At 34.8% G+C, this 41,979-nt stretch carries 37 protein-coding genes and 4 tRNA genes; 25 read left to right on the top strand and 16 right to left on the bottom strand.

All coding sequences use genetic code 11. The features are described from left to right. The first annotated feature begins 192 nt into the window (after positions 1 to 192). The 13 genes from CSW08_RS07220 to CSW08_RS07160 all read left to right on the top strand — a co-directional run bounded on the left by CSW08_RS07220 (position 193) and on the right by CSW08_RS07160 (position 13,649). Positions 193 to 265 (top strand) — tRNA-Gly (locus tag CSW08_RS07220). A 71-nt stretch (positions 266 to 336) separates the two neighbouring features. Further along, positions 337 to 408 (top strand) — tRNA-Thr (locus CSW08_RS07215). Positions 409 to 474: 66 nt separating this feature from the next. Beyond that, positions 475 to 1,662 carry an elongation factor Tu gene (gene tuf, locus CSW08_RS07210; protein WP_106659240.1) on the top strand — a complete coding sequence of 396 codons (1,188 nt, stop codon included), beginning with the start codon at positions 475 to 477 and terminating at the stop codon, positions 1,660 to 1,662. Between the two features lie 66 nt (positions 1,663 to 1,728). After that, positions 1,729 to 1,801 (top strand) — tRNA-Trp (locus tag CSW08_RS07205). A gap of 106 nt (positions 1,802 to 1,907) precedes the next feature. Further along, a complete protein-coding gene (gene secE, locus CSW08_RS07200) occupies positions 1,908 to 2,105 on the top strand; it encodes a preprotein translocase subunit SecE (protein ID WP_106659239.1) in 198 nt (65 codons plus the stop codon). A gap of 10 nt (positions 2,106 to 2,115) precedes the next feature. Then, positions 2,116 to 2,670 (top strand): transcription termination/antitermination protein NusG, encoded by a 555-nt coding sequence (gene nusG / locus CSW08_RS07195; RefSeq protein WP_106659243.1) that lies wholly within the window; start codon positions 2,116 to 2,118, stop codon positions 2,668 to 2,670. Between the two features lie 73 nt (positions 2,671 to 2,743). After that, positions 2,744 to 3,181: a 50S ribosomal protein L11 gene (gene rplK / locus CSW08_RS07190; protein ID WP_100615475.1), complete on the top strand. Its 438-nt coding sequence runs from the start codon at positions 2,744 to 2,746 to the stop codon at positions 3,179 to 3,181. 20 nt (positions 3,182 to 3,201) lie between these two features. Continuing rightward, a complete protein-coding gene (gene rplA / locus CSW08_RS07185) occupies positions 3,202 to 3,891 on the top strand; it encodes a 50S ribosomal protein L1 (RefSeq protein ID WP_106659238.1) in 690 nt (229 codons plus the stop codon). Positions 3,892 to 3,910: 19 nt separating this feature from the next. After that, positions 3,911 to 4,432: a 50S ribosomal protein L10 gene (gene rplJ / locus CSW08_RS07180; RefSeq protein ID WP_106659237.1), complete on the top strand. Its 522-nt coding sequence runs from the start codon at positions 3,911 to 3,913 to the stop codon at positions 4,430 to 4,432. Positions 4,433 to 4,497: 65 nt separating this feature from the next. Next, positions 4,498 to 4,875, top strand: a complete 378-nt coding sequence (rplL, locus tag CSW08_RS07175) for a 50S ribosomal protein L7/L12 (RefSeq protein WP_106659236.1) — start codon at positions 4,498 to 4,500, stop codon at positions 4,873 to 4,875. A gap of 124 nt (positions 4,876 to 4,999) precedes the next feature. Beyond that, positions 5,000 to 8,812 carry a DNA-directed RNA polymerase subunit beta gene (gene rpoB / locus CSW08_RS07170; RefSeq protein WP_106659235.1) on the top strand — a complete coding sequence of 1,271 codons (3,813 nt, stop codon included), beginning with the start codon at positions 5,000 to 5,002 and terminating at the stop codon, positions 8,810 to 8,812. A gap of 81 nt (positions 8,813 to 8,893) precedes the next feature. Then, positions 8,894 to 13,195, top strand: coding sequence for a DNA-directed RNA polymerase subunit beta' (rpoC, locus tag CSW08_RS07165; RefSeq protein ID WP_106659234.1), 4,302 nt, complete (start codon positions 8,894 to 8,896; stop codon positions 13,193 to 13,195). 136 nt (positions 13,196 to 13,331) lie between these two features. Continuing rightward, a complete protein-coding gene (locus tag CSW08_RS07160) occupies positions 13,332 to 13,649 on the top strand; it encodes a DUF3467 domain-containing protein (RefSeq protein ID WP_106659233.1) in 318 nt (105 codons plus the stop codon). Between the two features lie 62 nt (positions 13,650 to 13,711). Here CSW08_RS07160 and CSW08_RS07155 read toward each other — a convergent pair whose 3' ends face one another. The 3 genes from CSW08_RS07155 to CSW08_RS07145 all read right to left on the bottom strand — a co-directional run bounded on the left by CSW08_RS07155 (position 13,712) and on the right by CSW08_RS07145 (position 16,267). Then, positions 13,712 to 13,948, bottom strand: coding sequence for a (4Fe-4S)-binding protein (locus CSW08_RS07155; protein WP_106659232.1), 237 nt, complete (start codon positions 13,946 to 13,948; stop codon positions 13,712 to 13,714). A 247-nt stretch (positions 13,949 to 14,195) separates the two neighbouring features. Then, the gene (locus tag CSW08_RS07150) at positions 14,196 to 14,615 is read right to left on the bottom strand and encodes a hypothetical protein (protein WP_157831436.1); all 420 of its coding nucleotides are present in this window, start codon (positions 14,613 to 14,615) and stop codon (positions 14,196 to 14,198) included. Between the two features lie 65 nt (positions 14,616 to 14,680). Continuing rightward, the gene (locus CSW08_RS07145) at positions 14,681 to 16,267 is read right to left on the bottom strand and encodes a peptide chain release factor 3 (protein ID WP_106659230.1); all 1,587 of its coding nucleotides are present in this window, start codon (positions 16,265 to 16,267) and stop codon (positions 14,681 to 14,683) included. Between the two features lie 204 nt (positions 16,268 to 16,471). Here CSW08_RS07145 and idi point away from each other — a divergent pair, with 204 nt between their 5' ends. The 4 genes from idi to CSW08_RS07125 all read left to right on the top strand — a co-directional run bounded on the left by idi (position 16,472) and on the right by CSW08_RS07125 (position 17,906). Beyond that, on the top strand, positions 16,472 to 16,999 hold the full coding sequence (idi, locus tag CSW08_RS07140; RefSeq protein WP_106659229.1) for an isopentenyl-diphosphate Delta-isomerase: 528 nt from the start codon (positions 16,472 to 16,474) through the stop codon (positions 16,997 to 16,999). After that, a complete protein-coding gene (locus CSW08_RS07135; protein ID WP_106659228.1) occupies positions 16,996 to 17,406 on the top strand; it encodes a 6-pyruvoyl trahydropterin synthase family protein in 411 nt (136 codons plus the stop codon). Before idi ends, CSW08_RS07135 begins: the two co-directional genes overlap by 4 nt. A 93-nt stretch (positions 17,407 to 17,499) precedes the next feature. Next, complete coding sequence (locus CSW08_RS07130; RefSeq protein WP_106659227.1) at positions 17,500 to 17,769, top strand: hypothetical protein; 270 nt, start codon at positions 17,500 to 17,502, stop codon at positions 17,767 to 17,769. A gap of 63 nt (positions 17,770 to 17,832) precedes the next feature. Continuing rightward, positions 17,833 to 17,906: transfer RNA gene (locus CSW08_RS07125), tRNA-Thr, on the top strand. Positions 17,907 to 17,951: 45 nt separating this feature from the next. On the opposite strand, the gene CSW08_RS07120 is transcribed toward CSW08_RS07125, so the two are convergent. The 4 genes from CSW08_RS07120 to CSW08_RS07105 all read right to left on the bottom strand — a co-directional run bounded on the left by CSW08_RS07120 (position 17,952) and on the right by CSW08_RS07105 (position 22,829). Beyond that, entirely contained in the window at positions 17,952 to 20,264 is a 2,313-nt protein-coding gene (locus tag CSW08_RS07120) for a transglycosylase domain-containing protein (protein ID WP_106659226.1), read from the bottom strand. A 56-nt stretch (positions 20,265 to 20,320) separates the two neighbouring features. Further along, on the bottom strand, positions 20,321 to 21,019 hold the full coding sequence (locus CSW08_RS07115) for a DUF4369 domain-containing protein (RefSeq protein WP_106659225.1): 699 nt from the start codon (positions 21,017 to 21,019) through the stop codon (positions 20,321 to 20,323). Positions 21,020 to 21,299: 280 nt separating this feature from the next. After that, positions 21,300 to 21,956 (bottom strand): porin family protein, encoded by a 657-nt coding sequence (locus CSW08_RS07110; protein WP_162495544.1) that lies wholly within the window; start codon positions 21,954 to 21,956, stop codon positions 21,300 to 21,302. A gap of 513 nt (positions 21,957 to 22,469) precedes the next feature. Then, on the bottom strand, positions 22,470 to 22,829 hold the full coding sequence (locus CSW08_RS07105) for a DoxX family protein (RefSeq protein WP_106659223.1): 360 nt from the start codon (positions 22,827 to 22,829) through the stop codon (positions 22,470 to 22,472). 45 nt (positions 22,830 to 22,874) lie between these two features. On the opposite strand from CSW08_RS07105, the gene CSW08_RS07100 reads away from it, so the two are divergent. After that, complete coding sequence (locus tag CSW08_RS07100) at positions 22,875 to 23,540, top strand: M15 family metallopeptidase (RefSeq protein ID WP_106659222.1); 666 nt, start codon at positions 22,875 to 22,877, stop codon at positions 23,538 to 23,540. A gap of 60 nt (positions 23,541 to 23,600) precedes the next feature. Here the strand turns inward: CSW08_RS07100 and CSW08_RS07095 are convergent, their stop codons facing one another. Continuing rightward, entirely contained in the window at positions 23,601 to 23,942 is a 342-nt protein-coding gene (locus CSW08_RS07095; RefSeq protein ID WP_106659221.1) for a DUF6249 domain-containing protein, read from the bottom strand. A gap of 139 nt (positions 23,943 to 24,081) precedes the next feature. On the opposite strand from CSW08_RS07095, the gene CSW08_RS07090 reads away from it, so the two are divergent. After that, entirely contained in the window at positions 24,082 to 24,666 is a 585-nt protein-coding gene (locus CSW08_RS07090; RefSeq protein ID WP_106659220.1) for an RNA polymerase sigma factor, read from the top strand. Beyond that, positions 24,653 to 25,084, top strand: coding sequence for a hypothetical protein (locus tag CSW08_RS07085; protein WP_106659219.1), 432 nt, complete (start codon positions 24,653 to 24,655; stop codon positions 25,082 to 25,084). The genes CSW08_RS07090 and CSW08_RS07085 overlap by 14 nt, the downstream gene beginning before the upstream one ends. On the opposite strand, the gene CSW08_RS07080 is transcribed toward CSW08_RS07085, so the two are convergent. Further along, positions 25,062 to 26,036, bottom strand: coding sequence for a sterol desaturase family protein (locus tag CSW08_RS07080; protein ID WP_106659218.1), 975 nt, complete (start codon positions 26,034 to 26,036; stop codon positions 25,062 to 25,064). The two genes, CSW08_RS07085 and CSW08_RS07080, sit on opposite strands and share 23 nt — an antisense overlap. A 133-nt stretch (positions 26,037 to 26,169) precedes the next feature. Beyond that, a complete protein-coding gene (locus CSW08_RS07075) occupies positions 26,170 to 27,408 on the bottom strand; it encodes a DEAD/DEAH box helicase (RefSeq protein ID WP_106659217.1) in 1,239 nt (412 codons plus the stop codon). Positions 27,409 to 27,648: 240 nt separating this feature from the next. Here CSW08_RS07075 and CSW08_RS07070 point away from each other — a divergent pair, with 240 nt between their 5' ends. After that, a complete protein-coding gene (locus tag CSW08_RS07070) occupies positions 27,649 to 28,506 on the top strand; it encodes a bestrophin family protein (RefSeq protein WP_106659216.1) in 858 nt (285 codons plus the stop codon). A gap of 114 nt (positions 28,507 to 28,620) precedes the next feature. On the opposite strand, the gene CSW08_RS07065 is transcribed toward CSW08_RS07070, so the two are convergent. From CSW08_RS07065 to pepT, 4 genes are all read right to left on the bottom strand, one after another. Then, a complete protein-coding gene (locus tag CSW08_RS07065; RefSeq protein WP_106659215.1) occupies positions 28,621 to 29,064 on the bottom strand; it encodes a Gmad2 immunoglobulin-like domain-containing protein in 444 nt (147 codons plus the stop codon). A gap of 673 nt (positions 29,065 to 29,737) precedes the next feature. Further along, positions 29,738 to 31,936 (bottom strand): B12-binding domain-containing radical SAM protein, encoded by a 2,199-nt coding sequence (locus CSW08_RS07055; RefSeq protein ID WP_106659214.1) that lies wholly within the window; start codon positions 31,934 to 31,936, stop codon positions 29,738 to 29,740. 89 nt (positions 31,937 to 32,025) lie between these two features. Further along, the gene (locus tag CSW08_RS07050; RefSeq protein ID WP_106659213.1) at positions 32,026 to 32,661 is read right to left on the bottom strand and encodes an MOSC domain-containing protein; all 636 of its coding nucleotides are present in this window, start codon (positions 32,659 to 32,661) and stop codon (positions 32,026 to 32,028) included. Between the two features lie 18 nt (positions 32,662 to 32,679). Beyond that, the gene (gene pepT, locus CSW08_RS07045) at positions 32,680 to 33,918 is read right to left on the bottom strand and encodes a peptidase T (RefSeq protein WP_106659212.1); all 1,239 of its coding nucleotides are present in this window, start codon (positions 33,916 to 33,918) and stop codon (positions 32,680 to 32,682) included. Positions 33,919 to 34,056: 138 nt separating this feature from the next. Here pepT and CSW08_RS07040 point away from each other — a divergent pair, with 138 nt between their 5' ends. Continuing rightward, positions 34,057 to 35,073, top strand: a complete 1,017-nt coding sequence (locus CSW08_RS07040; RefSeq protein ID WP_106659242.1) for a quinone-dependent dihydroorotate dehydrogenase — start codon at positions 34,057 to 34,059, stop codon at positions 35,071 to 35,073. A gap of 1 nt (position 35,074) precedes the next feature. On the opposite strand, the gene CSW08_RS07035 is transcribed toward CSW08_RS07040, so the two are convergent. Further along, the gene (locus CSW08_RS07035) at positions 35,075 to 36,061 is read right to left on the bottom strand and encodes a zinc-dependent metalloprotease (RefSeq protein ID WP_162495543.1); all 987 of its coding nucleotides are present in this window, start codon (positions 36,059 to 36,061) and stop codon (positions 35,075 to 35,077) included. Between the two features lie 401 nt (positions 36,062 to 36,462). Between CSW08_RS07035 and CSW08_RS07030 the strand changes: the two genes are divergently transcribed. Then, a complete protein-coding gene (locus CSW08_RS07030; protein WP_106659210.1) occupies positions 36,463 to 37,326 on the top strand; it encodes a hydroxymethylglutaryl-CoA lyase in 864 nt (287 codons plus the stop codon). A 56-nt stretch (positions 37,327 to 37,382) separates the two neighbouring features. On the opposite strand, the gene CSW08_RS07025 is transcribed toward CSW08_RS07030, so the two are convergent. Then, positions 37,383 to 39,617 (bottom strand): TonB-dependent receptor family protein, encoded by a 2,235-nt coding sequence (locus CSW08_RS07025; RefSeq protein ID WP_106659209.1) that lies wholly within the window; start codon positions 39,615 to 39,617, stop codon positions 37,383 to 37,385. A gap of 285 nt (positions 39,618 to 39,902) precedes the next feature. Between CSW08_RS07025 and guaB the strand changes: the two genes are divergently transcribed. Then, a complete protein-coding gene (guaB, locus tag CSW08_RS07020) occupies positions 39,903 to 41,375 on the top strand; it encodes an IMP dehydrogenase (protein ID WP_106659241.1) in 1,473 nt (490 codons plus the stop codon). Positions 41,376 to 41,494: 119 nt separating this feature from the next. Further along, positions 41,495 to 41,947: an IS200/IS605 family transposase gene (tnpA, locus tag CSW08_RS07015; protein WP_106658059.1), complete on the top strand. Its 453-nt coding sequence runs from the start codon at positions 41,495 to 41,497 to the stop codon at positions 41,945 to 41,947. The last annotated feature ends 32 nt before the right edge of the window (positions 41,948 to 41,979 follow it).

Genomic DNA, 41,979 nt, shown 5'->3' with positions numbered 1-41,979 from the left:
AACGAGGGCAGACTGTAAATCTGCTGACTACGTCTTCGCAGGTTCGAATCCTGCTCTCCCCACAATAAATTTCTGCTATGGCAGGAATCTAAACTTTGGTTTTCTAATCTAAGAAATTGGAATAACTAAGGTTTTATACGTTCTTTAAAAAAGTGAATTGGAATTTCTTTTTATGGAGATTTCATAAAAATTGCGGGAGTAGCTCAGTTGGTAGAGCGTCAGCCTTCCAAGCTGAATGTCGCCGGTTCGAACCCGGTCTCCCGCTCTAAAAATTTACGAGTTACGAAATACGATTTACGAATCGTAAATGTAAAATCGGCAAATCGTAAATGAAACGCCGGTGTAGCTCAGGGGTAGAGCGTTTCCTTGGTAAGGAAGAGGTCACGAGTTCAATTCTCGTCATTGGCTCTATATTGACAAAAAATAGATTACACTAATATTATTATATAACTAAGATTTAAATTATTTAAAAACATGGCAAAGGCAACTTTCGATCGTTCAAAACCACACTTAAACATTGGTACAATTGGACACGTAGATCACGGTAAAACAACTTTAACTGCTGCTATTACTAAAGTATTAGCTGATGCAGGTTTATCAGAAGCAAAATCATTCGATCAGATTGATAACGCACCAGAAGAAAAAGAAAGAGGTATTACAATCAATACATCTCACGTAGAGTATGCAACAGCTAATCGTCACTACGCTCACGTTGACTGTCCAGGTCACGCGGATTACGTAAAGAACATGGTTACTGGTGCTGCACAAATGGATGGTGCTATTTTAGTAGTTGCTGCTACAGATGGTCCTATGCCACAAACCCGTGAGCATATCTTATTAGGTCGTCAAGTAGGAATACCTCGTATGGTTGTATTCATGAATAAAGTGGATATGGTTGATGATGAAGAGTTATTAGAGTTAGTTGAAATGGAAATCAGGGATTTATTATCTTTCTATCAATATGATGGAGATAATGGTCCGATTATTCAAGGTTCTGCTCTTGGTGCACTTAATGGTGAAGCTAAATGGGTTGAAACAGTAATGCAATTAATGGAAGCTTGTGATACTTGGATTGAAGAGCCATTAAGAGAAATTGACAAGCCTTTCTTAATGCCTATCGAAGACGTATTCTCTATTACTGGTCGTGGTACTGTTGCTACAGGTCGTATTGAAACTGGTATCGCTAAAACTGGAGATCCAGTTGAAATCATTGGTATGGGAGCTGAGAAATTAACTTCTACTGTCACTGGTATCGAGATGTTCCGTCAAATATTAGATAGAGGTGAGGCTGGAGATAATGCAGGTATCCTATTAAGAGGTATTGAGAAATCTCAAATCTCTAGAGGTATGGTTATTGTAAAACCAGGTTCTGTAACACCACACGCTAAATTTAAAGCTGAGGTTTATATCCTTAAAAAAGAAGAAGGTGGTCGTCACACACCTTTCCATAACAACTACCGTCCTCAGTTCTACGTACGTACAACTGACGTAACAGGAAACATCATGCTTCCTGATGGAGTAGAGATGGTTATGCCAGGAGACAACCTTACTATTACTGTAGAGCTTATCCAAAAAATTGCAATGAACGTAGGTTTACGTTTTGCAATCCGTGAAGGTGGTAGAACAGTAGGAGCAGGTCAGGTTACTGAAATTTTAGACTAATTATAAGTTAAGTAAATACTGTAAGCTAAGGTATTCCGTTTTTTCGGAATACCTTGACTTATATTTACGGGTTTAGCTCAGTTGGTAGAGCACTGGTCTCCAAAACCAGGTGTCGTGAGTTCGAGTCTCCCAACCCGTGCTAAAGTAAAAGATTACTATTGAAAGTAACTTTTTTGATTGGATTTAAAAGTGTTTGAAAATTGGCCTAATTTGATTTTAAAACATTAAAAAATAAATATTATAGAATGGCTGGATTTATAAATTATATAAAAGAATCGTTTGGAGAACTAAAAAACAATGTAACCTGGCCAACATGGGCAGAAGCACAAAGTTTGACCATTTTAGTTGCTGTATTTTCAATTATATTTTCACTTGCTATTTGGGGTGTAGATACCGTGTTTAGCAAAGTCATAACATTTTATTTTCAATGGATTAATGGATAAAACAAATTTTATGTCTGAAACAGGTGAGAAAAAATGGTATGTTGTTAGGGCTGTAAGTGGTCAAGAAAACAAAATTAAGACGTATATAGAGAATGAAATTGCTCGATTAGGTCTTCAAGATTATGTTGATCAAGTTCTGGTACCAACTGAAAAGGTGATTCAGATTCGAAATGGAAAAAAGATAAATAAAGAAAAAGTTTATTTTCCAGGATATATAATGATTCAAGCAAACTTAACGGGCGAAATTCCTCATATTATTAGATCTGTTACCAATGTAATAGGTTTTTTAGGTGAAACTAAAGGAGGCGATCCAGTGCCGTTAAGATTATCTGAAGTTAACAGAATGTTAGGCAAGGTTGATGAATTGTCTGTTGATGAAAGCGCCAATGTTATGATACCATTCACTAAAGGTGAGACCGTTAAAGTTATAGACGGACCATTCAATGGATTTGATGGTACCATTGAAAATATAAATGAAGAGAAGCGTAAACTTGAGGTTATGGTGAAAATTTTCGGAAGAAAAACTCCATTGGAATTAAGTTTTATGCAAGTAGAAAAAGTATAATAATTGTTACACTATATAAATGATGTACTCCTAGGCTTCCATTTTAGAAGTATATCGACTTAAATTATTAAAAATGGCAAAAGAATTATTTAAAGTAGTTAAGTTACAAGTTCGGGGAGGTGCTGCGAATCCGTCGCCACCGGTTGGACCCGCTTTAGGAGCTGCTGGAGTTAATATCATGGAATTCTGTAAGCAATTTAATGCTAGAACCCAAGATAAGCCTGGTAAAGTATTACCAGTTGCTATCTCTGTTTACAAAGACAAATCATTTGACTTTGTAATCAAGACTCCTCCTGCAGCGGTACAATTATTAGAAGCGGCCAAATTAAAAAAAGGTTCAGGAGAACCAAACCGAAAAAAAGTAGCTAAAGTTTCGTGGGACCAAATCAAAACGATAGCAGAAGATAAAATGGTAGATTTAAATGCATTTACTCTAGTTTCTGCTATGAAAATGGTTGCTGGTACTGCAAGGTCTATGGGTATAACTGTAACCGGAAACGCACCGTATTAATCTATTAAAGACATTAAGAAATGGCAAGATTAACAAGAAAGCAAAAAGAAGCTTTAGCAAAAATAGAAAAAGGGAAATTTTATTCTCTTGATGAAGCATCAGTATTAGTAAAAGAAATTACAAATACTAAGTTTGACGCATCAGTAGATATAGCTGTTCGTTTGGGTGTAGACCCAAGAAAAGCTAACCAAATGGTAAGAGGTGTTGTATCGCTTCCACACGGTACTGGTAAAGACATGAAAGTATTAGCATTAGTAACACCAGATAAAGAAGCAGAAGCTATAGAAGCCGGTGCTGATTATGTTGGATTGGACGAGTATCTTGATAAAATCAAGAATGGTTGGACAGATGTTGATGTTATTATCACCATGCCTAGCGTTATGGGTAAATTAGGTCCGTTAGGACGTATATTAGGCCCTCGTGGCTTAATGCCAAACCCAAAGACAGGAACAGTAACAATGGATATTGCTAAAGCCGTAACAGAAGTAAAAGCTGGTAAAATCGACTTTAAAGTTGATAAAACCGGTATTGTACACGCTGCTATTGGTAAAGCATCATTTACAGCTGATAAAATTGCAGGAAATGCAAATGAATTAATTCAAACATTATTAAAACTTAAGCCAACTGCTTCTAAAGGTACTTATGTGAAAAGTATTCATATATCTAGTACGATGAGTCCTAGTGTTGCTGTTGATCCTAAAGTTGGTTAATTAGTTAAAAACTTTTATTATGACAAGAGAAGAAAAATCACAAGTAATTCAAGATTTAACTGCAGAACTAGCTAACAATGCTAATATTTATATAGCAGATATTTCAGGATTAAACGCAGGTACGACATCAGATTTACGTCGGGCTTGTTTTAAAGCGAACATAAAATTAGCTGTAGTTAAAAACACCTTGCTTGCAAAAGCAATGGAAGCTTCAGATAGAGAGTTTGGAGACTTACCTTCAGTTTTAAAAGGTAATACCTCTGTAATGTATTCTGAAACTGGTAATGGCCCAGCTAAGTTAATTAAAACCTTCCGTAAAAAATCAGATAAGCCTTTATTAAAAGGGGCATTTATTGAGGAATCGGTTTATATTGGAGATAACCAACTAGACATGCTAGTAGATATCAAATCTAAAGAAGAGTTGATAGGTGAGATTATAGGATTATTACAATCTCCTGCTAAAAATGTTGTTTCTGCACTTAAATCAAGTGGTGGAAAATTAGCTGGTATCTTAAAAACACTATCTGAAAAAGAAGGATAGTATTAAATAGTACGCACTATATTATAATTATATTAAATTAAAAATTTATTAAAAACGATAGAAAAATGGCAGATTTAAAAGATTTCGCAGAAAAATTAGTTAACCTAACAGTAAAAGAAGTAAACGAGTTAGCTACTATATTAAAAGATGAGTATGGTATCGAGCCTGCTGCTGCTGCTGTAGCAGTTGCTGCTGGACCTGCAGCTGGTGGTGATGAAGCAGCTGAGGTTCAAACTGAATTTAATGTTATCCTTAAAGCAGCTGGTGCTTCTAAATTAGCAGTTGTGAAATTAGTTAAAGAATTAACTGGTTTAGGATTAAAAGAAGCTAAAGAATTAGTAGATAATGCACCAAGCCCAATTAAAGAGGGTGTTTCTAAAGATGAAGCAGAAGGCTTAAAAGCATCGTTAGAAGAAGCTGGAGCAGAGGTTGAGCTTAAATAAGCTTAACAACTAAACAATACCAAGGTTTAGGTCTGAAGTTAACGCTTCCAGACCTAAACCATTTTGCGTATATAATCACAAGATACGCCCACTATTATTTTTTTAATCAAAATTCCGTCCATTGATGTTATCAACACAAGCTGAAAGATTAAATTTCTCGTCTATTGTTAATAGAACAGAATACCCGGATTTCTTGGATATTCAGATAAAATCCTTCCAGGATTTTTTCCAATTAGAGACTAAATCTGAAGAAAGAGGAGATGAAGGTTTATATAACACCTTCATGGAAAACTTTCCTATCACTGATTCACGTAATCAATTTGTTTTAGAATTTTTAGATTACTTTGTAGACCCACCAAGATATGCCATAGAGGAGTGTATAGAAAGAGGTCTTACTTATAGCGTTCCGTTAAAGGCAAGGTTAAAGTTATACTGTACAGACCCTGAACATGAGGATTTCGAGACCATTGTTCAAGATGTGTACTTAGGAACGATACCTTACATGACGCCAAGTGGTACCTTTGTTATCAATGGTGCAGAACGTGTTGTAGTATCTCAATTGCACCGTTCGCCTGGTGTTTTCTTTGGTCAATCTTTCCATGCAAATGGTACTAAGTTGTATTCAGCTAGGGTAATTCCTTTTAAAGGTTCTTGGATTGAATTCGCTACAGATATCAACCAAGTCATGTATGCTTACATTGACAGAAAGAAAAAGTTGCCTGTAACGACCTTATTTAGAGCTATTGGTTTTGAGCGTGATAAAGACATTCTTGAAATTTTTGATCTTGCTGAAGAAATTAAAGTTTCTAAATCAGGATTAAAGAAATATCAAGGAAGAAAATTGGCTGCGCGTGTACTTAATACATGGCATGAGGATTTTGTGGATGAAGATACTGGCGAAGTGGTATCTATTGAGCGTAATGAAATTGTGCTTGATCGTGATACTGTTTTAGATAAAGATAATATTGAAGAAATCATTGAAGCTGATGTTAAAACGATTCTTTTACACAAAGAAAGCGCGCAACAAGGTGACTATGCCATTATACATAACACGCTTCAAAAGGATCCAACAAATTCTGAAAAAGAGGCTGTTGAACATATATATAGACAATTGCGCAATGCAGAACCACCAGATGAGGAAACCGCTCGTGGTATTATAGATAAATTATTCTTTAGTGACCAACGTTACTCTTTGGGTGAAGTAGGTCGTTATAGAATGAACAAAAAATTGAATCTTGATATTGGAATGGATAAGCAAGTGCTTACTAAAGAAGATATCATTACCATCATAAAATATTTGATTGAGCTTATCAACTCGAAAGCTGAGATTGATGATATTGACCACTTATCAAACCGTCGCGTACGTACGGTTGGTGAGCAATTATCACAACAATTTGGTGTTGGTTTAGCGCGTATGGCTCGTACCATCCGTGAGCGTATGAACGTTCGTGATAATGAGGTGTTTACACCTATAGATTTAATTAATGCTAAGACATTGTCGTCTGTTATTAATTCATTCTTTGGTACAAACCAATTATCTCAATTCATGGATCAAACAAATCCATTAGCTGAGATTACACACAAACGTCGTTTATCAGCTCTAGGGCCAGGAGGTTTATCAAGAGAACGAGCAGGTTTTGAGGTACGTGACGTTCACTATACCCATTATGGAAGACTTTGTCCGATTGAAACACCTGAGGGACCAAACATTGGTTTAATTTCATCACTATCTGTTTTTGCGAAAGTCAATTCAATGGGATTCATTGAAACACCTTATCGCCCTGTAACAAATGGTACCGTTGATATTAAAAACGAACCTGTTTATTTAAGTGCTGAAGAAGAAGAAGGTAAATTGATTGCCCAAGCAACTGTTAAAGTTGATGGAAATGGCAAGATTTTACATGAAAAGGTTATTGCTAGAATGGAAGGTGATTTCCCGGTAATTGATCCAGCTAATCTTCATTTTACGGATGTGGCACCAAACCAAATTTCGTCCATATCGGCATCTTTAATTCCGTTCTTGGAACATGATGATGCGAATAGAGCGTTGATGGGATCAAACATGATGCGTCAAGCCGTACCATTGTTGTTGCCTCAAGCACCTATTGTTGGAACTGGTTTAGAGCGTCAAGTCGCTTCAGATTCCCGTGTATTAATCAATGCAGAAGGAAGTGGAGAAGTACTTTATGTGGATGCCAATGAAATAAGAATTAAATACGATCGTACTGATGATGAAGCTGCGGTAAGTTTTGATAGTGATGTTAAAACATATCCGTTAGTAAAATTCAGAAAAACCAATCAAGGAACCAGTATCAACTTAAAACCAATTGTGGTAAAAGGTGATAAAGTTATCAAAGGTCAGGTGTTGTGTGAAGGTTATGCAACCCAAAAAGGAGAATTGGCATTAGGTAGAAACATGAAAGTGGCCTTCATGCCTTGGAAAGGTTATAACTTCGAGGATGCGATTGTAATTTCTGAAAAAGTAGTTCGTGAAGATATATTTACATCTATTCACGTTGATGAATATTCTTTAGAAGTTAGAGATACAAAATTAGGAAATGAAGAATTGACTAATGATATTCCTAACGTTTCTGAAGAAGCGACTAAAGATTTGGATGAAAATGGAATGATTCGCATTGGTGCAGAAGTGAAACCTGGAGACATTCTTATCGGTAAAATTACCCCTAAAGGAGAAAGCGATCCGACTCCTGAGGAAAAATTACTTAGAGCAATCTTTGGAGACAAAGCAGGTGATGTGAAAGATGCCTCATTAAAAGCATCTCCATCATTAAACGGTGTTGTAATTGATAAAAAATTATTCTCTCGTGCAGTAAAGGATAAACGTAAGAGAGCACAGGATAAAGATGATATTACGCATTTAGAAGCTATTTATGATGCTAAGTTTGAAGATTTAAAAACGATTTTAATCGACAAATTATTCAACATTGTTAATGGTAAAACATCTCAAGGTATTTTTAATGATTTAGGTGAAGAAGTATTGCCAAAAGGTAAAAAATTCACACTTAAAATGTTAAATGCAGTTGATGATTATGCGCATTTAGTATCTGGAAAATGGACTACAGATGACCATACCAACAAATTGGTTGCCGACTTAATACACAACTATAAAATAAAAGAAAACGACTTACAAGGGTCTTTAAGACGTGAGAAGTTTACTATTTCTGTAGGAGATGAGTTGCCAGCTGGTATCATTAAACTTGCTAAAGTGTATATCGCTAAAAAGCGTAAACTTAAAGTAGGTGATAAAATGGCAGGTCGTCATGGTAATAAAGGTATTGTGGCTCGTATTGTTAGAGCAGAGGATATGCCTTTCTTAGAAGACGGAACACCTGTTGATATCGTATTAAATCCATTAGGTGTACCATCTCGTATGAACATTGGTCAGATTTACGAAACCGTTCTTGGTTGGGCTGGTCAAAAATTAGGTCGTACCTATGCAACACCAATTTTTGATGGTGCTACTATAGACCAAATTAATGAACTGACTGATGAAGCTGGTATCCCAAGATATGGCCATACTTACTTATATGATGGTGGAACCGGAGAACGTTTTGATCAACCAGCAACGGTTGGTGTCATTTATATGTTGAAATTAGGACATATGGTTGATGATAAAATGCACGCACGTTCTATCGGACCATACTCATTAATCACGCAACAACCTCTTGGTGGTAAAGCACAATTTGGTGGTCAACGTTTTGGTGAGATGGAGGTATGGGCATTAGAAGCTTATGGAGCGTCTGCTACACTGCGAGAAATTTTAACTGTAAAATCTGATGACGTTATTGGTAGAGCCAAAACTTACGAAGCTATCGTAAAAGGTGAGCCAATGCCAGAACCAGGATTACCAGAATCATTTAATGTATTAATGCACGAACTTAAAGGTTTGGGCCTTGACATTAGATTAGAGGAATAATGAATTGCATGATTCAGACCACATCGTCTGAACCATGGATTCTATATAATGTTTACAAATAATTCGATATCACCATATATCATGGCAAGAAAACAAGATAAGAATACAGTAAAAAGATTTAACAAAATCACAATTGGTTTAGCATCGCCAGAGTCTATTTTAGCAGAGTCTAGAGGCGAGGTTTTAAAACCAGAAACTATCAATTATCGTACTCATAAACCAGAAAGAGATGGTTTGTTCTGTGAGCGTATTTTTGGTCCGGTTAAGGATTACGAATGTGCTTGTGGTAAATATAAAAGAATTCGCTACAAAGGAATCGTATGTGATCGTTGTGGTGTAGAAGTAACAGAAAAGAAAGTACGTCGTGATAGAGTAGGACACATCAATTTAGTTGTGCCTATTGCTCATATCTGGTATTTCCGTTCGTTACCAAATAAGATAGGATATCTTTTAGGCTTACCGTCTAAAAAATTAGATATGATTATCTACTACGAGCGTTACGTAGTTATTCAACCTGGTAATGCAAAGAATGAAGATGGAGAGCCATTGAAAACAATGGATTTCTTAACAGAGGAAGAATACTTAAATATTCTTGAATCACTTCCACAGGATAATCAATATTTAGATGATCATGACCCTAACAAGTTTCTTGCTAAAATGGGTGCTGAATGTTTAATAGAATTGTTATCTAGAATTGATTTAGAAGCATTGTCTTATGAATTACGTCACAAAGCGAATACAGAAACTTCTAAACAACGTAAAACGGAGAGTTTAAAACGTTTACAAGTTGTTGAGTCGCTTCGTGAATCTAATCATAATAGAGAAAATCGTCCTGAGTGGATGATCATGAAGGTGATTCCAATCATCCCACCAGAATTACGTCCGTTAGTGCCGTTAGATGGTGGTCGTTTTGCAACATCCGATTTAAATGATTTATACCGTCGAGTGATCATCCGTAACAATCGTTTAAAAAGATTGGTGGAGATTAAAGCTCCTGAAGTGATTCTACGTAATGAAAAACGTATGCTTCAAGAGTCTGTAGATTCATTATTTGATAATACACGTAAATCTTCGGCTGTAAAAACCGATTCTAACAGACCATTAAAATCATTATCAGATTCGTTAAAAGGAAAACAAGGACGTTTCCGTCAAAACCTTCTAGGAAAACGTGTTGATTATTCTGCACGTTCTGTTATTGTTGTTGGACCAGAGTTAAAATTACATGAATGTGGATTGCCAAAAAACATGGCAGCAGAATTATACAAACCTTTCGTAATTAGAAAATTAATTGAAAGAGGTATTGTAAAAACTGTAAAATCTGCAAAGAAAATTATAGATAAAAGAGAACCTGTAGTTTGGGATATTTTAGAGAACGTTTTGAAAGGACATCCAGTACTTTTAAATCGTGCTCCTACATTACACAGACTAGGTATTCAAGCATTTCAACCAAAATTAATTGAAGGGAAAGCAATTCAGTTGCACCCTTTAGTATGTACAGCATTTAATGCGGATTTTGATGGTGACCAAATGGCGGTACATTTACCACTAGGCCCAGAAGCTATTTTAGAATGTCAATTATTAATGTTGGCATCCCACAATATCTTAAATCCAGCGAACGGTTCGCCTGTTACGGTGCCATCTCAAGACATGGTCCTTGGTCTGTATTATATGACCAAGTTACGTAAGTCTACACCAGATGCTCCAGTAAAGGGGGAAGGATTAACATTCTATGCACCAGAAGAAGTTGAAATCGCTTTTAATGAGAAAAAAGTAGAGTTAAACGCCGCTATTAAAGTTAGAACTTTAGATATTAATGCAGATGGTAAATTAGCACCAACAATCATAGAAACTACGGTTGGTCGTGTGTTATTTAACCAAAAAGTGCCACAAGCAGCAGGTTATATTAATGAAGTACTTACTAAAAAGTCGTTAAGAGATATTATTGGAAACATTCTTAAGTTCACATCTGTTCCTGAAACAGCTGATTTCCTTGATGAAATTAGAACCCTAGGATTTAAGTTTGCATTCCAAGGTGGATTGTCATTCAGTTTGGGTGATATTATTATTCCGCCAGAAAAGCAAGGTATGATTGATAAAGCGAATACGCTTGTTGATGGTATTATGGCCAACTATAACATGGGTCTTATAACAAATAATGAGCGTTATAACCAAGTTATTGATATATGGACATCTACCAATGCAGAGTTAACAGAATTGTCAATGAAACGTATTCGTGAAGACCAACAAGGGTTTAATTCAGTATATATGATGCTTGATTCTGGAGCGCGTGGATCTAAAGAACAGATTCGTCAGCTTACAGGTATGCGTGGTTTGATGGCGAAGCCTAAAAAATCGAATGCAGGTGGTGGAGAGATTATTGAAAATCCGATTCTTTCTAACTTTAAAGAAGGTCTTTCAATTTTAGAATACTTTATTTCTACCCACGGTGCGCGTAAAGGTCTTGCTGATACCGCATTAAAAACGGCTGATGCTGGTTATTTAACACGTCGATTGGTAGACGTCTCACAAGATGTGATTATCAATACTGAAGATTGTGGAACATTAAGAGGTGTTGAAGTTGAAGCATTGAAGAAAAATGACGAAGTTGTTGAAACTCTTGAGGAAAGAATTGTAGGCCGTGTATCATTAAACGATGTGTACGATCCATTAACTGAAAAATTATTAGTAGCTTCTGGTCAATTAATTGAAGATGATATTGCTAAAGCTATTGAAGAATCGCCCATTGATGCTGTTGAAGTGCGTTCTGCATTAAGTTGTGAAGCATTAAAAGGTATTTGTGCTAAATGTTACGGACGTAACTTAGCGACTGGTAAAATGGTTCAACGTGGTGAGGCAGTTGGTGTTGTTGCAGCTCAATCTATTGGTGAGCCTGGAACGCAGTTAACGCTTCGTACATTCCACGTAGGTGGTATTGCAGGAAACATTTCTGAAGAAAATAAATTAGCCGTTAAATTCAGTGGTATTGCAGAAATTGAAGATTTAAAAACTGTGAAAGGACAGGATGGAGAAGGAAATGCAATTGATATTGTAATTTCACGTACTTCTGAAATTAAACTAGTTGATAAGAAAACAGGCATTACTTTAAGTACCAACAATATTCCTTATGGTTCTACCATTTATGTTAAAAATGGTCAAGAATTATCCAAAGGCGATGTGGTTTGTAGCTGGGATCCATATAACGGTGTTATTATTTCTGAGTTTGCTGGAAAAATCAAATATGAGAATATTGAGCAAGGAATGACTTACCAAGTTGAAATTGATGAGCAAACAGGTTTCCAAGAAAAAGTAATTTCTGAATCTAGAAACAAACGATTAATCCCAACACTTCACATTGAAGATGGAAAAGGAGAAATTATACGCTCATACAACTTACCGGTTGGTGCCCACTTAATGATTGATAATGGAGAGAAAATTAATGTTGGTAAAATATTAGTTAAAATCCCAAGAAAATCATCTAAATCTGGAGATATTACAGGAGGTTTACCACGTGTAACAGAGTTGTTTGAAGCACGTAACCCTTCAAATCCAGCTGTAGTAAGTGAAATTGATGGTGTGGTTTCTTTTGGAAAAATCAAGAGAGGGAACCGCGAGATTGTTATTGAATCTAAATTAGGTGAGGTTAAGAAATATCTAGTGAAATTATCTAATCAAATTCTTGTTCAAGAGAATGATTATGTAAAAGCAGGTATGGCATTATCTGATGGTTCTATCACACCTAACGACATATTAGATATTAAAGGACCATCTGCGGTTCAGCAATATTTAGTGAATGAAGTACAAGAAGTATATCGTTTACAAGGTGTGAAAATTAATGATAAACACTTTGAAGTAGTTGTTAGACAGATGATGCGTAAAGTTAGAATCATTGATTCTGGCGATACTATTTTCTTAGAAGACCAATTAGCTCATAAAGATGATTTTATTATGGAAAATGATGAAATTTTCGGAATGAAAGTGGTTGAAGAAGCTGGAGATTCAGCAAATCTTAAACCAGGTCAAATTATTACACCTCGCGTATTAAGGGATGAAAATTCAATTTTACGTAGAGAAGATAAAAAACTTGTTGAGGCAAGGGAGGCAAAACCTGCAACCGCTACGCCAATATTACAAGGTATTACTAGAGCATCGCTTCAAACAAAATCATTTATCTCGGCCGCATCGTTCCAAGAAACTACTAAGGTTCTTAACGAAGCAGCAGTTGCAGGAAAAATTGATGATTTAGAAGGACTTAAAGAAAATGTTATTGTAGGGCACAGAATTCCAGCAGGAACTGGTATGCGTCGCTATACAGATATTATCGTAGGTTCTAAAGAAGAATTTGATGAAATGATGCAAGTGAAGAAAGAATTAAATTATAATTAATTGTCATTCCTGCGAAATCGAAGATTCACGAATACATTAATTTAAAATGTTGTTCAATGAGTAAGGCAGGAATCTGTAAAAACAAAAGCCTTCATGTATAGTAACTTGAAGGCTTTTTAATTTAAATTATAAAATTATGTCAAACGAAAAAGATAAGCCAAAACAAGGGCAAATTAACATAGAGTTAGACGAAAATATAGCTGACGGAATCTATTCTAATTTGGCCATTATTAACCATTCTGTTTCAGAATTTGTGGTAGATTTTGTGAGTATTATGCCGGGTGTTCCAAAAAGCAAAGTAAAATCCCGAATTATATTAACGCCACAACACGCCAAACGTTTATTAAAGGCTTTAGGTGAAAATGTAGCGAGATTTGAAAATTCTCATGGCGAGATTAAGGATTACGAACAACCTCCCATCCCTTTGAATTTTGGACCAACAGGACAAGCATAAATTAAAAAGCCCTTTGAATTAATTCAAAGGGCTTTTTGGTTAAAACACATTTATAGTTGAATTTAGCTAGCTTTTTTTATGGCGTTCATTCTAAATTTTAAAGCTCCAGAAGGACACCTTTTAACTTGGTTGATTATTTTTTCTGATTCCGTGGCATCTAAATTAATCCAAGGAATAATTGAGAAACTAAAAACATCAGATAATTCTTGTGCACAGATTCCAGATTGAACACACAAACTAGGTTCAAACGTTACTGTAATGTCTTTGTTACTAAATTCATTGTCATCAGTATTTTTCATGGCAGTTCAATTTGGGGTTAAACTTTAATCTAAAGTCTTTAATATAATTGTGTAAAGGAAATAAAATCGTCGTTTTGTTAAAATTCAGAGGTAAAATGAAATTTTAAGTTAGGATATTATTGATGGATCATCTCCAAATAAAATTTGGAATCAGCCACCAATTAGCTCATAAAAAAAGCCCCGACGTTTTACGGGGCTTTCATATGAACAATCTTTTGTTTTCTTAGAGCTTTATTAGATTTACTTCTTACAGGAAAGAATAATCGCCCGAGCCGTTAAAATTTGTAAGTGTAGCAGTTACGGTCCAAGTGCCTGCCGTCCCCGCAGAACTCGTACCTGACGCGTCTTGAGCGTTTTGTCCTGCTGTTAAAGTTCTGTCAAGCACGGTTGTGCCAGCGGCATCTTTTATAACAAATTGAAAGCTACCGCTTTGGGCATCTATAGACATGTCCCAGCCTGCTGTGGTGTTAGAATTTTCAAAAGACCAGGTTTTTGTTGTAGTGCCTCCATTACCTCTAACGTCCCCTGACTTGTTTTGTGGCTCGAGAATGTTGATTGTAGCAAATATATCGTCTTTTTCACAAGACGCTAGGATTGCCATAATTCCTGCAAGAATAAAAAAGCTTGCCACTTTTAATTTAAAAAAACGTAGGTTAAATGTTTTCATAGTAATAATGATTTTTAAGATTTGATTGGCAAACATACAAAATTTAATGATATGTTGTTTTTTTGTTAAAATTCAGAGGTAAAATGAAACTTTAAGCTAGGATATTTTTGCTGGGTCATTTCTAAAGAAAAATGGGAATCTGCCAAAAATACCAATTGGTTTTGTTTGTCTTTTGCTAAGAATCGTTGTTTTACCCTTATGAAATCTTTGTATTCTTCAGTTTTAGAATCTTTTGGATCCACCCAACAGGCTTTATATACGTTTAAATTTTCATAGGTACATTTAGCTCCGTATTCGTGTTCTAACCGATATTGAATTACTTCGTACTGTAGGGCACCAACGGTTCCAATGACTTTTCTGCCGTTTAGTTCTAATGTAAATAACTGAGCAACCCCTTCGTCCATTAATTGATCAATGCCTTTAAATAGCTGTTTCGATTTTAAAGGATCAGCATTATTTATATATCTAAAATGTTCTGGGGAAAAACTAGGGACGCCTTTGTAATTGATAACTTCGCCTTCGGTCAATGTATCTCCAATTTTAAAATTCCCGGTATCATGAAGTCCCACAATGTCACCTGGATAAGAGATATCTACGATCTCTTTCTTTTCAGCAAAAAAAGCATTCGGACTAGAAAATTTTAATTTTTTTCCATGTCTGACGTGCAAGTAAGGCTTATTTCTTTCAAACGTACCAGAAACTATCTTCACAAATGCCAGCCTATCTCTGTGATTCGGATCCATGTTGGCGTGTATTTTAAATACAAAACCAGAGAATTTATCTTCTTCGGGTTTTACCAAACGTTCTTCACTTTGTTTTGGTCTTGGTTTAGGGGCGATTTCTACAAAACAATCCAGTAATTCCCTGACTCCAAAATTATTTAAAGCCGAACCAAAAAAGACAGGTTGTAACTGCCCATTTAGATATGCGTCTTTATCAAACGGTGGATAAATGCCTTCTACTAATTCTATTTCCTCACGCAGCGTCTTTGCTGACTTTTCACCAATAAGCTTCGTTAATTCAGGAGAATCTAAATCCGAAATTTCAATCGTTTCTTCAATATCCTTTCTGCTATCACCACTAAAAAGGTTGATGTTCTTTTCCCAAATATTATAAATGCCTTTAAAATCATAGCCCATACCAATTGGGAAGCTTAAAGGGGTGACACTCAGACCTAATTTTTGCTCCACCTCATCAAGTAAATCAAATGCATCTTTACCCTCTCTATCCATTTTGTTGATGAAAACTATCATGGGTATGTGTCGCATACGGCAAACCTCAACCAATTTTTCCGTTTGCTCTTCAACGCCTTTTGCAACGTCAATCACGACAATAACACTGTCAACAGCCGTTAAGGTTCGAAAAGTGTCTTCAGCAAAATCTTTGTGCCCAGGCGTATCTAGTATATTGATTTTAACACCATCATATTCAAAAGCCAAAACAGAGGTGGCTACAGAAATTCCACGCTGACGTTCAATTTCCATAAAATCGCTCGTGGCGCCTTTTTTAATTTTATTACTTTTTACGGCACCAGCTTCTTGAATCGCGCCTCCAAAAAGAAGCAGTTTTTCAGTTAAAGTTGTTTTTCCAGCATCTGGATGCGAAATGATGCCAAAGGTGCGTCTGCGTTGTATTTCTTTTAAAAAACTCATATGTTATATGCAAATGGATGCAAAGATACTTTATAATTATGATTTGGGAATTTGGATTTTAGAATTTATTGTTAAGATTGATTGTATTAATATTTTACTTGGTATTTTTGTTTTCTATGAAATGAGCTTAGTATCTTAAGTCGATGTTTGTAAAATTCTTTATGCGAATGGCATCTGACAAATTTAAAAAATGAAATTGCACAGATGAAAGAAGAACAAGTCATCCTTGTAAACGAAAAGGACGAACAAATTGGCTTAATGCCAAAAATGGAAGCACACGAAAAAGCGTTGTTGCATCGTGCATTTTCAGTGTTTATTTTTAATGACAACAATGAATTGATGCTTCAACAGCGGGCCTTAACTAAATATCATTCACCTGGATTATGGACCAATACGTGCTGTAGCCATCAACGGGAAGGAGAAAGCAATATTCAAGCTGGTAAAAGACGATTGTTTGAAGAAATGGGATTTGTGGTCGATTTGCAAGAATCCATCTCATTTATTTATAAAGCACCATTTGATAATGGATTGACCGAACATGAATTTGATCATATCATGATTGGAACTTACAATGATGAACCTTTTATTAATTTAGATGAAGTTGCCAGTTGGAAATGGATGTCGCTTGAAGCTGTAAAAAATGATATGTTAGAAAAGCCAGAGCTCTATACCGAATGGTTTAAGATTATTTTTGATAAATTCTACGAACATATAAATATCTCTAAGAAATGAACGTAACCGTTAGTAGAAAGGCACATTTTAATGCCGCACACAGATTATATAGAAAGGAGTGGACTGATGAGAAAAACAGTCTGGTTTTTGGGAAATGCAGTAACCCAAACTATCATGGGCATAATTACGAGCTCATTGTAAGTGTTACGGGAGAGATTGATAAAGAAACAGGTTATGTGATTGATATACAAGAATTAAAGGATCTTATAAAAGTAGAAGTAGAAGATGCTTTTGATCATAAAAACTTGAATATAGAAGTGCCAGAGTTTAAAGATTTGAACCCAACAGCAGAACATATAGCGGTGGTTATTTATAACAAAATAAAACCAAAATTAAAGCCAAATCTGGATTTAGAAATTACACTTTATGAAACACCACGTAATTTTGTAAGGTACTCTGGAACATAGATATTTGTATCTTCTTAAAAATTAAATTTCAATTAAAAAGGACGTACTATTAAGAGTTAATGCTTAATTTTGCGTCAAAATAAATTATTAAATATGGCAAATGTTAGAAACCTAAAGAAAGATATTAATTATGTTTTAGGTGATATTATAGAAGCAGTTTATGTTTGGGAATACGCAAACAAAGGAAAAGATACCAAAAAGGGCGAAGCAATAATTGATGAGGCGATTGAAACTTTTGATGCTTTAATTGCTAAAGTAAACGATAGCAAAGTGGTTAATAAAAAATCACATTTTAAGGCTATTGCTAATGAGCTTGAAGCTAAAGGAAGGGCTTTAATTGAAAAAGTTAATGCTTTAGGATAAAAATTAGTGAATTACGATTTGCAAATATGTAACTAAGAATTATATTTGTCGAGTCAAAAATTCGCCGATGTAGCTCAGTTGGCTAGAGCAGCTGATTTGTAATCAGCAGGTCGTGGGTTCGAGCCCCTCCATCGGCTCAACAAAACTTCAATTATAGTAATATGATTGGAGTTTTTTACTTTTTAATCATTTTTTCTTTTCCTAAACCAAGAAAAAATACCGCGTTTAGGTTTTTCTTCATTGAATTCTTTGGTGTCTTTTTTGTTCCCGAATAAACGCTCAAAAAAGCCATCTTTCTTGGATGGTTCACAAATTAAGGATTCCAAAACCTCATTTGATGGTGTTTCAAATTTGGCTGAAACTAGGGAGGCGTATTTAGAATCTTGGTTTAATTGCTCTAAGTAATTGGCAAATATGGGTAAAGCAGAATTGGCACCTTGCCCAATGGATGTATTACTGAAACCTATTTGTTGGTTATCATTACCAACCCAGGTAATTGTAACCAAGTTTGGCATAATGGCAACAAACCAACCGTCTTTATTATCCTGGGTAGTTCCTGTTTTACCAGCCAAATCGTTAGTAAAATTGTATTGTGAGCGTAATCTTTGAGAAGTCCCGCTATTTACTGTTGCTTTCATAAACTCAAGCATTACCTGTCTTGTGGTATCGCTAAACGCTTTTTCTGTTTGCTTTTTAGGGTTTAAATCATCAAAAGATGCAATTAGGTTTCCATCTTTATCTTCAATTTTTGTAATAAAAACAGGGGTGGAGGGTGTGCTTTCATTTACAAACGATGTATATGCTTTAGCAAGTTCTAAAACACTCAGGTTTGATGAACCTAAAGCGATAGAGGGCACTGCTTCAATGTTACTGTTAATACCCATCAATTTAGCCTGATTAATGACTTCTGGTATGCCTGTTTCATATAAAACCTTTACAGCGATGGTATTAATTGAGTTGCTTAATGCATATTCTAAAGAATAATTTAAATCATTATCATAATTACCACCGGCATTTGTTGGTGTCCAATTCTCAACATCTGTATATGTAATGGATTTAATAGGGAAGTAGGTGCAGGGTTTTATGCCATTTTCTAAGGCGGCCGTATAGACAATTGGTTTAAAGGTGGAGCCTACTTGGCGTTTACTTTGCGATACATGGTCGTATTGAAAAAAACGATAGTCTATACCACCAACATAGGCTTTAATGGCGCCGGATGTAGGGTCTAGCGAAATCATGCCTGCATTAAGGAATTTTAAGTAATGCTCTAAGCTATCAAGCGTAGATAATTGCTTTATTTCAGTCTTGTTCCAACTAAACAGTTCCACATCGCGTTTTTTATTTAATTCGGCTTCTATTTCTATTTCTGTTAAACCTTCTTCTTTAAGCTTTTTATAGGCAATCAAACGTATTTTGGCAGCTTTATAAGCATCTTTGTTTTTTAACCAAGGAGCATTATTGCCATAAGCCTTTTCATATTGTTTTTGTAATGCAGTCATGTGCTTTGTCATGGCAGTTTCAGCATACTTTTGAAGTGTATTGTCTAAGGTTGTGTAAATTTTTAAGCCATCATGAAAAATATTATAGGTATCACCATTTGGTTTTCTAAATTCATCTAATTGAAGAATGGTGTCTAGCTGTCTTTTTATTTCAGCTCTAAAATACGGTGCTAACCCTTGGTTTGGGTCATAAGAGCGATATTCTAGAACAAGCGGGACTTTTGAAATTATTAAAGCGTCATCAGCATTCAAATGACCATATTTTTCCATTTGACGGATTACTACATTTCTTCTGGCAAGTGCTCTTTCTGGATTAACTCTGGGGTTGTAATAGGTGTTAGCTTTTAAAGAGCCGATAAGTGTTGCGGCTTGTGAAATGCTTAAATCTTTTGTGTGCGTATTGAAAAACTTTTTTGAAGCGCTTTCAATCCCATAAGTATTATCAGGAAACGGAACTGTATTGAGGTATAGGGTAAGAATTTCTTCTTTTGAATACACTTTTTCAATTCTGGTAGCGACGATGCTTTCCATAATTTTATTGACAACAATACTCAAAAAACCAAGATCTTTTCTTCCGAATAGATTTTTAGCTAGTTGTAATGTAATGGTGCTTCCGCCTCCAGAGGCATCATTGGAGAGCAGTATCGTTTTAAAAAATACACGAGCTAAGCTTTTGTTATCTACGCCGTCATGATCATAAAACCGGATATCTTCTGTAGATATAAGAGCTTTTATAAGATGTTCAGGAAAATCTTTGTAAGTAATGGATTGTCTATCAAACACATAAAACTTACCGATTAAATCGTTATTTGTATCTAAAACTTCTGTGGCTTGACTTTGTTTAAGGGTTTCTAACGATTTAATGGAAGGCACTTCGCCCCACATGCCATAATAAATACTTCCATAAAATAAAATTAAAAGAAGGACTAAGGATAGGGTAACTTTGATAACAATATTAACCCATTTATTTTTTAGAAGTTTTTTTATTTTAAGCATCGCATTGTATAATCATATTTACGGTTTAAAAATAGATATAGATGCTCTGCTATTTTTTAATTTTCTTCTAATTTAATTTGATCGACAAATTTTTGAAGTTCTTTCCCATATTTTGAGGCTTTTACTTCGGGAGTTAATGATTTGTTAATCGTGTCTAGTAAATTAATTTTTGCATTATAAATTTCTGTTAATGCTAAATAAGGTGCCACCTCACTGTCCTTATTGTTTATTGCAAAGTTTACAGTATATAAATAGCGTCTTTTTAAATTGTTGTCATAGTCCTTTTGGATTCTACTTATTTTAGAAGTATCTCCAGCTTGTTGTGATTCTAAATCTTCCTTTATTAAATCCAGATTTTTCTCATTGAATTTAGCAGCCATAAGTCTGTACTTTTCCCAGACTTTTTGTTGTTCAGATCCATTTATTTTTGCATCATGTACAAAGTTTTTCATACTAGTGTTGATTTCGGTGATGCCTTTATCTGCAAAAAACGGAATTCTGTCATCCTCGCTGGAATTTTTATCTAGATATAGAAAGAACATTTCAGGAGACTCTATTTTGCTATGCAATTCAAAATCAGGTTGTCCATTAATAATCACAGAATCAACAGTAACTATTGCTGTATCTTGTTCTTTTTTAAGATAAATGATTCCCTTTTTCAATCCTTTGATGGTTCCTTTTACAATTAAATCAGGAGTTTCCTTGCTACAAGAAACTATAAAAACCATCAGAACTAATAATAGAAAATTTTTCATTTGTAATTAAATTTTAGAGTCGCAAATATCTTATAATTATATCTTAAATTCTAATTACAGCATCTTATTTTTTGGCAGGTTAATCTTAGTTAAGAAATGAAATTAAAGCAATCTATTATTAAAGTTTGGCACGATGATTGTAAATAGTTGATCGTTGCAATCATGTTCACGAGTTTATTGAGTGGTTACTTTAAACTTATAATTGCAACTCATATTTTTGGTTAGTTAGTTAGAGAAAAAAGCACCTTTTTAAGGTGCTTTTTTAATATAAATACTATTTTTAATAAGGGCAGCCACAATATTTGTTGCTCTTAAAAATATCGCTAAGTTTTGTGCCATCAGTTCTAAATATGTCAATAGAAATACTTAAGCTTAAAATTTTATGTTTGTAAGATCTCAAATCAGCTAAATTAACACCATATTCAGAGTTAATAATATCTAATAGTTCTTCTTCAGTTTTTTTAGAGGTCACCTCATATCTCAAATCTAAACTAAACCTATTGTATCGCGCCATGATACCAAAATTCAGGCTTGTTGTTTTTCTATCTAAATCGGGACCGCCATCGCTAAAAGTTGTTTCTTGAACACCATCTAAGATAGTTTCGTCATAAAAATTAAAACTAGGGCCCACATAAATAGCTACTGGTTTTAAAATTTTAACTCCAAACAATAGTGGGACTTCCATTTTAGAAGTCCTCCAATTCGCTTTTTTTCTGGAAAAATCATAATGATTTTTTAGTGAAACATAATTTAATTCTGGTCTAATAAAGAATTTGTTAAATTCAACCATAAAATATGCTCCGAGTAAATATCCCATATCTTTTTCCGGTTGGTAAGTTATCCCGGGGTCACCTTGATATGGACGTTCATAAATATCTCCTATAGTATTGGTATTCAAACCACCTTTAAGACCAAAGACGTATTCTTGTGAAAACATTTTTGAGCAGCAAAAGAAGACAACAGTTATTAGGTATAATGTTCTCATTATTAATAGATTTGGGGTTAATCGTGGTCGAATTTAGAATTATTTGTTAATATGTTAATGAAATTACGATCATTGACTTTTTTTTTGGTACAAAAGGTAAGTTTTATACAGTTTGCTATTGATTTTCTCCTGAATACAACATGTTCATTGGTTATTAAATTAATCCAATTTCATTTTAATATTTAACGACGAACATGCATTTCATCGTTAAAAAGCATAATTTAGACAGATAATGTTAAAATTAAGCGTATTACAACGAATAAATATGTTTTTAGTCGTTACAATTCAATTATATTTTTACTTTTGAAGTGTACTAAATAACATACTTTTTAGTTCAATGGATTAATTAATTAATATTTGCATTATGTTGTTGATATAGAAGCCCTAAATCGAACTTCATAATATAAAAGCAAATTAGAAGAAACCGAGTTTGAGGGAACTCGGTTTTTTTGTGTCTTGTAATTTCTATAAACTTAAATAGGAGTACGCCCAATACATAAGTATGAACTGCATAGGAATTCTTAAAACAAGTACCCATTTTGGTAAACCAGCTGAGGCTTTTTTGTTTGAAACCATATAAAAATGTACCAATAGAAAAACAATTAGCATTAAAATAATAAGAATTATAGATGTGTTTTTTAATAAAGGGATGCATAGCATTATTCCTAAAATTATTTCTGATAAACCACTTAAAGAAACTAACAGTTTATGATTGGGCAAGTAATTTGGCATAATGCGTAGATACATTTTAGGTTTTATAAAATGATTGATTCCTGCTGCAATATAAAGCACGGCCATAAGGTATAAATGCCAAGGATTGTTCATGATTAAAATATATTTTTTTCTAAATTAGCATAATTTGAAGTCTATATGAAACATAGAGCAGCGTTTTTGTTTTTATTTATTTGTTTTAAAGTTTTTGCTCAATTACCAGAAGGGTTTGTGTATGTGAAAACTATTATACCAGACTTAGATGTTGAACTACGTTATTATACCACAAATAATTTTGTCGGTAAACCTATAAAAGGGTATCTAACTAACGAACTCATTTTAACCAAACAAACGGCATTTGCATTAAAGCAGGTTCAAGAGGAACTACAAAATAAAAACTTATGCTTAAAAGTGTATGATGGTTACCGGCCGCAACGTGCGGTAGACCACTTTATGGGTTGGGCAAAAAATTTGAATGATACCGTTAATAAAAAGGCTTTTTATCCGAATGTTGATAAGATGAATTTATTTGTTGAAGATTATATTGCAGCAAAATCGGGTCATAGTAAAGGAAGTACCGTAGATTTGACTATTATTGATGCTAATACAAGCAAACCTTTAGACATGGGAAGTGAGTATGATTTTTTTGGAAAGGAATCTTGGACCGACTATAAGGATATCACGGAAGAGCAAAAAGCAAATAGAAAACTATTACTAAAAGTAATGACTAAACATGGCTTTGTGAATTTTTATAAAGAATGGTGGCATTTTACTTTAAAAGATGAACCTTTTCCAGATAATTATTTTGACTTTCCCGTAAAATAAAAACCTGCTTTCAAAAAAGAAAACAGGTTTTTGTGTTTTTTGGATTGATGAACTTTGCTATTATTCTTTATCTAAGTTTTTGGTCATGTTAAAGCCAACAAATAAACCTAATCCTGCCATTGTAAAAATAGCTCCAGAGAATGCAACATCGTCTTGAATACCTAAGTTTTCAAGGATGGAAGCAATAAATATGCCAATTCCAATAGCCATTAATAATAAGGCTAAATTTAATAGGAACACTTTCCATATTGGGGAACGATTACTTTTATCCCCCATAAAAATACTGGCATCGGCACCTTTTTCAATAAGTGCTAAACGTTCTTTGTTTCTTGTAGATAAGTATAAATATACGATTCCAAAAATTGCAAGAAAAAAACTGATTGGTATTAAAACTTCTATCATAACTGTTTGTTTTTAATTGATTATTTTTAAGGTGTTCATAGCTTATGACGATACCTTTTTTATTTGGGTTACACATTTTGTGAAAATAATTTTTAAATGTGCTGTAACCTAAAATCAATTACCAACGTCTTACTATCAAATGACCGCCGACAACGACATATATTATATCAATTTAATTATTGAAGGAAACTCAAATGCATTTAGCGTTTTAGTTGACCGCTATAAGGATTTGGTATTTTCATTAGCCTTAAAAATGGTTAAGAATAGGGAAGAAGCAGAAGAGGTTGCGCAGGACACGTTTATAAAAGTATTTAAATCCTTAAGTCAATTTAAAGGCGATTCAAAATTTTCAACATGGATTTATAAGGTCGCTTATAATACCAGTTTAGATAGATTGAAAAAACATAAAAGGGAGCAATCCGTAGTTTCAATAGATGAATTTAATTCAAATCAAATAAGAAGTATGGATAATGCGCTTGATGCTATGGAAGACGATGAACGAAGCAAAGCCATACAAGATTGTATCAAACTGTTGCCAAGTGATGATGCCTTTTTGTTAACTTTATTTTATTTTGAAGAACAATCTTTAGAAGAGATTGCAAAGATTGTTGGATTAACGGCCAATAATGTAAAAGTGAAACTATTTAGAAGTAGAAAAAAATTAACCGCTATTTTAAAAGAGCGATTAGAACCAGAAATCATTGAATATTATGAAAAAAACTGATACTGATAAAGAAATTGAACAATTGGTTGAGAAAATGATGAAGGAAACGTCTTTAGATACACCTTCATTCGATTTCACTGCTCATATTATGTCAAAGGTTTTAGAAATTAAAACAAGTGAAGCAACGGTTTATAAACCATTGATTTCTAAAAAAGTGTGGGGAATCATTGCCTTTGGTGTTTTAGCATTAGTAATTTTCATTGTTTTTGGAGCTAAAGGAGAAGCTTCAGGTATTGTAAATCCTATTGATTTTAGCATGCTTACCAATAATAAAATAATCAATACCATTTCTGGTTTTAAAGCATCAAGTTTTCAGGTTTCCAAAACATTTAGTCATGCATTGATGTTTTTAGGCATCATGATTTGTGTACAAATTCTATTTTTAAAACATCATTTTAATCAACGTTTTGAAAATTAACGCTTGGTTGCTCCACATTTAAAGGGGTTGTTTTGTTTGGCAATTCCATTTGCTTACGCATTTGCTTGATGGTTAAGGTGCTTCCATCATGGCTCCATCCTGGTTCCCCGAAAGCATACATGAACTTGTGATATAAATTTGGACTCTTTTTCATGTCGTTCCAAATATCTTTATATTCATGCGTTAAAATAATCAAAGGATTATAGGAATTTGGTGGTTTGGTAACGCCGTATTCAATATCTATGTTCTCGTCCAATTCTTTCCAGGTTCCAAATAGTTTATCAAACATATTTAAAAAGCCACCATGGTTTTTATCCATATACTCTAAATTTTTAGCGTGGTGCACCTGGTGCATTGTATGGGTATTAAATACTTTTTCAATAATTCCCAGTTTTGGAACGTAAGCAGAATGTAACTGAAATTGCCAAAGAGCTTCAATACCTAAGCATACAATCACCATTGCTGGAGGAAATCCAATGGCAGGTAACCACATATAAAAAAACGGTTTATATAAAATAGTGAACCAGCCGTTTCTAACTGCTGTTCCTAGATTGAAATTGTCGGAAGAGTGGTGCACGATGTGTGCCGCCCATAAAAAGCGCACCATATGGTTTTGTCTGTGAAACCAATAATATGAAAAATCGTCTAAAAATTGACATAGAATCCAAACATACCATGCATAACCAAATGATTCCCAACCCATAATGTTGGTACGTATGCCATCAACAATAGGGTTGAACAATTCGTACACATAATTAAAGATGATTATGGCCGAAATCGTTTTTATTAAAGGCGCTAAAACTACCGATCCAACGCCCATAGTTAGACTAGATGCTAGATCTTTCCATTTGTAAAGATGTTTGTGGTCGTGGGTTTTGCTATATGTAAGTTCAACCAAAATAAGGCCTAAAAAACAAGGCACACCATACACTAGTGGGTTTGTAAAATCCATTACAGTTTAAATTTTAAAAGTGCTGGTTGGTAAGCGTTAGTGTAGTAAGTAGTGGGTAGTATGATTAGTTGAAGTCTATTAATTTTTTTTCTTTCGATAAAGATAGTAATTAATTAGCGGAATTATAAACGATTTAGTACCAACGTTTTTTTTTCTTTTTGGAAGCTTCACTTTTACGCCCTTTTTTGTGTTTGCTTTTTCCTGGGGTTTTGTGAATTTCCTTTTTTGCTTTTGGGTCTAACGGATAGGGATGGTCATCCACCACATCCAATTGCATATTAATAAGTTGCTGAATAGTCGCCACATAGGTTTTTTCATCTGCAGAACATAACGAATAGGAAGTGCCTGAGTTTCCAGCCCTGGCAGTTCTTCCAATTCTATGAACATACGTTTCTGGCACATTGGGTAAATCGAAATTCACTACCGCATCTAAATTATCAATATCAATACCACGCGCCGCCACATCAGTTGCAATTAAAATAGTGGCTTCTTTATCTTTGAACTTTTGTAACGCTTCTTGTCTTAGGTTCTGACTTTTATCACCGTGGATGCTTTCCACTTTATAGCCATTTTTAATAAGCGTTTCTTCTAACTTTTCAACACCAAATTTAGTGCGTCTAAAAATAAGAATACTGCCTTTTATCGTATTTCGTAATAAATGCAAACACAATTCTATTTTATTGCGTTTTGGCACGTAATACAATACTTGGTTGACGTTTTTGGACGTGGACGAATTAGGGGCCACTTCAACACGCTCAGGGTTATTTAAAATGGTATTTGCCAATTGTTCCACCTTAAAAGGGATGGTGGCCGAAAACAATAAAATTTGTTTTTCCCTTGTACACAAACGCTCAATTTTTTTAACATCGTCAATAAAACCCATGTCTAACATTAAATCGGCTTCATCTAAAACCAAAATATCGACATAGTCTAGGTTTACGGTATCTTGTTTGTGCAAATCCAATAAACGCCCGGGCGTAGCAATTAAAATATCTACGCCTTTTTTAAGAACATCTTTTTGTGGCTCGATTGACGTGCCACCATAAACAACGGTTGTTCTTAAATTGGTATACTTGCAATACGTTTTAAAATTTTCTTCAATTTGAACCGCCAATTCGCGAGTCGGGCTTATTATTAAAGCTTTTATTTTCTTGCCACTTTTTGAAGCATCTTGTTTATCAAACAACAATTGCAAAATAGGTAAGGCAAAAGCAGCGGTTTTTCCTGTGCCGGTTTGTGCCGAAACAATGACGTTTTTTTTGTCTAATACCAACGGAATGGTTTTTTCTTGAACCAAGGTTGGGTTATCGTAACCCGCTTCTGCAACCGCTCTTAAAATAGGTTTGTTTAATTGTAAGTCTTTAAACGACATATTGTATTGAAATTTGCTGCAAAGATACATAAAAGTTATCAGGCTTAATTCCCGTGAAATCGTAAGATTCATGAATTCATTATTATAAAAATATTTAATAATGAATAAAACGGGAATCCAAATAATGCGCTATATCTCAATGATTAGTGCACTTCAAAAAATTCTTTATTATACTTTAAGGGATATAAGGACAAAACATTTTCTAATTTTGCGGCGCAATTATAATTTGCAACATAACCTATGGTACAATACAACCCCAAAGACTGGATCGTTTTTATTTTTAGATTTCATAAATCAGATACGTTTAGGAAACTGATTCCCATGATGCTATTTATAGGTGCTTACACCGGTGGCGTCGGGTATTTGGAACTTGAGTATTGGAAACTATCGCAGAAAAACCATTTGTCAAATATTCCCGTCATGCACAGTATGTTGGGTTTTGTCATTTCCTTATTATTGGTGTTTAGAACCAATACGGCTTACGACCGTTGGTGGGAAGGCCGAAAACTGTGGGGTGCGTTGGTTAATAATAGCCGGAATTTAGCCATGAAGCTCAGTGTTATCTTAAAGGAAGAACACGATAGGGCGTATTTCAGGAAATTAATTCCGGGCTATGCTTCTATATTGTCAAAACATTTAACCGATGTGGAAACCAGTTTGCAATTGTATGAAGGCATCGATTTAGATAACCACAAGCACCGACCAAACCAAGTGGCGAAAATGATGTATCAAAAGATTACTGATCTGCACGAGCAGAAAAAAATCACGGGCGACCAACTAATTATCTTAAATGCCGAATTACAGTCGTTTACAGACATTTGTGGGGCATGTGAGCGTATTAAAAACACGCCCATTCCGTATTCATACAGTGCGTTTATTAAAAAATTCATCTTTTTTTATATCATGACGTTACCTTTTGGCTATGTGTTTAGTTTGGGATATTATGCCATACCAGTCGTTATTTTTATTTTTTATGTGTTGGCAAGTTTAGAATTAATTGCTGAAGAAATTGAAGACCCTTTTGGGTTTGATGCCAACGATTTGCCTATTGAAAAGATTTCGGCAAACATTAAAAAGCATGTGGAGGAGATTATTTAGGGTTTTTATGAAATTGGTTTTGTTTTTTACGTTGTCGTTTAAAGGTCTTGTGTAAGAAGCAGAACTGTTTAGCTTTTAATTTTAGCTTATGTTAGCTGCCGTATAATTGAACTTCTAGAATAAGACGATTGGTAGCTCGTGTTGCCGACTGCCATCTTTCGCGCTAATCTCAAATAAAATTAGAGTTAAAGTCGAGTTTTCCCTATTCTTTGCGACATCCACTGTGAAATCAAATTTACCCCATTCTGGTGCGCCCGCATCAGTCATCTCATAGCCTTTTTTCAATTCATCGTGACCGTCTTCAACGGTCCAGTTGAAACTTGCTTCAAAAATTTGTCCTTCTCCTTTAACTCGAAATTTATCATTATTTACTTTCTCTACTGTCACATTTCTAAAACGCTCGTTCGAATATTTCTTTACAGTTGTGTTCGATGGAGCTGCCTTTTTCAGTTGAACAGTATCGCTCGTTTTGACATTTTCCTGAGCTTCTCTAACAATTTTATCCTTTTTATTACAGGCAGCAAATAGTATAATTAATAATAAGATTATCCGTTTCATATCGAGTTCTTTGTTTCCTTTTTAGGCTATAGTTTCTTCAAATGACAGTTAACTTTAATAATATGAAATCGTATTAAGGTTTTATATCAGTCCCGATAGCTATCGTTATAAACGAATATATATTTTTTTCCGACAAAGATAACCTTAAATTTCATTACAAAACCAACAACTCTTTTATAGTAGAACCCTCATGGGTTTTGAAAACCAAAACAAATCAAAATCTTTGAAATTGGTTTTTCAATTGTTGGTGTGAATTTAGTTTTTAGCAAATTCTATTAAAGTTTTTATGTTTCCATTATCAGCCTCTTTTAATGCTTTAATATACATTTTTCGTGTTTCATCAGGTTTAACCATTTTTGAATTGTGCCAACTAAAAATGTCCTTTCCAAAAATACATTCGATAATTAATTAAACAAAATGTAAACATATAAGTTTACAAATTATATAAAAAGTAAACATATAAGTTTACAAAAAATAAATTAAAATCTGAATTCACTATAAAATCCGCTACCGCTAAGCTCTGCTTAGTGGCCACAACAGTTTATTGCACTAGAATTCAATTAGTGTTTTTTTGCTAAACCGCTTTAGGAAGGATTATTATTTGATTTGTTTTTTACAATCTTATCGGCCACTAAACTGAGCTTAGCGGTAGCGTGCGAAAGTTTAAAATTCACTACAACACCAACAACCCATTCTCCCGTAAAACACCCATAGGTTTTGAAAACCAAAACAATTCAAAGTCTTCAAACTGCGTTTCAAAATCTTTTTTTAATTCCAAAAATGAAGGTAATTGTGTGTTGTTTGGGCTTAATGTTTCTAAGATATTTAAAAGCCAGTTACCTTGATTTTTGTCAAAAGTTACCGAAAATGTGTCGGTTGTGGTGTGAAACGTGGCTTGTAAAGAATAATACGTTTGTCCTTTTTTGGTTTTGGAAGTTTCTGTTACCAAAGGTTTTGTGCCAAGCCACAGTATTTTTGCGGTTGGTTTGATGTTGAAATGAACCTCGGTTTCTAAGCAGTTATGAATAAAATCGGGTTTAATAGTGGTTTTCGGGATTTTAAAATCGAACCAATCTTGTAACGGCAATTCAAAACCAATACCGTGCATATAGTTAAAAAGCGACTTTTTCAATCCGAAACTAAATTGGTTATGGTCAATGCCCGTAGTATCGGTAAAGGCAATATCGTTATTGGCAAACGTAATGGGTTTGGTGTTTGGGATGATGTGGTATTCGGATGGATTTAATCCAATAGGACTGTGCGCCGTTAATGCAAACTGGTGCCAAAATCCTGATTGTAATACGCCAATTTCGAATAACTGACGCACCATTTCCAAACTATCAACAGTTTCCTGAATGGTTTGCGTGGGGTAGCCATACATTAAATAGGCGTGAACCATAATATTGGCTTCGGTAAAATGACTTGTGACTTGCGCAACTTGCTCCACGGTGACACCTTTATCAATAAGTGCCAATAATCTATCGGAAGCCACTTCCAGTCCGCCAGAAATCGCAATACATCCCGAGGCTTTTAACAACTGGCACAAATCCTTAGTGAAGTTTTTTTCAAACCGAATGTTGGTCCACCACGTCACGGTGAGTTTACGTTTAATAATTTCTAAAGCGAGTGCTTTCATCAGTGCTGGAGGCGCTGCTTCGTCCACAAAATGAAACCCAGTTTCGCTGGTTTGTTCTATGAGTTGTTCCATACGATCCACCAATAATTTAGCGGCGATGGGTTCGTAAATTTTTATGTAATCCAGCGAAATATCGCAAAACGTACATTTGCCCCAATAGCAACCGTGCGCCATGGTAAGTTTGTTCCATCGACCATCGCTCCATAAACTGTGCATGGGGTTGGCGATTTCTATGACTGAAATGTATTTATCTAAAGGTAAATCGGAATAATCAGGAGTGCCAACCTCACTTTGTTTGTAATCTGGTTTGGTGCTATTATTTTTATAAACGACTTTTCCGTTTTCTAAAAGAAAGGTGCGTTTGGCCTCCCCCAACCCCTCCGAAGGAGGGGAGTTAAAAACGTGTGAAATTAAAAGCTCAACAGGCAATTCACCATCATCCAAAGTAATAAAATCAAAAAACTGAAATACTCTGGTGTCGGTTACCGAGCGTAATTCGGTATTTGGGAATCCGCCGCCTATCGCAATTTTAATGTTTGGGTAAATGGCTTTTATATATTGGGCACAACGAAACGCACTGTATAAATTCCCGGGAAACGGTACTGAAAAACATACCAGTTTCGGTTGTATGGTTTTTAGGGTGTCCTCAAGAATGTTTAAAGTAATTGTATCAATATAGGTTGGTTGGTTTTGTAACTGTTCATATAATTCATCAAACGAATTGGCACTCTGTCCCAAACGTTCCGCATAACGACTAAATCCAAAATTGTCGTCAATACATTCTACAATAAAATCGGATAAATCTTCAAGATATAAGGTAGCCAAATGTTTGGCTTTGTCTTGCATGCCCATATTGCCGAATGCCCAATCGAGTTCATCTAATTGTTCAAAGCGTGATGCTTGCGGTAAATAATTGTCCGTACAAATTTGTCTTGCAAACGTTGGTTTTTTGCCTTGTAGAAACACAATCACATCATCTAATGGTTGTAAATAAGCGTCTTTTAGCGCATAAATTCTTTGGGCATTTTCTGAGATGATGTTATTATTTTTGTCAGCTAATTCAAAAAGATCTTGAAATGTTTTTTTTGAAAATAATTCTAAAATCACTTCAATACCCAAATCCATTTGAAATGAAGCGATGTTTTTAGTGTTTAAAAATCCCTTTAGATAACATGTAGCAGGGTAGGGCGTGTTTAATTGCGTAAACGGAGGAGTGATGAGTAAAAGGTCTTTCAAAATGCTACAGAAAATAAATAGTAACAAATATAGTTTGTTTACAACCCTGAACTTGTTTCAGGGTCTCATTATTTTTCAATAATGATGAATCAGATGATAAACGCACGCAACTTCTCTCTTTTTCTTAAAGGAAGCGCATTATTTTCTATAGCAAGAGCCAAATGTTCTTGGTTTTTATCTTTTGAAAATAATAAGTTATAAAATTGGGCGGTAGTTAAACTATTTTTGGCGGATTCTATAAGTGAAACCGTATCGCCAGCTTTTACAAAACCTTCTTCCAGAACTCTAACATAAGTTCCAGGAAATCCATGAATCACAAATTGCTTTACGACTTTTTGTGAACCAAACTTGACACCTAGTTTAAAGCAAGGTTCTCTAGGCTCTGTTACTTGAACTAAAGCAGAACCAATTTTATAAATAGCACCAATCATCATTTTGGTTTCGTCCAATCCGTTTACGGTTAGGTTTTCGCCAAACATGCCCCAATCCCAATCTAAATTTGGATAGAGATTTTTCCAATACGCATAATGGTCTTCAGAAAATAGATAACACGCTTTAAACTCCCCACCATGATATTTACGGTCGGTTACTTCATCATCTTTAACATCATCTTTTCCTAAATAAATAGGTTGTTGGGTTGGTGTTTTATAAATACCGGTTATAACTTTTTTCCCTCTAAAAATAATGGTTATTGGTTTGGCTATATTGGTCGAAGTTACATGCATGGCTTATAAAACAATAGCTTAATTTTCTAATGCAGTCAATTCCGCAATTTTACAAATCACTTGGGTTGCTTTAATCATGCTTTCCACAGGAACATACTCATAACGCCCATGAAAATTATGGCCTCCAGCAAAAATATTTGGGCAAGGTAATCCCATATAGCTGAGTTGAGATCCATCAGTACCGCCACGAATAGGTTTTATGAGGGGTTTAATGTCTAATTGTTTCATGGCTTCTTCGGCGATATCTACAATATGCATCACTGGTTCTACTTTTTCTCTCATATTAAAATATTGATCCTTAATCTCAATACTTATAATATCTTCTTCGTATTGTGAATTAAGCTCATCTGTGAGTTTAAGCATCATGTCTTTGCGCGCTTTAAAATGCCCAAGGTTGTGATCACGGATAATATATTGCAATTCGGTTTCCTCAACATCCCCTTTTACACCATGTAAATGAAAAAAACCTTGATACTCATCGGTATGTTCGGGTGTTTCCATTCTAGGTAGTGAGTTTATGAATTCAGTAGCAATATATAGCGAATTAACCATTTTGCCTTTCGCATAACCTGGATGCACACTTTTACCTTTAACACGAACTTTGGCACTAGCAGCGTTAAAATTTTCATATTCCAGTTCGCCAACCTGGCTGCCATCCATAGTATAAGCCCAATCGGCTCCAAATTTTTTGACATCAAATTTATGGGCACCTCGTCCTATTTCTTCATCGGGCGTAAAACCAACTTTAATGGTGCCATGTTTAATCTTTGGATGATGGATTAAATATTCCATGGCCGTCATAATTTCACAAATACCCGCTTTATCATCAGCGCCTAAAAGCGTTGTGCCGTCTGTCGTAATTAAGGTTTGCCCTTTATAAAGGTGTAAATCTTCAAAATAATCTGGCGATAATATAATATTTTCAGCGGCATTTAAAACAATATCCTGTCCATTATATTTTTCAATAATTTGAGGTTTAACGTTGGTTGCGGTAAAATCTGGTGACGTATCAAAATGTGAAATAAAACCAATGGTTGGAACATCATGCATAACATTGCTTGGTAATGTTGCCATAATATAGGCGTTCTCATCTATGCTGACGTCTTGCATCCCAATGGCTTTTAATTCTTCCGCTAATTTATTTGCCAAATGCCATTGTTTTTCGGTGCTTGGAGTTGTTCCACTATCCGGATTTGATTGAGTGTCGACGGTAACGTAACTTATAAATCGATTTATAATATGTTGTTTATCAATCATTTTAATAGATTTTATCTGAGGTTTTTAGTGGACTAATTTTTTGCAAATAATTAGCTCAAAAATACTATTAATTTTCAAATGCTTCATGCTGTTTTTTATGAAATGAATGGTATTTTTGCGACAGAATTCAACTTCACTATGTATAAATTAATTATCCGTCCCATTTTATTTTGGTTTGACCCTGAAGATGTTCATTACTTTACGTTTTCGCTGATTCGTTTTTTAAACAAGATTCCTTTTGTTTCAAATATTGTTAAAAAATTATATCAAGTTGAAGATACTTCTTTAGAAAAAGAATTATTCGGATTGACATTTAAAAACCCTATTGGTTTAGCTGCGGGATTTGATAAAGATGCCAAGTTATTTAATGAGTTGTCAAACCTAGGATTCGGTTTTATTGAAATTGGTACATTAACACCAAAAGCCCAACCGGGAAATCCTAAAAAGAGATTGTTCCGCTTAAAGGAAGATTCGGCTATTATCAATCGCATGGGATTTAATAACGGCGGTGTTGAGGACGCTGTGAAACGATTAAAAACAAACAAACATGTTTTAATCGGTGGCAATATTGGAAAAAATAAATTAACACCTAATGAAGATGCTGGAGATGATTATAAAATCTGTTTCAAAGCGTTGTTTGATTATGTGGATTATTTTGTAGTGAATGTAAGTTCGCCAAACACGCCTAATTTAAGGGATTTACAAGATAAAGAGCCATTAACGAATCTTTTAAAAGAGTTACAGATTGAAAATGCTGGCCATAAACAAAGGAAGCCTATTTTATTAAAAATTGCTCCAGATTTAACCAATGAACAATTGTTGGATATTATTGATATTGTTGCAGAAACGAAAATTGATGGTATTATAGCAACCAATACAACCATCCTACGAGACGGTTTAACGTCTGAAAGCAAAACTGAAATGGGCGGGTTAAGTGGTAAACCTCTAACAAATCGTTCCACTGAAGTCATTCGGTTTTTGGCAGAAAAAAGCAACAAGGCATTTCCGATTATTGGCGTTGGAGGTATTCACACTGTTGAAGATGCTCTGGAAAAATTGGAAGCTGGTGCCGATTTAATACAGTTATATACAGGATTTATATACGAGGGTCCAAAACTCATTAAGGATATCAATAAGGCTTTGATTAAAAAGTAAGTTACTTAACGAACTTTTTAACCACTCTGGAATTTCCATTATTCAGAATCAACAAATACGTTCCTGACGATAAGTTATTAACGTCAATTTGTTTATTGGTAAGCTGCCCTTGCGACAATACTTGACCATAAAAGTTTGATATTTGATAATCAGTGGCACTATCTATTGCTGAATGGATGTTCAATGTTCCGTTTGAAACAGGATTTGGATAAATTTTTATCTGAGCCAATGAGGAAGTTGCTTTATCATCCTCTGTAGTAGCTTCAGTAAACTGCATTTTTATAAATTGAAAAAATGCATACATTCTGGCCTTTTGCTGATTTGAGAATTGGGTTCTACATCCTTTATAGGAATAAGACATCATGTTGTAAGTATCTGGTTGATATTTATCTCCATTAGCATCAGTTTCGATTCCTATATAGTTGCAAGAATCCAGATTGTTTGAACCTAATTTTGGGTCGGCTGGAGTGTCACAAATACCATCGCCATCAGTATCACAATTGTTCCCATTTACTAACTCAGTAGTCATATCGTCGTTTGGTCCGTGGGTATGTATCAAAGATAAAATATGACCTATTTCATGTGCCAATGAAGAATCGTTGATAGCACAACTGTTTTGCATAAAAATGATATTGGTATTCTTGGTAATGTTTGCATAACCACAAATATTATTATTGGATTCATTTTTTAGGTTATTTGCAAAATAAATATTCAATGCCCCTTCTGTATAATTGTTTTTTGTCAATTCACTTTCATCGCTTTTGTTAAAATGGTAAAAAGCATCATTATCAATATAATTGATATTGCCACTTAATGAAAACTGAATATAAATATCTTTAAAAAGGGCGTTAAGATTATCAATAGTTTGGTTTAAATCATCCACATCTAAACCATAACTTCCTTGAGATGTTCTAATAATGTGGGCTTTAATCGGAATATGTTCAACTTTTATGTCATGAGCTCCTTTTGCAGAAGAAGATTTAGCCATAAAACTTTTTTCACTTTTATTAATTTCAGATCGTATGCTATTGTAAAATTCAAGAGATTCTGTACTAGTAGTTGTCCCACAACTGTAGTCTGAATTATTTTGGGATGAGAGATGAAAAGTTGTCGATAATGACATCGAAACAAGTAGAATACTAATTTTTGTTTTAAAAAGATTCATTGGGGGGCGAAACATTTTACCCAAATGTATCCTTAAACTAAACCTAACTATAATATAAACGTTATACTGTTATTTTTATCGATTATTCAACATTACATCATTCATTGAGATGAATTTCATTTATAATAAATTTGTCAAACTTAGTTTATAAGTGGATAGTGTCATTAAAAATTAAAGCTTCTCAAAAATAATAGTATTTTTATCATCCTTATTTTAAGTGATAGATGGCAAATCAAATTAAAATTATTGAATGCCCCAGAGATGCCATGCAGGGTATAAAAATGGTCATCCCAACAGAGGCTAAGGTTCAGTACATACAATCATTATTGCGTGTCGGATTTGATACCATAGACTTTGGAAGTTTTGTGTCCCCCAAGGCCATTCCGCAAATGGCCGATACGGCATTGGTATTATCAAAATTGGATTTAAGCAGTACTAAAAGTAAATTATTAGCCATTGTTGCTAATGAAAGAGGTTCAGAAGAAGCATCGCAATTCTCGGAAATAGATTATTTGGGATATCCTTTTTCTATATCTGAAAACTTTCAAATGCGTAATACCCATAAAACCATTGCGCAATCGGTTTTAATTTTGGATGAAATTTTAAATATTTCAAATAAAACCAATAAACAGGTTGTGGCTTATTTATCCATGGGATTTGGGAATCCGTATGGAGATCCTTGGAATGTTGACATCGTAGGGGAGTGGACTGATAAATTGTCTAAAATGGGCGTAAAAATAATATCGCTTAGCGATACCATAGGCACGTCTAATCCAGAAAATATTCATTATTTATTTTCAAATTTAATTCCTTTATATCCAGATATTGAGTTCGGAGCCCATCTACACACAACTTATGAATCTTGGTTTGAAAAAGTGGACGCTGCCTACAAAGCCGGTTGTAAACGGTTTGATGGTGCCATTCAAGGATTTGGTGGTTGCCCCATGGCTAAAGACGAACTAACGGGCAATATGCCTACAGAAAAATTACTCTCTTATTTTACATCTAAAAAAGTAAATAATTTAAACGCTTTAAGTTTTGAAAGTGCTCATAATGAGGTGACTAAGATTTTTAGTATGTACCACTAAAAAAAGAGTGCCGCTTATAAACGATACTCTTTTTAAAATAAAATGTTCAGTCTAAATTAAAATCTGATTTCTAGACCTCCGTAAGCTCCAAAGGGATGTCCGGGACGTAAACCAGAGGGAACACGAGATACGGCATAGGTTTCATCCAATAGATTAATAATATTCCCAGTAAGGCTTATGTGTTTGTTGAAGTGGTATTTTCCTGAAAAATCAAAAATGAAATTAGAGTCCACACTTTCATTTTCTAGAAAATTTCCTGTTCCAGCAATGGTTCTAAACTGGCCATTGTAACGACCGCTTAGGTTAAGTTCAAATCTGCTATGCTCTATGGAAATGACAGCATTAAATTGGTGTTTAGAGATATATGGTAATTCATCCCCTTTGGTAACATCTCCCCAAAGTTCATCACTACTTTCAAAACTGTTTAAAAGTTCTGTATCAGTAAAGGTATAACCAAAAGATATAGGTAAAGCAAATTTAGATGTTTTGGGAAGCAAATTGTAGTTTAGAAGTACTTCAAGACCCTTTACAACGACTTCACCAGCATTGAATTGTTCTAAAGAACCTGTACCTCCTGATGCTGCCAAGTCACTTCCCAGCAAATTACTGTAATCATTATAAAAACCTACCAGTTCTCCACCAATACCAAGAATGTTGAAGCGTGTACCCAATTCGTAATTGATACTTTCCTCAGCTTTTTGTCCGGGTTGATTGCTTGGAGGTGAAAACCCTTTGTGTACGCCACCAAAAGTTGATATATTATTGGAGAAGTTATAGTTAAAACCAATTCCAGGTATAAAGATATCTACTTTATTTTCTCTAGAGGAGAGGTTGCTACCTGTTCTATTAATATCATTAGAACCGAAATTGGCCTGTGATAAGGTCATATTCTCATAACGAATACCTGGTGTAAGGGTCAGGTTTTTATATTTTAATTTATATAAGGCAAATGCAGCAAAAGCATTGGCATCGCTTATACGGTTTGCGTCTGTTCCCGGTATGCCTGCGTTGGTAAGATTCATGTGTCCGTCTAAAATATTGTAGCCATCAACCCATTGAAAACGGTCTTCTTCGTCGAAGTGGTAACGTACTCCAACTTCAATATCGTGGAATGTGTTGTTTCCATACCAGTGGTAATCCAATTTAGTTTGAACCCCTTTCGACACATATTTTCTGTTATTGGCTTTTACTCCAAAAGCATTGTCACTACTGTTTGTATCCCCTCTTATTACAGAAAAATGGTTTGAGTAGGTCGTTGGGTCTTTAAGTATTGATGAAATACCTACTTTTTCACCATTAAATGTAACATCATTCAACTTGTACCAGTTTCTTGAAAAACCATTGTAATAACCATTGGTTGTAATTCTGAAATTGGGGTTGATATCTACTAAATGGGTCAATTGTAATTGGATATGATCGGTGGTCATTTTATCCACTTGAGACCCTGCATAACGGCTGAAAGGCGAGCTTTCGAAATCGGCATTGGTCAATCCTAAATAGGTTTCGTCTGATACTTCATCCGAATACTGAAATTTTATTTCAAATGCTTGTTGAAGTTTTGCTTCTTTACTGCTGTTTATTCTGAATTTTGTTACAACATCATTTTTATCAAATCCTGTGTCGCTGCCATTGGGTAGATTTTTAAAGCCATCAGAATTATAATTAAGGTACTCTACCATATAGCCAAAATTGGCTTTACTGTCGCCTACTTTAGCATGTAATTGTCCTGTATTGAAGCTGCCATAACTAGCTCTGACAGACCCATTAAATGTTTCTGGAATTTGTGTAGAAACCATATTGATCGCACCACCAGAAGTAAAAGGGCCATATTGGACTTGACTACTGCCTTTTAGGATTTCTATGGCCGACATGCGGGCGACTGTTGGAAAATAATAAGCAGCAGGCGCACTGTAAGGCGCTGGAGCAATTAAAACACCATCTTCCATAATGGTTATTTTTGAACTACGCTCAGGGGAAGTACCACGTAAACTGATATTCGGACGTAACCCAAAACCGTCTTCTTCATATATATTTACTCCGGGAACGGTACGCAAAATTCTATTGATGTCCGTATAACTAAACTTTTCTAGTTCTTCAGGTGAAATATAATAAGCCGATCCTGTTCTATTTTTAGCTACATATTTGTTTCCTAACATGACATCAGCACTAATTATGACTTCATCCAATTTTTGAATGGAATCTGTTTGTGTCTCTTTTTTAGTGTTTTGTTGTGCAAAGCTTATGCTGGATAATCCAATTGAAATTGCAATGAGGTGTAAATGTTTTTTCATTTATTTAGACTTATTAAAAATAGTGATGATTAATTTGGCGCAAAAATAATATCTAAAATCATATTTTCAAAATTTATTTAGAATAAATAAAAATAAAATCAATAGTTAGGTCGATTGTAGTTTTCATAAAAAGATAGACGCCTTATGATGGTATTATTTTCTCTATTAAATTCTATTTAATTACAAAGACAAAGAGAATCTACTATGTTATTTTTTTCCTATGTATAATTAAAATATAAACGAAAAAAAATGCGTAGATTTGCACGCAATTATAAAGTAATTGCCATGACTGCACATCAAAATAAAATAGTAGGGGAAGGTCTTACTTACGACGACGTCCTTTTAGTTCCCGCTTTTTCAGAAGTTTTACCTCGAGAGGTTAGTATCCAAACAAAATTTACACGAAACATAACTATTAACGTTCCCATCGTTTCAGCGGCTATGGATACTGTTACCGAGAGTAAAATGGCTATTGCCATGGCTCAAGAAGGTGGTATTGGTGTATTGCATAAAAACATGACTATTGAAGCACAGGCTTTAAAAGTCAGAAAGGTAAAGCGTGCAGAAAGCGGTATGATTATAGACCCAGTAACCTTGCCACTTACAGCTACTGTCAAGGATGCTAAATTGAGTATGGCGGAACATGGCATTGGTGGTATTCCTATTGTAGATGAAAATGGAGTGTTAAAAGGCATTGTTACTAATCGGGATTTGCGTTTTGAACACAAAAAAAGCAGACCTATTGTTGAGGTGATGACGAGTGAAAACTTAGTAACCGCCCCCATGGGAACCTCACTAAAAGATGCAGAAATTATTTTGCAACAACATAAAATTGAAAAACTGCTTATTGTTGATGATAATTTTAAATTATCAGGTTTAATCACCTTTAGGGATATTACGAAATTGACCCAAAAACCAAATGCCAATAAAGATATATTCGGACGTTTACGTGTCGCTGCTGCCATTGGTGTAACCGCTGATGCTTTGGAAAGAACTGAGGCTTTGGTAAACGCAGGAGTTGATGCTGTAGTTATCGATACAGCACATGGACATACCAAAGGGGTGGTAAGTGTTTTAAAAGACATTAAAGCCAAGTTTCCCGATTTGGATGTCATTGTTGGCAATATTGCAACAGCTGCCGCCGCTAAATACTTAGTGGAAGCTGGTGCTGATGCCGTAAAAGTGGGTATTGGACCAGGTTCTATTTGCACCACGCGTGTGGTTGCAGGTGTTGGATTTCCACAGTTTTCGGCTGTGCTGGAAGTGGCCGCTGCCATTAAAGGAAGCGGCGTGCCCGTGATTGCCGATGGTGGTATTCGTTATACAGGTGATATTCCGAAGGCCATTGCCGCAGGAGCAGATAGTGTCATGTTAGGTTCTTTGCTGGCAGGTACAAAAGAATCTCCGGGAGAGACTATTATTTACGAAGGACGAAAATTCAAATCATATCGCGGAATGGGTTCTGTGGAAGCCATGAAAGAAGGGAGTAAAGACCGTTATTTTCAAGATGTAGAGGACGATATTAAAAAATTAGTTCCTGAGGGTATTGTGGGTCGTGTGCCGTATAAGGGTGATTTATATGAAAGCATCCATCAGTTTGTTGGTGGCTTGCGTGCCGGAATGGGCTATTGTGGTGCCAAAGATATTGAAACCTTAAAAGAAACGGGTCAGTTTGTAAAAATTACGTCTAGTGGTATTAATGAAAGTCATCCACATGATGTGACCATTACGAATGAATCCCCTAACTATTCGAGATAAATTTTTAAATATATTTATTCGAAGAAAATACCTCGAGGCTCTGCCTCGGGGACAATAGAGGAAAAGTTTGAAAAACGGATGGTTTTTCATAACACTTTGAAAAAGTGTAGTTTTGAACTATGGATGATCATATTTTAAAAAGACATAACAAAACATTACTTCTGTATCATTTAGTTTTTCCTGTAAAATATAGGAATTCAGTTATTACAGAGGAAGTTGGATTTGGTTTGAAAGAAATATGTATTGATTTGTCACAACGCTATGAAATACATTTTGTGGAAGTTGGTTATGAAGAAAACCATGTTCATTTTTTAATACAAAGTGTTCCCAGTTTGTCGGTGAGTGAAATTTGTATGAAAGTAAAGAGTATCACGGCGAAAGAAATTTTCAGACGATTTCCTGAAGTGAAGACAAAGCTTTGGGGAGGAAACTTTTGGACAAGTGGTTACTATGCAAACACAGTAGGTCAATACGGGAACAAAGATGTTATCAAAAAATATATTGAAAATCAAGGTAAAGAAATAAAATATCAAAAGGTATATGAAGCTCAGCTTACACTTTTTGATTTCTAATACTTCGGGGCTCTGCCCCGGGGTAGTTTATT

The sequence above is a fragment of the Confluentibacter flavum genome, from assembly GCF_002843175.1.
Taxonomy (GTDB): domain Bacteria; phylum Bacteroidota; class Bacteroidia; order Flavobacteriales; family Flavobacteriaceae; genus Confluentibacter; species Confluentibacter flavum.
Note: the sequence above shows the minus strand (reverse complement) of the source record. Positions and strands in the feature narration are given on the sequence as shown.

Excerpts from the sequence above, each read along its gene's own strand:
- CSW08_RS07120 (WP_106659226.1), bottom strand. The coding sequence starts at position 20,264 with ATGCTTAAAATAAAAAAACTTCTAAAAAATAAATGGGTTAATATTGTT.
- CSW08_RS07050 (WP_106659213.1), bottom strand. The coding sequence starts at position 32,661 with ATGCATGTAACTTCGACCAATATAGCCAAACCAATAACCATTATTTTT.
- CSW08_RS07100 (WP_106659222.1), top strand. The coding sequence starts at position 22,875 with ATGAAACATAGAGCAGCGTTTTTGTTTTTATTTATTTGTTTTAAAGTT.
- secE (WP_106659239.1), top strand. The coding sequence starts at position 1,908 with ATGGCTGGATTTATAAATTATATAAAAGAATCGTTTGGAGAACTAAAA.
- CSW08_RS07135 (WP_106659228.1), top strand. The coding sequence starts at position 16,996 with ATGAACGTAACCGTTAGTAGAAAGGCACATTTTAATGCCGCACACAGA.
- CSW08_RS07025 (WP_106659209.1), bottom strand. The coding sequence starts at position 39,617 with ATGAAAAAACATTTACACCTCATTGCAATTTCAATTGGATTATCCAGC.
- idi (WP_106659229.1), top strand. The coding sequence starts at position 16,472 with ATGAAAGAAGAACAAGTCATCCTTGTAAACGAAAAGGACGAACAAATT.
- CSW08_RS07105 (WP_106659223.1), bottom strand. The coding sequence starts at position 22,829 with ATGAACAATCCTTGGCATTTATACCTTATGGCCGTGCTTTATATTGCA.
- CSW08_RS07145 (WP_106659230.1), bottom strand. The coding sequence starts at position 16,267 with ATGAGTTTTTTAAAAGAAATACAACGCAGACGCACCTTTGGCATCATT.
- CSW08_RS07110 (WP_162495544.1), bottom strand. The coding sequence starts at position 21,956 with ATGTTTTCACAAGAATACGTCTTTGGTCTTAAAGGTGGTTTGAATACC.
- CSW08_RS07070 (WP_106659216.1), top strand. The coding sequence starts at position 27,649 with ATGGTACAATACAACCCCAAAGACTGGATCGTTTTTATTTTTAGATTT.
- pepT (WP_106659212.1), bottom strand. The coding sequence starts at position 33,918 with ATGATTGATAAACAACATATTATAAATCGATTTATAAGTTACGTTACC.
- CSW08_RS07065 (WP_106659215.1), bottom strand. The coding sequence starts at position 29,064 with ATGAAACGGATAATCTTATTATTAATTATACTATTTGCTGCCTGTAAT.
- tuf (WP_106659240.1), top strand. The coding sequence starts at position 475 with ATGGCAAAGGCAACTTTCGATCGTTCAAAACCACACTTAAACATTGGT.
- CSW08_RS07035 (WP_162495543.1), bottom strand. The coding sequence starts at position 36,061 with ATGGCTAAATCTTCTTCTGCAAAAGGAGCTCATGACATAAAAGTTGAA.
- CSW08_RS07130 (WP_106659227.1), top strand. The coding sequence starts at position 17,500 with ATGGCAAATGTTAGAAACCTAAAGAAAGATATTAATTATGTTTTAGGT.
- rplL (WP_106659236.1), top strand. The coding sequence starts at position 4,498 with ATGGCAGATTTAAAAGATTTCGCAGAAAAATTAGTTAACCTAACAGTA.
- CSW08_RS07115 (WP_106659225.1), bottom strand. The coding sequence starts at position 21,019 with ATGAAAAATTTTCTATTATTAGTTCTGATGGTTTTTATAGTTTCTTGT.
- CSW08_RS07160 (WP_106659233.1), top strand. The coding sequence starts at position 13,332 with ATGTCAAACGAAAAAGATAAGCCAAAACAAGGGCAAATTAACATAGAG.
- CSW08_RS07075 (WP_106659217.1), bottom strand. The coding sequence starts at position 27,408 with ATGTCGTTTAAAGACTTACAATTAAACAAACCTATTTTAAGAGCGGTT.
- nusG (WP_106659243.1), top strand. The coding sequence starts at position 2,116 with ATGTCTGAAACAGGTGAGAAAAAATGGTATGTTGTTAGGGCTGTAAGT.
- CSW08_RS07030 (WP_106659210.1), top strand. The coding sequence starts at position 36,463 with ATGGCAAATCAAATTAAAATTATTGAATGCCCCAGAGATGCCATGCAG.
- CSW08_RS07155 (WP_106659232.1), bottom strand. The coding sequence starts at position 13,948 with ATGAAAAATACTGATGACAATGAATTTAGTAACAAAGACATTACAGTA.
- CSW08_RS07095 (WP_106659221.1), bottom strand. The coding sequence starts at position 23,942 with ATGATAGAAGTTTTAATACCAATCAGTTTTTTTCTTGCAATTTTTGGA.
- CSW08_RS07080 (WP_106659218.1), bottom strand. The coding sequence starts at position 26,036 with ATGGATTTTACAAACCCACTAGTGTATGGTGTGCCTTGTTTTTTAGGC.
- tnpA (WP_106658059.1), top strand. The coding sequence starts at position 41,495 with ATGGATGATCATATTTTAAAAAGACATAACAAAACATTACTTCTGTAT.
- CSW08_RS07085 (WP_106659219.1), top strand. The coding sequence starts at position 24,653 with ATGAAAAAAACTGATACTGATAAAGAAATTGAACAATTGGTTGAGAAA.
- rplA (WP_106659238.1), top strand. The coding sequence starts at position 3,202 with ATGGCAAGATTAACAAGAAAGCAAAAAGAAGCTTTAGCAAAAATAGAA.
- rpoB (WP_106659235.1), top strand. The coding sequence starts at position 5,000 with ATGTTATCAACACAAGCTGAAAGATTAAATTTCTCGTCTATTGTTAAT.
- rplK (WP_100615475.1), top strand. The coding sequence starts at position 2,744 with ATGGCAAAAGAATTATTTAAAGTAGTTAAGTTACAAGTTCGGGGAGGT.
- CSW08_RS07040 (WP_106659242.1), top strand. The coding sequence starts at position 34,057 with ATGTATAAATTAATTATCCGTCCCATTTTATTTTGGTTTGACCCTGAA.
- rplJ (WP_106659237.1), top strand. The coding sequence starts at position 3,911 with ATGACAAGAGAAGAAAAATCACAAGTAATTCAAGATTTAACTGCAGAA.
- guaB (WP_106659241.1), top strand. The coding sequence starts at position 39,903 with ATGACTGCACATCAAAATAAAATAGTAGGGGAAGGTCTTACTTACGAC.
- CSW08_RS07150 (WP_157831436.1), bottom strand. The coding sequence starts at position 14,615 with ATGAAAACATTTAACCTACGTTTTTTTAAATTAAAAGTGGCAAGCTTT.
- rpoC (WP_106659234.1), top strand. The coding sequence starts at position 8,894 with ATGGCAAGAAAACAAGATAAGAATACAGTAAAAAGATTTAACAAAATC.
- CSW08_RS07090 (WP_106659220.1), top strand. The coding sequence starts at position 24,082 with ATGACCGCCGACAACGACATATATTATATCAATTTAATTATTGAAGGA.